Raw genomic sequence first — 57,012 nt, 5'->3', positions numbered from 1 at the left:
TCCCGGAGATCAGGCCGCTCGCACTGAGCGTCAGCCCGTCGGGCAGGCCGGTGGCCTCATAGGTCAGGCCCGCACCGGAGTTGGTGGTGTACGCGTCGACCTGGAGGCTGACCGACTGGCCCACGCCGCTGGTCTGGTCGGCGATCGGGGCGACGTTGACGCCGAGGGCTATCCGGCTGCCGACGTTGATGGCGGCCCAGGCGTCGGCGACGGCGAGGTAGGTGGGGCTGTAGGCGCCGAACAGGTCGGCCGACGCCTGGAGGGTGGCGGTGCGGGCGCCCGCATAGTTGGTCGACGAGGTCATGTAGGTCGTCAGCGCGCGGTACCAGACGGCGGCGGCGTTCTCGATGCCGATGCCGGTGACGGCCTGACCGTCGTAGGTCGGGCTGTCGTAGGCGACGCCGTTGACGGTCTTGGCGCCGCTGCCCTCGGAGAGCAGGTAGAAGAAGTGGTTGGCCGGGCCCGAGGAGTAGTGGACGTCGACGCTGCCCAGGGTGGAGCTCCAGCTGTCCCGGGAGGCGCCGTCCTTGGAGGGCTTGTCCATGTACCGCAGCGGGGTGCCGTTGCCGTTGATGTCGATCTTCTCGCCGACGAGGTAGTCGCCGGGGTCGGCGGCGAGGCCGGAGTGGAACTCGACGGCGGCGGCGAAGATGTCGGAGGTCGCCTCGTTGAGACCGCCGGACTCGCCGGAGTAGGTCAGGTTGGCGGTGGCGGCGGTGACCCCGTGGCTCATCTCGTGGGCGGCCACGTCGAGCGAGGTCAGCGGGTGCGTGTTGCCCGAGCCGTCGCCGTAGGTCATGCAGAAGCAGCTGTCCTGCCAGAAGGCGTTGACGTAGTTGCTGCCGTAGTGGGCCCGGCTGTAGGCGGCGACGCCGTCGTTGCGGATGCCGTTGCGGCCGTACACGTCCTTGTAGTAGTCCCAGGTGGCGGCGGCGCCGAAGGCCACGTCGACACCGGCGGTCTGGCGGCTGGACGGTGTGCCGTCACCCCAGACATCGTTGTCGTCCGTGAACAGGGCGCCGGTGCCGGAGGTGCCCTGGTTCAGGTCGTACGTCTTGTGTCCGGCGCGGTCGCCGTCGGTGAGCTGGTACGTCGATCCCGACAGCGTGCTGCCGACGGACACCGTGCCGACGTACTGGCCGGTCCCCGTGCCGGTGTGCACCTTCTCGGCGGCGAGGAGCTGCTTGCCCGTGCTCGCGTCGGTGACCACCTGGAGCTCACTGGGCGTGCCGTCCTCCCGGCCGCCTTCGACGACGGTCTCCCAGGCGAGGACGGGCTTGGCGGCGCCTGCCCAGACGACGAGGCGGGGCGCGCGCTCGGTCGCGGAGCCGGTGACGTCCGCGCTCCTGGCGGCCGCGAGCGCCTTGCCGGTGGCGTCGGTCGCGGAGAGCTTCGGGCTGAGCGAGGGCAGCGTGAGCGTGGCGCCGCTCGCCCTGGAGACGGTGGTCCGGCCGTCCCTGAGGTGGACGACCAGGTCGCCGCCGAGGACGGGGAGGCCCGCGTAGGTGCGCTCGTAGCGGGTGTGCGTGGTGCCGTCGGCGTCCTGGACGACGTCCCTGACGACGAGCTTCTCCTGCGCGCCGAGGGCCAGCCGCTGGGCCGTGGCGCCGGCCGTGCTCTGCGCGCTCTTGATCAGCGAGGCGCGTCGGGCCGGGGTCAGGGCCTTCGCCGCCGCGCCGGCGCGGGGCGTGGCGGTGATCTTGGCGGGGCCCGGGTCGGCGGGCGCCGCGCCGGCGGTGCCGGCGGGGGCTCCCAGGGCGAGCAGGGTCCCGATGGTGGTCAGCGCGAGGGCGGTGGCGCGTCTGCGCCGGAGGAGGGTGTGGTGTCGCCGGGGCAACGGTTTCTCCTTCTGTGCGACGGTCGGCCCGTGGTGGGGGCCGGGGTAGGGCGGACCGACGGGATGAGGCCGGTCCGGAGCGCTGCACGGCAGGCGGGTGGAAGGAGGTGGGGGGTGTAAGGGATGCCCCGCATGATGCGGGTGTGAAGGAACGGTGAACTTCGGCAGCAGCGTGGCACCGCGTGCACAGGTTTGTCATGGGAATGCCAAAACAACGGCTGGAAATGACCATGCCCTGCTGGGGATCCGCCCTGTTCGGCGCACGTTTTCGGCCGCCGTGGCGGCCCCATTCCCGAAAGGGTGAATACGAGGTTTTCCACGGCGTGTCGCGGCACCCCGGGCAGCACTCTGCGAGTTCAGGTGGCGACGGGAGCCGGCGACGGACAGGGGGCGCGGTGGAAGGGCAGCGGCGAGGGCCGGTTTCGTTACGGGAGCGGATGCGCTACCGGTTCGACAACACACTGGCCCGCAGCACCGGCAGGCTGGTGGGCTGGCTGGCCGTGACATGCCTGGGCATCGTCGTGCCGGCGAGTGCGCTGCTGGTGTGGACGGATCCTTCCTCGCCCCGTTCGCTGTCCGGGCGCCTGATCGCGGTGTGGCGGGTGAGCGCGGAGACGCTGCGGCTGGGCGCGGTGACCGGCGCCCCGCTGCGGATGCTGCTGTCCGTGCTGCTGGGCCTGATGGCCCTGCTGTACGTGTCGACCCTGATCGGCGTGATCACCACCGGCCTCACCGACCGCCTGACCGAACTGCGCCGCGGCCGCTCCACCGTGGTGGAGACCGGCCACTCGGTGGTGCTCGGCTGGTCGGAACAGGTCTTCACGGTGGTCGGCGAGCTGGTGGCGGCACGCGCCGAGCAGCGCTGGAGCGCGGTGGTGGTGCTCGCCGACCGGGACAAGACGGAGATGGAGGAGGCGCTGGCGGCCGTGCTCGGACCCACCGGCACCACGCGGCTGATCTGCCGCAGCGGCTCCACGGCCGATCCCGAGGCGCTCGGGCTGGTCAGTCCGGGGTCGGCGCACTCGGTGCTGGTCCTGCCCGCCGCGGAGGCCACCAAAGACACCGAGACGGTACGGACCCTGCTGGCCCTGCGTGCCGTTCTCGGCGAGCACGCGGGCCCGCCCGTCGTCGCCTGCGTACGGGACGAGCGGTACCGGACCGCGGCCCGGCTGGCCGCGGGTCCGCGGGGCATCGTGCTGGAGTCCGACCGCACGGCGGCCGGGCTGATCGCGCACTCCGCGCTGCATCCGGGCCTGACGCCGGTGCTGCGGGAGCTGCTCGACTTCGCGGGCGACGAGTTCTACCTCGCCGGCGCTCCCGAGCCCGCGGGACGGCCCTTCGGCGACGTGCTGCTCGACTGCGCGACGGCCGCCGTGGCCGGATTGGTGCGGGCCGACGGCACTCCCCTGCTCGCCCCGCCGCCGGAGACCGTCGTCGCGGCCGGAGACCGTCTGGTGGTCGTGGCACCGGACGAGCACGCCGCGCGGTGGGAGGACTGCCGGGACCTCGTGGAGCCGTCGGCGTCGGCCGGGCCCGGTTCCGGCGCGGGCGAACCGTCACGTTTCCTGCTGCTGGGCTGGAACCGGCGGGCGCCCCACCTGGTCGACCAGCTCCGCCGGTGCACGCGGCCGGGCGCGGTCCTGCACATCGTCACCGACCCGGCGGAGCAGGCGCCACCGCCGCCGCTGCCGGAACCGCGCAGGGGCCCCTCCCGCGCCGGCGGGCTCGCCGTGACCTTACGGACCGCCGACGCGACCGACCCGTCGTCCCTGCGCGCTCTCGACCCGAACTCCTACGACCGGATCATCGTCCTCGGGCCGGACACCGGGGAGGACGCCGACCGGCCGGACCACCGCACGCTGGTCGTCCTGGTGATCCTGCGGTCGCTCGCGCAGGAGGCCGGGCACGCCGTGCCGGTGATCGCGGAACTCGCCGACGAACGCAACCGGGCCCTGGCCCCGCTGGGACCGGGCTCCGAGGCGGTCGTCGGGGGACAGCTGACGGGCCTGCTCATGGCGCAGGTCTCGCAGAACGGGCACCTGGCCGGTGTGTTCGAGGAGCTGTTCGCCGCCGACGGCAGCGCCCTGCGGCTGCGTCCGGCGCATCGCTATGTGCGTCCGGACCGTCCCGCCTCCTTCGCCACGGTCGTGGCGGCGGCGCGCGACCGGGGCGAGTGCGCGATCGGCTACCGCTGTCACGACCCCACCGCGACACCTTCCGGCCACCGGGTCCGGCTCAATCCCGCCAAGGCCGACAGACGGGTCTGGAGCCGCACGGACGAGATCGTCGTGGTCGTGCGGGACGGCGCGGCGGAGGACGGCGGCGGGGCGGAAGGGAGCCACGCCGTGCGGGCGGACGTCTCCTAGAGGGCGGGGCCGCGAGGCAGCGCCGTCTGCCGTCTGCCCGGAGAGCAGGCAGGGCAGACGAGCGATCCCGACAGCGCGGCGGGGTGCGCCTCCCCCCGAGGAGAGCGTGCCGGGCGGGACTCGGCGGACATGTCCTCGCGCCCGTCCGGCCCCGCCGCCGCACGTCCCGGGACTGGGCCGTTCGAGTGGTCCCCTGCCGCTCTCCGTCGTAGCGTCGGTAGAGAACTTCACCCGGGCGCGGACACAGACGGCTCCCGGATCGGTCGGGCGGGAGCGCACATGCGACACACGACGAGAACAGCGGTCATGCTCTGCGCGGCACTGGGCCTCACGGCCGCCGTCGGCTCGGCCTCGGCGGTGCCGGCCGCGTCCACGCCCACAGCGCGCACGGCCGCGGTGCGGCAGGCCACGGCGCCCGTCCTGGTCGACTGCCTCTGGCACGCCAAGGTGCGGCCCGGCGACTTCATCCTCGCGTGCGGTGACGGCAACAGCCGTCTGGTCTCGCTGCACTGGGACAGCTGGGGCGCGAAGTCGGCGCGTGCCACCGGAGTCAACGTCGTCAACGACTGCGATCCCTACTGCGCCGCGGGCGCCTTCCACCCGTACGCGGTGGTCGTGAAGCTGGACCGCCCGCAGCCGTGGAAGAAGAACCCGCGGGTGCAGCACTACAGCCGGATCACCCTCACCTACCTCGGGGACAGGCCGGAGCAGTTCGGGCGGGTGGTGTCCTACCCGCTCTGGAACTGAGCCCGCCCCCGACCTCGTGTCCCGTCGTCGCGCGGAGGCTCGCGCCGACCGCTCCGTGTCCGAGCCGCCTGTCATGATCGGGGCATGACACGGATACGGCCACGGGGGCTGCGCGGCGCCCCGGTCCTGCTCACCCTGCTCGCCCTCACCGCCGGATGCGCCGATCCGTCGCGCGACCCCCGGGCGGCAGACTCGGCGGCGGCCTCGCCCTCGGCCACCGCGAAGGGCTTCTGCCCGCCGCCCGAGGACACCCTCGCGTCGCCTTCCCCGTGCATCAGCTACGGCTGGGACCAGCGGGTCGCCGAGAACCACGCCTACCGTGAGGCGCAGCCCATCACCGCCGGGCAACGGCAGGAAGCGCGGCCCCGGGCGACGGCTCTGGCCGCGGCCCTGCAGCGGCTCGCGGCGAAGGGGACGACCTTGGACGGGCTGCGCACGGCCGCCGCCGAGGCGCTCGGCCTGGAAGCGCGGCAGATCGAGGTGCAGGGCGACTTCCTGGCCCCGCTGCACGACGTGCTCGTCGGGGGCGGCGAGGGCCGGGTGTGCGTCAACGGGGCCGTCGACGTGGAGGGTCACGCGACGGCGGAGGTCGTCGGACGCACGGTCGAGGGGACGTGTCTGCCCGGGCTGGGCGGGCACTGACGCACCGCGGCCCCGGCGCCCGTCAGTCCATCAGGCCGGCCGCGACGGTGGCGCCCAGTTCCCAGCAGGCCGACACGTCGGCCTTGTCGGGTTCGCCGGTGACGGAGACCGGCTCGGCCGCACGCCGCCAGCCCAGGCCGGTGGTGATGGCCTCGATGCCGCGCACCGCGCCGGTGACGTCGTTGCCGCCGTGCACGTAGTAGCCGAAGGGCCGGCCGCGGGTGGCGTCGAGACAGGGGTAGTACACCTGGTCGAAGAAGTGCTTGAGCGCGCCGGACATGTAGCCGAGGTTGGCCGGCGTGCCCAGTACGTAGGCGTCGGCGGCCAGGACATCGGAGGCCGTCGCGGCAAGCGCGGCCCGCCGCTCGACACGGACGCCCTCGATCTCCGGCGCCGTCGCGCCCGAGACGACCGCCTCGAACAGCGCCTGGCAGTTGGGCGAGGGGGTGTGATGGACGATCAGCAAAGTGGGCACGGCACGGAACCCTGCCCGCTCCCCCGCCCCGTCCGCAAGCGACGCCCCGGTCCGACATGGACCCCGGTCTCGGACCCGACTCCCGTGGGACAGTCCGCCGAGGAGGACGATCCCGGGGTGGCCGGCCGAGAGCGGGCTCACTGGCGCCGCCGTGACGGACACTGACGGACACTCAGGGCCGGGCCGCCCCGGGACTGGATGCCCCGGGACCGGGTACTCAGGGACATGACATGCACATCGTCGACATGCGGCTTACTCGACACGTAGGTTCGTCGGCACACAGGTGCATGACACGCGCGGGGCATGACACGCAGGGACATGGCGCAACAGGGAGGCGACGGTGCTCACCCGGAGTGCGGTGATGGTGTGCTCGATCGCGGCACTGGCGTTGGCCGGCTGCTCGTCCGGGGGCGACGAGGGGAGGGCGGCGGAGCCGCCGGACGAGACCGTCGTCACGGCCACCGTTTCCGGCGCCCCGTCGTCACCCGCGTCCTCCTCCGTCTCCCCCTCCGGTTCCGCTTCCTCCGGAGCCTCCGCATCGGTTCCGGCGTCGGCCGGCCCGTCGCCGGTGCCCGTCACCGGCCCGGACCAGAAGCTGGTGACGATGACCGTGAGCGGCGGCTTCGCCGGGGTGAACCGGCAGGTGGTCCTGCGGGGCGACGGCACGGTCCGGACCACGGACAGCGGCGCGTCCGCCGAGCGCCGCACCACCGCGGCGCAGTTCACGACGCTGCGGACGCTGCTCGGAGATCCGGCGCTCGACGACGTCCCCGCGTTCGCGATCGACATGGGGTCGGCGGACAAGTTCCAGTACACGCTGCAGTTCGACGGCCGTACGGTGATGACGGACCGCTCCACCGACGCGCCCGCGCTCGACCGCCTCATCGGCGCCCTGGAGAAGTGGCTGCCGGCGAACTGATCGCCGCCGGGCCGCCCCACCGAGCGGTGCGCCGGGCGGGTCGCGGGACCGGTGGCCCGTCCGGTGGGGACCCGCGTCGAGGAGCGTGCCGGCAGGGGCGGCTCCGCGGAGCCGGAGTTCTGACAGGCACCGCCGATCCGGTCAACTCCCTTACTCGAATGGGCAGAAGAGCGCAGGGATCTCTCCGTTCCGAAGTTCCTCCGGCCAGTCCCGAAGCACGTCACCCTGTCGGGGGACACGCTCCGTACGTTCGTGGGACCAGCGGGGCTGGAGGAGCCCGGGCCCGCGCAACCGGCAGGAGAAGCGCCGTGGCGAATCTGGAGATCTCTATGAAGGAGACGATGACCGCGATCGAGGGGGCGGTGGGCGTGGCCGTCGTGGACTACACGAGCGGCATGGCGCTCGGCACGCTCGGCGGCGGCAAGGACCTGGATCTGAACGTCGCCGCGGCCGGCAACACCGATGTGATCCGTGCCAAGGTCCGCACCATGGAGCACCTGGGGCTGAAGGGCGAGATCGAGGACATCCTGATCACGCTCGCCAGCCAGTACCACCTCATCCGGCTGCTCAAGGGGCGCGGCGGGAGCGGGCTGTTCATCTATCTCGTCCTGGACCGCGGCCGGTCCAACCTGGCCATGGCCCGGCACCAGCTCAAGCGGATCGAAGCCGACCTCGAGGTGTAGACGACCGAACGGCCGGCGGCTTCGCACGCCCTCGAATTGAAGATTTCTTCATCTCGACACATCCAGATCAGCGCATCACACGGGTGTGCGGGGCCCGCAGCCACCAGGATCGTGACGCAGCACGTGGCGCACGGTGGCGTACGGCGGCCGGGCGGGCCGCCGCGCCATCGCGCACCACGCACCGTACGCGGCAGGGAGCGAGCGATCGATCATGCAGGTTCCCCTCTACCAGGCCAAGGCCGAGTTCTTCCGCATGCTCGGGCACCCGGTTCGCATCAGGGTCCTCGAACTGCTCCAGGGCGGCCCCGTGGCCGTGCGGGACCTGCTGACCGAGATCGAGATCGAACCGTCCAGCCTGTCCCAGCAACTGGCGGTGTTGCGCCGTGCGGGGATCGTGGTGTCGATCCGGGAGGGCTCGACGGTCAGCTACGCGCTCGCCGGCGGCGATGTGGCGGAGCTGCTGCGGGCCGCCCGCCGTATCCTCACCGAACTCCTCGCGGGACAGAACGAGTTGCTGGCGGAGCTACGTCAGGCCGATCTGCCGCTGCCGGTCCCCCAGGGCGGCCCCGGACGGACGTGACGGAGGCGGGCGCAGGCACCACGAGCGCAGGCACGGTCACGGTCACGGTCACGGTCACGGTCACGGTCACGGTCACGGTCACGGTCACGGTCACGGTCACGGTCAGGAACCGCCGGGCGGGCTTCAGGTTTCCTTCAGGTGCCTCCTGAAGTTTGGGGCCCATGCACGGACACCGACCACGTACCCCCGCAACCGAACACAGCCGCCGCTGGTTCATGAACAAGGCGCTGCTCGCCGGCGGCGTCGCCGCGATGGCGACCATGACCGGCTGCTCCACCGGCTCCTCCGACACCGCCAGCGCCGCCTCTTCCTCGGGCGGCCCGAGCGGTATGCCCTCCGGAGGACCCGGCGGCGCGGGCGGAATGGGCCCCGGCGCGAGCGAGGTGGCGTACGCGGACTTCGTCGGCGTCACCACCGACGGCAAGGTCGTGGACGACCTGTACACGATCCACGCGACGGACGTCTCCACCGACAAGGTCGTCAAGGCCGCCCAGGCGTTCCTGGACGGGCTGACCGCCAAGGAGCGCAAGGCCTCCGTCTTCGAGGTGGACGACGACGAGTGGCTCGCCTGGAGCAATGTCGACGGCTATCAGCGCGAGGGCGCCCGGATGGGCGACCTCACCGACAAGCAGCGTGATCTCGGGTACGCGCTGCTCGGCGTCGCGCTGTCGGCCGAGGGGCTCACCCAGACCCGCAACATCATGAAACTGAACGCGTTCCTGGGTGACTACAGCGGCGGCAACCGCGACACGCTCACCGAGGGCGCCTACTTCTTCACCTTCATGGGCACCCCGTCGACCACCGAGCCGTGGGGCTTCCAGTACGAGGGCCACCACGTGGCCATCAACTACTTCGTGCTCGGCGACCAGGTGGTCATGACGCCCACCTTCATGGGTTCCGAGCCGACCTCCGCCACGTACGACGGCGAGAAGATCATCCTCTTCGAGAAGGAGACGACGGCCGGCCTCACCCTGCTGCGCTCCCTCACGGACGCCCAGCGGAAGAAGGTGATCTCCTCGGAGGCCAAGGCCGGGGACAACCTCAAGGCCGGGGCCGGCCAGGACAACCTCCAGCTCGCCTACCAGGGCCTCGCCGCCTCCGGGTTCACCGCCGCCCAGAAGAGCAGCCTGCTGGACCTGGTGCGCGTCTACGTCGGCGCCATGGACGACGGACACGCCGAGGTGAAGATGAAGGAGGTGGAGGAGCACCTCGACGACACGTACTTCTACTGGATCGGCGAGACGAAGGACTCCTCGGCCTTCTACTACCGCGTGCACAGTCCGGTCGTGCTCATCGAGTACGACGCCCAGTCGCCGCTCGCCTACGGCACCAAGGACAGCGACGGCGGCGGCATGGGCGGGCCGGGCGGGACCCCCACCCAGCAGCACATCCACACCATCATCCGCACTCCCAACGGCGGCGACTACGGCGTGGACCTGCTCAAGCTGCACCTGGAGAACGACCACTAGGGTCCGGCGGCGGCGCGGGACAGAACGGAAGATCGAGTCTCGAACGAAACAGACCAAAACGCCACGGTTCGCCACCCCTTCCGCCACCTAGAAATATCTACCAGCATGCATATGCCCGCTCGGCATGCGGTCGGGGGGCGGACGTGACACGGAGCCCGACATGAGCGATGCGATGTGGACGCGCGGCGTGGAGTGGCTCGCCGCCGCCGCGACGGACCCGCGGCTGTGCAAGCGGGAGTGGGACCAGGGCGACGGCATCGCCCTGCTGGAAGCGGGGCGTTACTGGGACGTCCTCAGCGTGCCCGACCGGCTGGGCCTGCTCACCCTGGACCTGCTCTGGCAGGCGTCCCGCCAGGTCCCGGGACCCACGCTCGTCGACACCGCGGCTCACCGGGTCGGGTTCTTCCTCCCGCCGGACCCCGGCACGCGCTGGATCGGCGCGGGGCTGAGACAGGCGGGCCGCGGCTCCTGGGTGGCGGTGCCCCCGCCCTACCGGGCCGCGCGGTTCCTGGAGTGGCTGGTCCCGCCGGACGGGACCGGAGCGTTGCACGCACCCGTCAGACTGGAAGCGGCCCTGCGGCAGGCCAACGGCACGCTGGCCGTGCTGACCCCGACCTGCGGCCGGTAGCGCGTCACGGACGGAACACGCCGTCCTCGTCGCGGTGCAGACGGCGGGCCGAGGACGAGGGCGCCCACCGCAGGTCCGCGCGGGCGGGCACGGTCCGCCCGCGGGCCCGCCACTCCGCGACGAGCCGGGCGTAGATCGGCACACGGCACCGGGGCGGGTCCGTCCACAGGGCGGCCCGGAGAAGTCCGGACGGGCAGTCGGCACACGGTGGTGCGGGCGAAGGTCGGTCCATGCCGGTGGGAACGGGGAGGGGCACGCCGGTGGTACGCGCGGGCGCCGCGCGCTCACCGGTACGGGTGAGCACGGCCCCCTTTCGGAGGCCCCCGCCCCCCGCCCCCGCACCCACCCCCGCCCGCGTCCGCCTCCGCAGGACCGGCCCGACAGTCCGCGCCGCCGTCCCGCCGTCCCCCCGTCCGACCATCCGGCCATCGCGCCGACCCTGCTGTCCGTCCTGCTGTCCCGTCGTTCTGCGCGGTCTGCACGGTCCGACGCGCGGCCGCCCCGCGCGGTAATGTCCCAGTGGGACACAAGTCTCACTGGGACTTGTGTCCCATTGGGACATTACCGGTGTACGGTCGAGAACATGAAGGCATCGGAGCCCCCCGCCGCCCCGCGGCCCGCCGGCACCCCCGAGGACCGGCGCCGCCGCAGGACACGGCAGACCCGGGCCGCGCTGGCCACCGCCGCACTCGAGCTGATCCTGGAGCGCGGTCTCGCGGCCACCACGGTGGAGGCGATCGCCGAGCGGGTCGACATCACCCGGCGCACGTTCAGCCGCCACTTCACCGGCAAGGAGGACGCCGCCCTCGACTTCGTGCGCGGCGACGGCGACCGCATCAACGCGCTGCTGCGCACCCGGCCCGCCGGCGAGCCCCCGCTGCTCGCCTACCGCCGGGCCGTGCGGGAGTGGCTGGCCGACCGGGACGACCCGGCCTGGCACGTGCGGCCCCGCATCCGCGGCCTGCTGGCCCTCGTGGACCGTGAGCCCGCCCTGTTCGCCGCGTACGAGCGCATCCGGGTCGACGCCCAGGAGGAGTCGATCCGCATCATCGCCGACCGGCTCGGGAGCGACGACGTGCGGGACATACGCCCCGCCGTCGTGGTCGGCGCCGCCGCCGGCGTCCTCACGGCCGCCCTGCGCGTCTGGGCGCGCCGCACCGACGGCGACACCTCGGACGCCTCGGCCGCGGCGGACCTCGCCGCCCTGGTCGAGCGGTCCTACGACGCCCTCATCGGGGAGGCCGCGGCCGCGGACTCCCCCGGCACTACCGAAGAGTGAGCACACCATGAGCAACACCCCCGAGACCACCACTCCCGCCGCCTCCGCGGCCGTCGCCGGCTACGCCGCCGAGTTCGCCGGGAAGACGGCCCTGGTCACCGGCTCCGCCTCCGGCATCGGCCTGGCCACCGCCCGCCGCCTCGGCGCCGGTGGCGCGAACGTCGTCATCGCCGACTTCAACGCCGAGGGCGCCGAGCAGGCCGCCGCCGGCCTCCTGACGGAGGGGATCAAGGCGGCCGCCGTCGCACTCGACGTCACCCGGCCCGCGTCCGTCGAGGCGGCCGTGCGGTTCGCCGTCGACACCTTCGGCGGCCTGGACCTGGCCGTGAACAACGCCGGGATCGGCGGCCCGAGCACGCCGACCGGCGCGTACGACATCGACGCCTACGACCGGGTCGTGCGGACCAACCTCGACGGCGTCTTCTACTCCCTGCGCTACGAACTCCCCGCCATCGAGGCGTCCGGCAGGGGCGGCGCGGTCGTGAACGTGGCGTCCATCCTCGGCTCGGTGGGCTTCGCCGGGTCGTCCGCGTACGTCGCCGCCAAGCACGGTGTGGTGGGGCTCACCAAGGCGGCGGCCGCCGAGTACGCGGCGAAGGACATCCGGATCAACGCGGTCGGCCCCGGCTTCATCGAGACGCCGCTGCTGCAGGGCATGGACCGGGACGCCTACGACGGCCTCGTCGCCCTGCACCCGGCCGGACGGCTCGGCGGACCCGCCGAGGTGGCCGAGCTGATCGTCTTCCTGCTGTCGGACCGCGCCTCGTTCGTGGCCGGCAGCTACCACCTCGTCGACGGCGGTTACACGGCCGTCTAACTCACTTGCCCCGTAAGGCAATTCAGACAGTCGGCGCAGAAGCGAACAGATACCGGGCACTTGGGGAGGCAAGTCTCGCTCAACCGTGCGGGATCGATCGATGACGGTGTGTACTGTGCTGCGAGTGCCCGGTCCGAGCGCATCGGATCCACCCCTGCCCTGAGCACCGAGACGACGCCCGACCCTCCCTGGAACCGAATCGATGATGGAATTACCGGACCTGGTGGCCGGCGGCCTGGCCGCGGGCACACTGTCCGCGCTCGCCCTCGGCGGCGGATTGCTGCGGCTACGGCGGCAACTGACCAGGCAACGAGCCGAGACAGCCGCGCTGCGCACTCAACTGGACGGTTCTGTAAGGGCTTTCACCGCGGAGGTCGAGCATCTGGCCGACCGGCGGGTGCCCGCGGCCGCCCGCCAGGTGGCCCATCCGCACGTGGCGGAACCGGGCCCGCTCCAGCCGCTGACCACCGGCACCCCGCTGGGCATCGCCCTGGAGAACGTGGTGCTGGCGCTCCAGTCCGAGGTGGCCGCCCAGCGCACCCGGGTCGACGCGGCCGCGCAGGCCGGGATGCGGGGCGCCACCCGGGAGATCCAGGCGGCCCTGTACCGGCTCCAGGACGCGTTGCGCGGACTCCAGCAGCGGTACGACGACCCGGAGTTGGCGCAGACCCTGTTCCGCCTGGACCACGAGAACGAGCAGTCGCTGCGCCGCGCGCAGGTCACCGCCGTGGTGTGCGGCGCGTGGGTCGGGCTGGCGCGCGAGGAGTCGCACCTGGTGGACGCGGTCACCGGCGGCCAGGCCCGGCTCGCGGGCTATCACCGGGTCCGGGTCCACAACCACCTCGAGGCCGGCACGGCGCTGGTCTCGCACGCCGTCGAACCGGTGGCCATCATCGTCGCCGAGCTGCTGGACAACGCGCTCAGGCACTCCGCCCCGGACACCGACGTCGTGGTGAGCCTGGAGCACGTCCACCACGGCGTGTGCGTCACCGTCGACGACGCCGGTCTCGGCATGACGCGGGACGAACGCGACCGTGCCCAGCGGCTGGTGGCCGGCGACGACCTCATCCTGCTGACCGACCTGGGCGATCCACCGCGCATGGGGCTGGCCGCGATCGGCCGTCTCACCAGGCAGTTCGACCTCGCTGTCGATGTCTCCTCGGCCTCTCCGTACGGCGGAGTGCGCGCGGTGCTGCGGGTCGACAGCCATCTCCTCAGCCGCCTCGACCCGGTCGACCGGCCGCCCGCCGCGAGCGCGCCGCGCACGACCCGGAAGGCCGCGGCCGACCGGCCCGCGCCCTCCCACGCGTACGGCACCGAGTCCGGCGCTCCCGAGCCGGCGCCGGGGCATCACGCACTCCCGGACGCCGACGGCCTGCCGCAGCGCCGTCGCCGCACCCGGGCCGCCGCACCCGAGGAGAACCCGGCCCCGGGACCCGCGCACCGACCGGCGCGGCGACCGGAGGAGGCCGCGGCCGCTCTCGGCGCGCTCCAGTCCGGCACGGCGGCGGCCCGCGCCGCCGGGAGCGCCGGAACCGACGACCACGGGGACACCCCGGCCCACCGGACCGGCGAGACCGACCACACGGATTACACCGACCACACCGACCACACCGACATCGAGGGGGAAGCGGCGAGATGACCAGCCGTAATACGGGCGACACGGCATGGGTGCTGGAACCGATCCTGCAGGTGCCGCACGTGCTGGCCGCCGTCATGCTGACCCGGGACGGACTGGTGACGGGCTACACCGACGCCCTGTCGCAGCCCTCGGCCGAGCGGGTGGCCGCCATCACCAGCACCGTGCAGGGGGCCTGCCGGACGGCGGCGGCCGCGTTCGCCGACCGTGAGCGGGCCGAGGTCCGCCAGATCGTCATCGAGTCCGACCACGGCTATGTGCTGATCGTGCCGACCGACCACGGCACCTGCGTGGCCGCTTACGGCGACGGCGAGACGCGGCTGGACCTGCTGGCGCACCGGGTCCACTCCCAGGTGGCACGGCTGGGCGAGAAGGCCATGGCGGCCGCGCCCCGAGGAGCCGACGACAACGCGCCGGCATGACCCGCCGCCCGGCCGGCCGTCCGCTCGTCCCCGCCTACCTGTCGACCGGCGGTGTGGCCCGGCCCAGCCGGCCCCACCTGGAGCGGCTGTCGGTGCTCGCCCGCAGCGAGGAGCCGCTGCCGGCCGGCCTGCCGGCCGCCGAACTGGCCCTGCTGGACACCCTGCAGGACGGCTCGCTCGCGGTGGTGGAGGCGGCGGCGCTGCTCAGGCTGCCGGTCTCCGCGGTACGGGTGCTGGCGGCCGACCTCGTCGACCGGGACCTCGTCGTCGCCCGCGCGCCGATCCCGCCCGCCGAACGGTTCGACCCCGACCTGCTGAAGAGAGTGGCCGATGGCCTCCGCGCCCTCAAACACCACGCCTAGCGCCGGCGCGCCCGGCGCCGTCCACCGCCCCGACGCCGCCCGTGACCTGGTGAAGATCCTGGTCGCCGGGCCGTTCGGGGTGGGCAAGACGACCCTGATCGACTCGGTCTCGGAGATCCGGCCGCTGCACACCGAGGAACACCTCTCCGAGGCGTCCGCCGAGGTGGACGACCTGGCCGGGGTGCGGGAGAAGTCGACGACGACCGTCGCCATCGACTTCGGCCGGATCAGCCTCCCCGGCGATGTCGTGCTGTACCTGTTCGGCACGCCCGGACAGGAGCGCTTCCGCGCGCTGTGGGACGACATCGCCTACGGGGCGCTGGGCGCGCTCGTCCTCGTCGACAGCCGCCGCCTCGACGCGTCGTTCGACGTGCTGGGTCTGGTCGAGGAGAGCGGGCTGCCGTACGCGGTGGCCTTCAACGCCTTTCCCGACGCGCCCCGCCACGGCACGGAGCAGCTGCGCCGGGCGCTGGACCTGGAGCCCGGGACGCCGATGGTGACCTGCGACGCGCGGGACCCCGGCTCCTCGATCGACGCGCTCCTCGCGCTCGTCGACCATCTGATCGGACGTGACCCCGTGGAGGCCAGGTGACCATCCATCCCCCGGACCGGCGCGACTTCGCGCGCTCCGTGCCGGTGCGGCTGTGGGACGAGAGCTTCGCGGCCGACCCGCTCCGCCACTACCAGGCACTGCGCAGTCAAGGCCCGGTCGGCTGGGGCGAGTTGGCGCCGGGCGTGCCGGCCTATGTGATCACCGACCGGCGTGCCGCGCTGGACGTGCTGCACGACGAGGAGACGTTCTCGCACGACCCGCGCGCGTGGGAGTCGACCGTGCCGGAGGACTCGCCGGTGCTCGGCATGATGCGGTGGCGGCCCAACGCCCTGTTCGCCGACGGGGCCGCGCACGTCCGGTACCGCACCACCCTCATCGACGTCTTCGACCTGGTGGAACCGCACGACCTGCGGGGGCGGGTGCACCGTGCGGTCCGGCTGCTCGTGGGCCGGATCGGGCCGAGGGGCGAGGCCGACCTGGTCGGGGACTTCGCCGAGCCGCTGATGGCGCTGGTGTTCAACGACCTGTTCGGCCTGCCGGAGAGCCAGGGCGACCGGCTGCACTCGGGCGTGGGCAAGATGATGGAGGGCGGCGACCGGGCGGCCGCGGGCGAGGCGGAGTACGCCCAGTACGTACTGGACCTCATCGCCGCCAAGAGCGCGCGGCGGGGCGACGACCTGCCGAGCCGGCTGCTCGACCACCCGGCGGGGCTGACCCGGGAGGAGGTCACCTGGCAGGTGTTCCTCACGCTCGGCGCCGGATACGGGCCGACCGCGAACCTGCTGTCCAACACGCTGTCGAGGATCCTCGGCAACCCGCTCTACTACTCCACCCTCACCGACGGCGCCCGCCCGGTCATGGACGCGGTGGTCGAGGTGCTGCACCACGAGACGCCGCTCGCGAACTACGGCATCTACTACGTCCGCCGGCCCGTGGCCTTCCACGGGGTGTGGCTGCGCGAGGCGGTGCCGGTGGTGGTGTCGTACGGGGCGCTCGGGATCCTCGCCGAGCGGGAGGCCACCGGGAGCAGGCATCCGAACGACGCCTCGCACCTGTCGTGGGGGGCGGGAGCGCACGCCTGTCCGGTGAAGCAGCACACGCTGCTGCTGGTCACCGAGGCGATCGAACGCCTCACCCAGTGGCTGCCCGACCTCGATCCGGTCGTGCCCCGCGACCGGCTGACCTGGCGGCCCGGCCCGTTCCACCGTTCGCTGACCGCGCTGCCCGTCCGCTTCAGCCCCCGATCCCCCGCTTCCGAACCCTCAGGAGTCCGTTCGTGACCGTGACCGACCGCATCGTCCTCGACCCGTTCGGCGCCGACGTGCACGCCGAGAGCGCCCGGCTGCGCGCCCTCGGCCCGATCGTGCCCGTGGAGCTGCCCGGCGGCATCCCGGCCTGGGCGCCCACCGGGTACGACACGCTCAAGGCCCTGATCCTGGACCCGCGGGTCAGCAAGGACCCGCGGCGCCACTGGCGGCAGTGGGCGGAACTCGGCGAACACCCTTCCTGGGGCTGGATCCTGGGCTGGGTCGGCGTGATCAACATGCTCTCCACGTACGGCACCGACCACGCGCGGCTGCGCAAGCTGGTGGCGCCGAGCTTCACCCACCGGCGCACCGAGGCGCTGCGCACCCGGGTGGAGGCGATCACCACCGAGCTGCTGGACGCGCTGGAGAAGGGCGGCGACGCGGTCGACCTCAAGGCCACGTTCGCGCATCCGCTGCCGATGCAGATCGTCTGTGAGCTGTTCGGGGTGCCGGACGACCTGCGGGAGGCCAATGTCCGGCTGGTGGCGGCCATCATGGACACCACCGACCCGACGCCGGAGCACGCCGCGTACGTGCAGGAGCAGATCGGCACGGTGCTGGGCGGGCTGATCGCGTACAAGCGCGAGCACCCCGGCGACGACATGACGACCGAGCTTATCCGGGTGCGCGACGAGGAGGGCGACCGGCTCGGCGACGAGGAACTGCTCTACACGCTGCTGCTGGTCATCGGCGCCGGTTTCGAGACGACCGTGAACCTCATCGGGAACGCGGCGGTGGCGCTGCTGCGGCGGCCCGAGCAGCTGGCGGCCCTCCGCGCGGGCGAGATCGGCTGGGACGCGGTCGTCGACGAGACGCTGCGGCTGCACCCGCCGATCGCCACGCTGCCGCTGCGGTTCGCCGTCGAGGACATCACGGTGGGTGAGGTGACGATCCCGGCCGGGGACGCCATCATCACGACGTACGCGGCGGCGAACGTGGATCCGGCGCGCTACGGGGCGGACGCGGACGTGTTCGACGCGGCACGCGCGGCGGACGACCATCTGGCCTTCGGGATCGGGGTGCACCGGTGCATCGGGGCTCCGCTGGCCCGGATGGAGGCGCTGACGGCGCTGCCCGCGCTGTTCGAACGGTTCCCGGGGCTGCGGCTGGACGCCGGGGCCGGAGAACTGCGGCAGGTGGCCTCGTTCATCGCGAGCGGCTGGCAGGAGATCCCGGTCCGTCTGCGGGACTGAGGCGCGGGGGTGCGACCGGTCCCCCGTTCCGGTCGTACCCCCGCCGCTCCTCGAAAGTACGTGCCCGGCGAGCGGCTGGGAATCGTGTCGATGCCCGTTCCGGCCGCCGGAGGACTCACCTGTGCACAGGTGAGTCCGGATGGCCCGATTCCGTCCGCTGGGCGGATGCGTGCAGGTCGGGCTGATCCAGGTCGCCCGCGGCCACATGGGCCAGGACGACCTCGTACAGGTCGCTGCCGGCCGCGAGGAGCTGGCGTTCGAGGACGGGCTCGGCGCTGCGGACGTGTTCACGCACGGTCTGCGCGTGCACGCCGAGCAGCTGCGCGGCCCGTTCGGCGTTGCCGCCCGCGGTGATCCAGGCGCGCAGCGTGCCGCGCAGGTCCCGGCTGTCGGAGTCGAGGCGGGCCAGCAGGTCCCGCGCCCAGTCCCGCAGGGCCGGGCCGCCGAGCAGCTCGCCGAGCCGGGCGGGCGCCGCCGGGGCCCCCGTCCCGTCCCCCGCGATGGCGACCTGGGTGTGCAGCGCGAGGTGGACCGCGGCCCGGACGGTGAGGTCGGAGAAGTCGGCGCGCAGCAGGGTCTCGACGCGTTCCATGCGGGCGCGGACGGTGTTGCGGCTGACGCCGAGCACCTTCGCCGCGTTGACGGCGGTGAACTCCAGGCCGAGCCGGGTGGTGGCGAGGAGTTCGGCGCGGGTGTGGTGCGGGAGGGTGTCGAGGGGGCGCAGCAGCCGGGTCGTCCAGGTGCGCAGCACCTCGGGGTCCATCAGCCGTTCGGGGTGGGTGCGTTCGGCGTAGACGGCCGTCTTGTCGGGGCGGAAGCGGGCGACGGCGAGGGCGCTGACGGCCTGTCCGTAGGCGGTGGCGGTGCGGGCGAGACTCTGCGGGGCGCTGCCGCCGAGGAACGCGCCGGCGTGCCGGTCGCACAGGGCACGCAGCGCGCGGCCCGCGGTGTCGTCCGGGACGACGACGATGACGTGGCCGTCCATGGCGGGACAGCGCACCACGAGGGCCTCGTCGTGGGTCGCCGCCACGCAGGCCGCCGCGAGCCGGTCGCGGTCCTCGGGGCTGGTCTCGACGACGTAGACACAGGCGGTGTCGGCGTCGAGCAGGCCGGGCCACAGGCCGGCGGCGACGCGGCGGGCGGCGACGGTGTCCTCGACCATGAGCAGCTGGAGGATGGCCAGGCGCAGGTCGGCGGTGGCGCGGGCCAGCCGGTGTCCGGTCGCGGCGGTCTCCCGTGCGCGCAGCAGGAGTTCGACGACGCCCACGGTGTGCGTGACGATGGCGGAGGCCCGCCGGTCGAAGGGGCGCGTCCGGGTCACGGCGAGGACGCCCGACGCGGCGGGGCGCGGGAGTTCGACCCTGATCAGGCGCACGAACCTGCCCTCGCCCTCCCAGGCGGCGGAGGCGAGCCGGCCGTCGGTGACGGCGGCGACCAGGTTCTCGTCCAGCGGGGTGGGCGGTCCGGCGAGCGAGCCGCCCGTGTCGTCGCGCAGGGAGACGGTCGCGTCGAGTGTGGCCGCCAGCCAGTCGAGGACTCTGCGGAGGTCGCCGCCGGTGGGGCGCAGATGTCCGAGGAGTTCCTCGGCCCACGCCGCGCCGGCGTCGTCCGCCGCGGTGTGGGGGTTCCCGTCGTCCCGGCCGGCCATCTCGGCGCTCTCCTCGTCCCTCACGGCCCGTGCGGGCCGAACCAGTCATATCGGTCGGGGACGTTACCTCACGGGGTGCGGAACGTCCGCCCGCGGGACCGGGGTGCCGCGGGCGGAGCGGTGGAGGTCAGGCGGAGGCCGGGGTCTTCCTGATGCCGACGGCGGCGACGACGGCTCCCGCGACGCACAGCAGGCCGGTGACGACGGAGGCGGCGTGCAGGCCGTTCATGAAAGCCTGGCCGCTGCCCTCGACGACGGCCGCCCGCAGCTGGGCGGGCATCGCGTCCGACACGGGCGCCACGCCCATCGCGACGGCGTCCGTGGCCTTCTCCAGGCCGTCGGCGGTGGTGGCGGGGACGCCGGCCGCGGTGAGTTCACCGCCGAGGGTGGAGCCGACCCTGGCGCTGATCACGGAGACCAGCACGGAGGTGCCGAGGGCGCCGCCGATCTGGAGGGTGGTGGCCTGGAGTCCGCCGGCCACCCCGCCGTCCTGCACGGGGGCGTTGCCGACGATGGCGTCGGAGGAGGCCGCCATCACCATGCCGACACCGAGGCCGAGCGCGACGAACGGCGGCCACATCGTGGCGTAGGAGGAGTCCGTGGACCAGGTGAGCAGGCCGAAGCAGGCGGCGGCCTGGAGGGCCATGCCGAGCGGCATGGTGACGCGGGCGCCGAACCGGCCGGTGAGCGCGGCGCCGAGCGGCGAGGCGACCAGCGAGGCGAGGCTCAGCGGGAGGGTGCGGACGCCCGCCTCGACGGGTGTGCAGCCGCGGACGTTCTGGAGGTAGAGCATGACGAAGAAGACCGCGCCGAGCAGGACGAAGAAGTTCAGCGCGGTGATGATCGTGCCGACCGTGAGGGCGGAGCTGCGGAAGAGGCGCATCGGCAGCAGCGGGTGCGCGACGCGGGTCTCGTACCAGCCGAAGAGGACGACCAGGGCGAGGCCGGCCAGGATCGCGCCCCAGGTCCCGGCGGACGTCCAGCCCCAGGTCTCACCCTTGACGACGCCGAGGACGACGCCGAGCAGACCGAGGGCGAGCAGGACCACGCCGGGGACGTCGAAGCGGTGGTGGCCGGTGGAGTTCCTGGACTGCGGGAGCACGACGGCGCTGAACACGAACGCGACGACGCCGATGGGCAGGTTGATCCAGAACACCGACTCCCAGCTGACGTTCTCCACCAGCAGGCCGCCGACGATCGGCCCGAGGGCGGTGGACACGGCGGACACCATGGCCCAGATGCCGACGGCCATGCCGAACTTCCTCGGCGGGAACACCGCGCGCAGCAGGCCCAGGGTGTTCGGCATCAGCAGGCCGCCGAAGAGGCCCTGGACGGCGCGGAACGCGATGACGCCCCCGATGGAGCCGGACAGGCCGATGGCGACCGAGGACAGCGCGAAGCCGGCCACGCCGATCACGTAGAACGTGCGCCGGCCGAAGCGGTCGCCGAGCTTGCCGCCCAGGATGAGGCTGGCGGCGAGGGCCAGCAGGTAGGAGTTGGTCACCCACTGGAGCTGGGCGGTGGAGGCGTTCAGGTCGCGGCCGATGGCGGGGTTGGCGATGGCGACGACGGACCCGTCGAGCTGCACCATGAACAGCCCGAAGGCGACCGCGCAGAGCGTGAGCCAGGGGTTGGAGCGCAGACGGCCGGGGGCCGGGGCCGGCGCGGCGGTGCGCGCGGGCACGGCGGAGTGATCCACGGAGGTGGACGGCATGGAGGAGCCTTGTCTGTGTACGGGGTGGTGTGACGGAGGAGACGGCGGCCCGGGCGCACACGAAGCTCCCCGGGCGGAGAACCGCCGGGGAGCGCGGCGCCTGTGGGCGACCGGCCGGGGAGGAGACCGGGGTCGGTCAGTGGGCCGCGGTGTGCAGGTGGCGCGTCAGGGAGCCCAGCGCGTCCAGCGCCGCGCCGAGCGCGCCCATCTCGCCCTCGGTGAGGGACCGCAGGGCCTCGGCGAGATAGGCCGTCTCCAGGTCGCCGACCTCGGTGAGGCGCCGGTGCGAGGTCGCCGTCAGGTGCAGGTGGGCCACCCGCTTGTCGGCGCTGTCCCGGCGGCGCTCCAGCAGGCCGAGCGCGGTGAGCTGGGAGACCAGGGCGCTGACGTTGTTGGGCTTCATCAGCAGGGCCTCGGCGGCCTCGCGCACCGTGGCGCCCTCCTGCTGCGCGACGAACTTCAGCAGCAGGAGCTGCCCCTCGGGGGGCTTGGGGTGCGGGTAGGTGGTCGCGACCCGGCGGTCCAGTGCCCGGTGCAGCGCGGGGAGGCGGGCCGCGAGCTCGGAGGCCACGCGGTCGATGCTCCCGGAGGGTGCGCTGGTGTCGGACATGACAGAGAGAATAGGTATCTCACCATACCTATGTCAAAAGAGGTACCGGTCCCGCGACCTGCCGTCACGTGCGGCCCCTCCCTGCCGTCCCCTGGCCGAAAAGACCCGGTGCCGTACGATGTGAACGTCCGCCGGGGGCACGGCCTCGCAGGTCGGCGGCCCCTTCGCAGTCGACCGGGAGGCAGTCTGACGTGGCCGGTCTGCGCGCCGCCCAGAAGGAGATGACCCGTCGGCTGCTGCTGTCGACGGCCCTGGAGCTGTTCCAGGCGCGGGGCTACGCGGGCACGACGGTCGACGACATCGCGAAGGCCGCGGGCACCACCCGGGTCACGTTCTACGCCTATTTCCCCTCCCGGGCGGCGCTCATGAAGGCACTCGTCGCGGAGCTCGACGCGTTGCGGGAACGCGGGAGTGCGGCGGAGCCGGGGCCGGCCGGACCGGCCCTCGCCGCCGTCGTACGGGCGGGTGAGCGCGCGGGGTTCGAGGTCTGGCTGCGCGACACCTCCCGCCGGTGGCCGGAGATCCGTCCCTATGTGCTGGCCGCGCACGAGGCCGCGGTGGTGGAGCCGGAGCTGCGCGAGCTGGTCGACCGGTGGTTCGACGACGTCGTCTCGGCCGTCGAGGCGGGGCTCGATCAGGCCGGCCGGTTCGCGCCGGACTCCCGGCGGCTGCGCGGCTTCCTGGCGCTGACCCAGCTCGACCAGCTCGCCCGGCGCTGGATGCGCCACGGCTGGGAGACCGACCCCGCGACGGCGCTGGGGCTGCTCGCCGACAGCTGGCAGTTCCTTCTGGGCGAGCCGCACGGCGGTCCTGCGGGGCGGACGCCCCGTGGCACGGCATAAGCTCGGCCAATGGCGAAGTACTACGACGTGCACCCCGACAACCCCCAGCCGCGCACCATCACCCAGGTCGCGGCCGCCATCCGGGCGGACGCGCTGATCGCGTACCCGACGGATTCCTGCTACGCGCTGGGCTGCCGGCTGGGCAGCAAGAACGGCATCGACCGGATCCGGGCCATCCGTGACCTGGACGACCGGCACCACTTCACCCTCGTGTGCCAGGACTTCGCGCAGCTCGGTCAGTTCGTCCGGGTGGACAAGGACGTGTTCCGCTCGATCAAGGCGTCGACGCCGGGCAGTTACACCTTCATCCTCCCGGCGACGAAGGAGGTGCCGCGCATGCTCCAGCACCCGAAGAAGAAGACGGTGGGCGTGCGCATCCCGGACCATGTGGTCACCCAGGCCCTGCTCGCCGAGCTCGGTGAACCGCTGCTGTCCAGCACCCTGTTGCTGCCCGGCGAGGACGAGCCGATGACCCAGGGCTGGGAGATCAAGGACCGGCTCGACCACGTGGTGGACGGCGTGCTGGACTCCGGGGACTGCGGCACCGAACCGACCACCGTCATCGACTTCTCCGGCGGCGAGGCGGAGATCGTACGGCACGGGGCGGGTGACACCTCCCGGTTCGAGTAGGCCCGTCCGCGCCCCGGCGCCCGGGACCGGGGGTCCCGGCGGGCAGGTGGATGGTGCATGCAACGATGGTCGCCTCCCGGTCCACCGGGCCGGCCGATCGCTCGTTCGCTCGCTCGCTCGCCGCAGTGCACCACGCAGAGAGGCGCCCCCATGACCTCCGTACAGGGAACAGCCGTGGACATCCCCACCGAGGACGGCGTCGCCGACGCCTATCTCGCACACCCCGGTGACGGGAGACCCCGGCCCGGCGTGCTGCTCTACCAGGACGCCTTCGGACTGCGCCCGCACCTGCGGGCGATGGCCGACCGGCTGGCCGGGGCCGGTTACACGGTGCTGGTCCCGAACGTGTTCTACCGGCACGGCCGCGCCCCCGTCGTGGAGCTGCCCGAGTTCATCGACCCGGGCGCGCGTCCGGAGATCTTCGCGGCCCTGAGCCCGCTCATCCAGTCCCTCACCGCCGAGTCGGCCGTGCGGGACGCCGGCGCCTGTCTGCGGTGGCTGGAGGAGAGCCCGCTCGTCGCGGACGGCCCGGTGGCGCTGACCGGGTACTGCATGGGCGCCCGGCTCGTCCTGTGGACCGCGGGCGGCCACCCGGACCGGGTCGCGGCGGCGGCCGGCTTCCACGGCGGGCGGCTGGCGACCGACGCGCCGGACAGCCCCCACCTGGCGGCCGAGCACATCACGGCCGAGGTGTACTTCGGCCACGCCGACAACGACCCCTCCCTGCCGCCCGAGCAGATCGAGCGCTTCGAGGAGGCCCTCACGACGGCGGGCGTCCGCCACACCTGCGAGGTCTACGCGGGCGCCGAGCACGGGTACACGCAGGCCGACACCGCCGCGTACGACGAGAAGGGCGCCGAGCGGCACTGGGCCGCGCTGCTGGACCTGCTGAACCGGACCTTCTGAGCGCGAGGACGCCCTCCGGCACGGTGCGCACCGGAGGGCGTCCTCTCTTTTTTCTGTGTCCGCCTCTGTCGAGATTGTTGACATGCGCACAACCCGATGCGACTTTGAGAGCGCTCTCAACATGGTACGGACCAACCCCACAGGCCTACCCGCACGGAGGTGGAGAGTGCTCTCGAAGATCACGCTCACACTCAGGACCGCCGGAGCAGCCGCTCTCGTCGGCGCACTGCTCTGTCTCGGCCCGCCGGCCCAGGCGGCCGTCCCCGACACCATCCCGCTGAAGATCACCAACAACTCGGGGCGCGCCGACCGCCTCTACGTCTACAACCTCGGCACCCAGCTGACGACGGGCCGGCAGGGCTGGGCGGACGCGACCGGCGCCTTCCACGCCTGGCCCGCCGGCGGCAACCCGCCCACTCCCGCGCCCGACGCCTCGATCGCGGGCCCGGCCGCCGGACAGTCCGTCACCATCCGGATGCCCAAGTTCTCCGGCCGGGTCTACTTCTCCTACGGACAGAAGCTCGACTTCCGGCTGACCACCGGCGGACTGGTGCAGCCGGCCGTGCAGAACCCCACCGACCCGAACCGGAACATCCTGTTCAACTGGTCGGAGTACACGCTGAACGACTCCGGGCTGTGGCTGAACAGCACGCAGGTCGACATGTTCTCCGCGCCGTACGCGGTCGGCGTGCAGCGTGCCGACGGGACCACCGTCAGCACCGGGCACCTCAAGGCGGGCGGCTACACCGGCTTCTTCAACGCCCTGCGCGGACAGCCGGGCGGCTGGGCGAACCTCGTCCAGACCCGGTCCGACGGCACCGTGCTGCGGGCCCTCGCCCCGCTGTACGGTGTGGAGACGGGCGCCCTCCCGGCGAACGTCATGGACGACTACGTCAACCGCGTCTGGCAGAAGTACGCGACGAGCACCCTGACCGTCACGCCGTTCGCCGACCAGCCGGGCACCAAGTACTACGGCCGGGTCTCGGGCGGGGTCATGAACTTCACCAACTCCGCCGGCGCGGTCGTGACCAGCTTCCAGAAGCCGGACGCGTCCAGCATCTTCGGCTGCCACAGGCTGCTGGACGCGCCGAACGACGCCGTGCGCGGGCCGATCTCCCGCACCCTGTGCGCGGGCTTCAACCGCTCCACGCTGCTGGTCAACCCCAACCAGCCGGACACCACCACGGCGAACTTCTACCAGGACACCGTGACCAACCAGTACGCCCGCAAGGTCCACGCGCAGATGGCGGACGGCAAGGCGTACGCGTTCGCCTTCGACGACGTCGGGCAGCAGGAGTCCCTCGTCCACGACGGCTCGCCGAGCCAGGCGTACCTGACGCTCGACCCGTTGAACTGAGGTGAGCCGAACCGGCGCACGACGACGTCCCGCACGCGGAGGGAGCCCGCGTGCGGGACGTCGTCGGTCGGAGCGGTCCGAGCGGATCGAGCGGATCGAGCGGATCGAGCCGCTTCGATCAGCGTGGTGATCAGCCGGTCGTGACGGCGGTGTCGTCCACGACGAAGCTGGTCTGGAGCGAGGAGTCCTCGACGCCGGAGAACTTCAGCGCCACGGTGGAGCCCGCGAAGGAGCCGAGGCTGAAGGACTTCTGGACGTACCCGGTGGCCTTGTCGAGGTTGGAGTAGGTGGCCAGGGTGGTGGATCCGGCGGTGACCGTCAGCTTGTCGTACGCGGTGCTGGTGCTGGTCTCGGCCGAGTCGACGTGCAGGTAGAAGGTGAACGTGGTGTTGGTGCAGCCGCTCGGGATCGTCACCGACTGGGACAGCGTGTCGGTGTGGGTCGATCCGTAGCCGTCGAGCCAGGCCTTGTAGGAGCCGGTGCGGGCCGCCTGGCTGCTGGAGTTGGTGATCACACCGCTCGACGCCGTCCAGGTGGTGCTGCCCGACTCGAAGCCCGCGTTGCCCAGCAGTTGCGTGGCGGTGCAGGAGCCGCCGCCGGTGGAGCTGACCGTCCAGGTGAACGAGGCGGTGGCAGTCGCCCCGGTGCTGTCGGTCACCGTGACGGTGGTGCTGGAGGAGCCGGCCGTGGTCGGCGTGCCGGAGATCAGACCGGTCGAGCTGCTGATCGACAGGCCGGCCGGCAGCCCGGTCGCGGCGTACGTGAGCGAGCCGCTGTTGGTGCTGCTGGCGGAGATCTGCAGGCTCACCGCGGTGCCGACCGTGGCGGACTGGCTGCCCGGGTTGGTCACCGAGACGCCCGTCGACGGAACCGTGATGTGGCTGCCGACGTTGATGCCGGCGAAGGCGTTGCCGACCCCGGCGTACTGGGTGGAGCTGGAGCCGTACAGCGCCGTGGCCGCGCTCAGGGCCGCGGTGCGGGCGCCCGCGTAGGTGGTGCTGGACGTCATGTACGTCGTCAGCGCCTTGTACCAGATCTGCAGGGCCGCGGCCCGGCCGATGCCCGCTACGGCCACGCCGTCGGAGGTCGGGCTGTTGTAGGTGACGCCGTTGATGGTCTTGCTGCCGCTGCCCTCGGAGAGCAGGTAGAACATGTGGTTCGCCGGGCCCGAGGAGTAGTGGACGTCGAGGTTGCCGACGCCGGAGTACCAGCTGTCGGCGGAGCCGCCGTCCTTGTCGGGCTCGTCCATGTAACGCAGCGGGGTGCCGTCCCCGTTGATGTCGATCTTCTCGCCGATGAGGTAGTCACCGACGTCGGAGGAGTTGTTCGCGTAGAACTCCACTCCCGTGCCGAAGATGTCGGAGGTGGCCTCGTTCAGACCGCCCGACTCACCGGTGTAGTTGAGGTTCGCGGTGTTGGAGGTGACGCCGTGGCTCATCTCGTGTCCGGCGACGTCCAGCGAGGTCAGCGCGTGGGTGCTGCTGGTGCCGTCGCCGTAGGTCATGCAGAAGCAGTCGTCGTCCCAGAAGGCGTTGACGTACGCCGTGCTGTAGTGGACGCGGGAGTAGGCCGCGACACCGTCGTTCTTGATGCCGCTGCGGCCGAAGGTGTTCTTGTAGAAGTCCCAGGTCGTCTGGGCGCCGAAGTGCGCGTCGACGCCCGCGGTCTGGGTGTTGGAGCCGGAGCCGGTGCCCCAGGTGTCGTCGGCGTCCGTCATCAGGGTGCCGGTGCCGGACGTGCCGTTGTTGAGGCTGTACGTCTTGTGCGTGCCGCGCGTGGTGTCGTTCAGCTGGTACGTCGAGCCGGACAGCGTGGTGCCGATGGTGACGGTTCCGCTGTACTGGCTGTTGCCGGTGCCGGTCTCGATGCCCTCGAACTGGGAGAGCTTCGCACCGGTGGCGGCGTCGGTGATGACGTGCAGCTTGCTCGGCGTGCCGTCGTCCTGGAGGCCGCTCACCACGGTCTCCCAGGCGAGCGTGGGCGTGCCCTCGCCGGCCCAGATCACCTTGCGCGCGCTCTGCGCGGCGGGGTTCCGCGCGTCGAGCGCCTTGGCCGCCGTCAGGGCCTTGGTCTCGGCCGCCGCCTTGCTGTACGTGGCGGTCGTGGACGTGACCGAGACGGTGCGGCGGTTGTTGTTGAAGGTCGTGCTCACCGTGCCGGCGGCCAGCGAGGCCGGGGGGGTGTGCACGACGAGGTCGCCGCCGAGGACGGGCAGACCGGCGTAGGTCCGCTCGTAACGCGTGTGCAGGGTGCCGTCGTTGTCCTTCACGACGTCCTTGACGACCAGCTTCTCCTGGGCGCCGAGGCCGAGCGACTCGGCCGTGTCCGTCGTCTTCGCCTCGGCGCTCCTGATCAGCGTCGTGCGCTGGGCGGGGGTGAGGTCGGCGGGCAGGCCACCGACGCGCACGGGGCTGGGGTGGGGGGCTGCGGGCAGCGCGGTCGCCGGAACCGTCTGGACACCGAGGGCCACGAGTGCGGCGGTGGAGAGCAGGGCCGCTCCGACCGTGGTCCGCTTGCGGGGGTTGGGTCTCACTCGTTCTCCTACTGCGGCGGCCGCGGGGAACGGCCGGTGACAGACCGGGCAGACGGGTGTGCTGTCCGGGACGAGCTGGAGCTGTGCGGGACCGTGTGCACGGGACGTCAACGTGCCGCTGGTGCGCGGCAGTTGGGTGGAGAATGGCAGGCTTGACAGTGGCATGTCAGCCAAAGGCCGGTGCTTCGAGGGTTATCCCTCGGTAGCGGGCGAGGACGGAGCCCCACCCCCCGGCCTCACTGTGAGCTGCCTGTGCGTTCACTGTCCCCGCGCTCGGCGGGCGGGCCGGCCGGGCCGTGGAGGCGTGGGTCCGCACCGGCCGTGAGAGCATCGGCATCCGGACAGGACGAAGGGGAATTCGGCGAAGGCGGTGGACGGGCGTGGCGGCCGGGTGGGAGTGGGACGAGACCCTGTTCGCGGGCGCCGCCACCCACTACCGGCGCGGGCGACTCCCTTACGCCCCGGGGCTGGCCGGCGTGCTCGCCGAGGCTCTGCGGCTCGACGGACGGGGGCGCCTCGTCGACCTGGGATGCGGACCGGGGACCCTCGCCCTGCTGCTGGCCCACCTGTTCGACGAGGTCGTCGGCGTGGACCCGGACGGCGGGATGATCGCCGAGGCGAGGCGTGCGGCCACCGCCCGGGGAGCGGCCGGCAAGGCACGCTGGGTGCGCGCCCGGGCCGAGGAACTGCCCACGGGCCTGGGGCGGTTCACCGTCGCCGCCTTCGGCCAGTCCTTCCACTGGATGGATCGCGAGCGGGTGGCGGCGATCACCTGGGACATGCTCCGGACGGGCGGTGCGCTGGTGCACGTCTCCGACCTCAAGACCGAGACGCTCACCGTCGACGGTCTTCCCCGTCCGGCGGTGCCCCGTGCGGCGATCGAGGAACTCGTCAGGCACTACCTCGGGCCGGTCCGGCGGGCCGGCCGGGGCGTGCTGCCGCGGGGCACGCCGGGCGGTGAGGCCGCGGTGCTCGCCCGGGCCGGGTTCACCGGCCCGCAGCGCCATGTGGTCCCCGGCGGACAGCCGCTGGAACGCACGGCCGACGACGTCGTGTCGGGGGTCTTCTCCCTGTCCTTCTCGGCCCCGCACCTGTTCGGCGCGCGCCGCGACGCGTTCGAGGCGGACCTGCGCCGGCTGCTGCGGGAGACCTCCGCGTCGGGCCGCTTCTCCGAACGCCTGCCGAGCACCGAGGTGTTCGTGTGGGGAAAGGGGACACGCCCCGGCTCTCCGGAAGGCCGGCCGGCCGCACGGTGACGGCGGCAGGCCCTCCCGCACCGGCGTTCACCCGGACGTGACCGCCGACTCCCAGGAAAGCGCCGCCCAGGCGGGGGCGGCCGCGGTGCCGGACACGGCCCCGTCGGCCCAGCCGTCCCACAGGGCGCGGAGCACGGTGAGGAACTCCTCGGCGCGCCGGTAGCGGTCGGCGTGGTCGAGGTAGCCGCCGCGCCGGAAGTCGACGCCTGGCCAGGCGTTGTCGGTGGTCACCACGTTCCAGCCGGCCCGGCCCTCCGAGAGCAGGTCGAGGCCGGAGAGCCGGCGGGCCAGGTCGGCGGGCTCGTCGTCCTCCCAGGAGTCCCACAGGGCGCGGACGACGTCGACTCCGTCGCGGGATGCCCGGGCCCGGGCGGCCTCGCCGACGACGTGCGGACGGCCCCACACGCGGGCCGCCTCGGGGCGCTCCTCCTCGCCCACCACCCAGCCGCCGCGCCCGACGGAGATGTGGTCCGGGAACGCCAACTGGCCGGAGACGTGGAAGGGTTCGGCGTAGGTGACCGGCACCACGGGCGCGACGCCGATGACACGGGTCGACGCGGCGAGGAACGCGGCCCGTTCGACCGCGCCGATGCGGCCGACGATGTCGGGGCCGCCCCCGGGGCGGCAGTGCGCCGTCCTCCAGGGTGATCAGGGTGAAGCCGGAGTTCTCCGCGGCGGCGGCGACACGGGCCACCCGGCGCGGGGTGAGCAGATGGTCGGGCGAGTGGGCGGCGCGGCGCCAGGCCGCGGGGTGTGCGCCGTCGCCGTCGAGTTCGACGGCGAGCCGCAGGGCGGGACCGGACAACGGGAGTTCCTTCCGGAGGCACGACGGGCCGACCGACCCGACGGGCCGGCGGGGTCAGCGGTGCGCGGAAGGACAGACGGCGGAGGCGGTACGGCAGTAGTCGACATGCCGTCGGGTGATCAGCCGCGTGCCTGTGCCGACACCGTGCGGTGTCGTGCCAGGTGCGCGCATCGGGGGTCTCCGCCCTTCGTGACAGATCGCCTCAACCTACGTGGTCGGCCCCCGGAAAGTGTCAAAGGCACTAGATGACGGTGCATGAACTCTGCCGGGTGGACTCCGCGGCGCTGTGGATCATTGCTACGGTGCACCGGTGTCTGACTCCTCACGCGATACCGCCGAAGGCGCCGGCTGGGCCGACACCGAGCGAGGCGCCTACCGACAGCTCATGCCGGACCGGACCGAGAAGATCTCGTGGCTCGATCCCAGGATGCTGTGGGCCGCCCGCAACGGCGTGCTGGCATCGTGGTTCGGGGACCCGACGGGCCGCACCCGCAGCCGCCTGGTGGCGCAACGGGCGGCGGCCGGCGCACCCGAGGACAAGGTGATCCGGCGCACGGACCCCGACCGTTTCTCCTTCATGGTCATCGGCGACACGGGCGAGGGCGACGATCCCCAGTACGCCGTCGTGCCGGGCTTTCTGAGGGCCGGTCAGGGCACGTCCTTCGCGGTGCTCGCCAGTGACGTCATCTATCCGGTCGGCAGCGCCGACGACTACGGCACCAAGTTCTTCCGCCCGTACCGGGACTACCCGGCGCCCATCTACGCGATACCGGGCAACCACGACTGGTACGAGGACCTGGGCGCGTTCATGCGGGTCTTCTGCGGCGACGCCCCGCCCCTGCCCGAGGAGCCCGCGCCACGCCCGTGGAGCCGCGCCCGGCTGCGTGCCCTGCTGTGGCACCGGCCGCGCCCGCGCGACGGCCAACGCCTGCCGGAGGCGAGCGCGTTGCGATCCGCGCCCGGTCAACAGGCGCTGCAGCCGGGGCCGTACTGGGCGATCGACGCCGGTCCGGTGCGGATCATCGGCATCGACACCGGGCTGCTGGGCACGCTGGACGCCGAACAGGGCGCCTGGCTGCGCGCGGTGTCGCAGGGCCCGCGCCCCAAGATCCTCGTCACCGGCTCGCCCCTCTACGTCGACGGCGAGCACCACCCGTGCCCCATCGAGGGCGGCGGCACGGTCGACGACATCGTCACCGCCCCCGAGCACCACTTCGTCGCGGCGATAGGCGGCGACATCCACAACTACCAGCGCTACCCGGTGCGTCTGGCGGACGGACGGACCCTGCAGTACGTGGTCTCCGGCGGCGGGGGCGCCTTCATGCACGCCACGCACACCATCCCCCGGGTGTCCGTCGCCGGCGTCACCGAACGGGACTTCCGCTGCTACCCGCTGCGCGGCGACTCCCTCGCCTTCTACAGCATGCTCTACGGGCGCCGGCTGCGGCTGCGCCGCTTCTTCGCCCTCACCGAGGCCGAGGCCCAGGCCGTGGTCGCCGAGCGGCTGGGCATCCCGCCGACCCGCACGCCGGGCCCGGAGGTCAGGGTGACGCGGCGGATCCGTCTGCTGGCCGGTCTGCTGGGCACCGGGAGCCGCCCGGAGCACCGCAAGCGGTTCCGCCTGCCGGTGCGCAAGATCTACACCCAGCTCTTCTCGCCGAGTTCGGCGACGTACAGCCCGCCGTTCTTCAAGTGCTTCCTGCGGCTGGACGTCTCACCGGAGTCGGTCCGGCTGCGCTGCTTCGCGGCCACCGGCAACCGCGCCCAGGAGCTGAACCCGCCGGTCGAGGACGAGGTCACGATCCCGCTCGGCTGAGGCCGCCCGTGACCATCGCCGGAGCGCCCCGGTACGAGACAAGACAGACCACCGGACCGAAGACGCCGTCGCACCCTGGAGGACGCCCCGTGCCGTCGACCTCACGCCCGCTGCGCAAGCTGGGCTTCCTCACCATCGGGCTGTTCGACGGGGACGATCCGGCCCGGGGCCACGAGACCACGCTGGAGATCATCGAGCTGGGCGAGCGGCTCGGCTTCGACAGCGCCTGGGTGCGTCACCGGCACCTCCAGTACGGCATCTCCTCACCGGTGGCCGTCCTGGCGGCAGCCTCGCAGCGCACCCGCCGCATCGAACTGGGCACCGCGGTCATCCCGCTGGGCTGGGAGAACCCGCTGCGCCTCGCGGAGGACCTGGCCACCGTCGACATCCTCTCCGCAGGCCGCCTCAACCCGGGTGTGAGCGTCGGCCCGCCGATGCACTACGAGCAGATCAAGGACGCCCTGTACCCGGACACCTCCGACGCGGAGGACTTCGGCCACGAGCGGGTGCGGCGGCTGCTCGACCTGGTGCGCGGCAAGTCCGCCACCGACTTCAGCGGGGTCGAGGGCTTCGAGGTGTTCTCGGACCGGGTCCAGCCGCACTCCCCCGGCCTCGGCCGCCGCCTGTGGTACGGCGGGGGCAGCCTGAGTTCGGCCCGGTGGGCCGGGGAACACGGCATGAACTTCCTCACCAGCAGCGTCGTCAAGGCGGAAGGCCCGGACGAGGAGCGGGACTTCGCCGAGATCCAGCTCTCCCACGTCCACGCCTTCCGCGCGGCCCATCCGGACGGCGAGGCGGCCCGTGTCTCGCAGGGGCTCGTGGTCATCCCCACCGACTCCGCCTCCCCCGAACAGCGCGCGAGGTACGAGGAGTTCGCGGCGAAGCGGCTCCCCCGCACGACCTCGCCGCAGGGCCCGGCCCGGCTGCTGTTCGCCCCGGACCTGGTCGGCACCTCGGACGAGATAGCCGAACGGCTGCACGCCCAGGCCGCGTTCCGCGAGATCGACGAGGTCGCCTTCGCCCTGCCGTTCACCTTCGGGCACGAGGACTACGTGCAGATCCTCACCGACATGGCGACGAAGCTGGGCCCGGCGCTGGGCCGGCGGCCCGGCGCCGGAGCCTGAGGGCCCTCACCAGCGGCCCGGCTCGGTTCCCGTCACCGGCTCGGACGGCCTGCCGTCCACGCCGACGGGGATGTCGCCGGTGAGCATCACCCGGTGCATCGTGCGCGGGAAGCCCAGATGGGCGTTGTCGCTCGGCGCGAGGTGGATGGTGGCGCGGTTGTCCCAGAACGCCACGCTGCCCGGTTCCCAGCGGAAGCGGACCGTGTACTCGGGGCGGGTCGCCTCCTCCAGCAGCATGTCCAGGATCGCCCGGCTCTCCGCGCGGGAGAGGTCCGTGATCTGCTCGACGTAGTAGCCGTTGACGTACAGCACGCGCTCCCCCGTCTCGGGGTGGACGCGGACCAGGGGATGGACCGAGGCGACCTGGTGATCGAGGAGATGACGGACGTACGCGTCGTCGCCGGGGCGGGGCTGGTAGCCGACGCCGAGCCGGTGCTCGGCGCGCAGCCCGGCCAGGAACTCCCGCAGCGGCGCGGAGAGTCCGGCGTGCGCGGCCGCCAGGTTGGACCAGGTCGTGTCACCGCCGTAGGGCGGCACGGTCTCGGCGCGCAGGACGGTCGCGGCCGGCGGGTCGACGCGGGCGCCGTGGTCGCAGTGCCAGCCGCGCAGGAGGGTGTGCCGGCGGCGCCGGAGCCACTCCTCGTGCTCCATGCCGAACTTGCCGCCCAGTTCGAGACGGTCGGCGGTCGTCTCGATCTCCGGGAAGTCCGCAGGTGACGCGCTGCCGCGCCTGCGCAGGACGACGGGTTCGCCGAACCGCCGCGCGAACGCCACATGTCCCGCGTGGTCGAGGCGCTGACCGCGGAAGAACACCACCTTCCAGCGCAGCACCGCGGCCCTGATCACGGCGACCTGGGCGTCGTCGAGCCCCGCGGCCAGGTCGACGCCCTCGATCTCGGCGCCGATGTGTCCGGCGACCGGCTTCACCTCCACCCCGGCCGCCCGCGCGGCCCGCTCGGCCCCGGGGCCGTCGAAGGGGTTGGCCCGGCTGTCCGTCGTCATGCCTGCTCCGCTCGTCTTCACTCGTCGTCCGTCACGGTTCCGGGAAGATCCTGACAGCGCATCGCGAGGCGGGCGACAGTGCCTCGGACACCCGCCGCAGGAGTCGGAGGCCCCGCCCCGTGGCCTCCGGTTGAGCGACACCCGCCGCATCGGTGAGGCTGGGGGGACGACACGCACGGCACAGCCGAGGAAAGGTCCCCTGGTGAGCAGCATCCCGGAGTACACGCTCAACGACGGTACGAAGCTCCCGGCCCTGGGCCTGGGCACCTGGCCGATGGACGACGCGGAGGCGGAGCGGTCGGTGGCCGAGGCGCTCGGCCTGGGCTACCGCCTCGTCGACACGGCGACGAACTATCGCAACGAGGGCGGGGTCGGGCGGGGCGTGGCCCGGGGCGGGGTGGCGCGCGAGGAGATCGTGGTGACCACGAAACTGCCCGGCCGCCACCACGGCTACGAGGAGACCCTCGCCTCCTTCGAGGAGTCCCGGCAGCGGCTCGGCCTCGACTACGTCGACCAGTACCTGATCCACTGGCCGCTTCCCCGGGTCGACAAATTCGTCGACTCCTGGCGGGCCATGATCAAGCTCCGGGAGGACGGCCTGGTCCGGTCCATCGGCGTCTCCAACTTCACCGCCGGGCACATCGAGCGGCTGGAGAAGGAGACCGGCGTGCTGCCGTCCGTCAACCAGATCGAGCTGCACCCGTTGTTCCCCCAGGACGAGCTGCGCGCCTTCCACGAGGCCAAGGGCGTCCGTACGGAGAGCTGGAGCCCGCTGGGCCGCGGTTCGGCGCTGCTGGAGGATCCGGCGGTCGTGTCCGTCGCCGAGTCGCTGGGTGTGACGCCCGGCCAGGTGGTCCTGCGCTGGCACGTCCAGCTCGGCGCGGTGCCCATCCCGAAGTCGTCCAGTCCCGAGCGGCAGCGCGCCAACCTCGACGTCTTCGGCTTCGCACTCGACCCGGCGCAGCTGGCGGCGATCGCGGAGCGCCCGCACCGGCGTCTGGGCGGCGACCCCGAGGTGCACGAGGAGTTCTGAGCGGGGTGCGCCGATCGGCCGGCTCCCCTCGGCGCGCGTGCGGGCCGATCCGCCGGATCCGGCTCCGGCTCCGGCGGGGCGTCGATGTCCCAGTGGCGCGAAGCGAGGCGCACCCGGGACGCGCCGAACCCTGGCTGCCCCTTCGGGTGATCAGTCGGGCTCCAGCGACTGCTCCGCCCAGATCGTCTTGCCCCGGTCCGTCTGACGGCTCCCCCAGCGCTGGGTGAGCTGCGCGACGAGCAGCAGGCCGCGACCGCCCTCGTCGAAGGCGTGGGCCCGGCGCAGGTGCGGGGAGGTGGAACTGCCGTCGGACACCTCGCAGATGAGGCTGCGGTCGCGGATCAGGCGCAGCCGGATGGGGGGTGCGCCGTAGCGGATGGCGTTGGTGACGAGTTCGCTGACGACGAGTTCGGTGACGAAGGCGGCCTCCTCCAGGCCCCACGCGGCCAGTCGCTCGGTCGCCGCCTGCCGGGTGGCGGCGACCCGGGCGGGGTCCGGCTCGACGTCCCAGGTGGCGACCCGGTCCGCGCCGAGCGCCCGGGTGCGGGCGAGCAGCAGGGCGACGTCGTCGCTCGGCTCCTCCGGCAGGACCTCCTTGAGCACGATGTCGCAGAGGGCGTCCAGTGTGGCTGCGGGCGCGGTCAGCGCGCCGCACAGCTCGCCGGTGGCGCGGTCGACGTCGCGGTCGCGGTCCTCGATCAGGCCGTCGGTGTACAGGGCGACGACCGTGCCCTCGGGCAGTTCCAGTTCGACCGCCTCGAAGGGCAGCCCGCCGACCCCGAGCGGGGGGCCGGTCGTCATCCGGACCAGCTCCGCGCGGCCGTCGGGCAGCAGGAGGGCCGGAGCGGGATGGCCGGCGGCGGCGACGGCCAGACGGCGGCTGACCGGGTCGTAGACGGCGTACAGGCAGGTGGCGCCCAGTTCCGCGACCTCGTCGTCGGCGGCCTCCTGGTAACCCGCGAGATGGGTGACGAGGTCGTCGAGGTGGGTGAGGAGTTCGTCGGGCGGCAGATCCACGTCGGCGAGGGTGCGTACGGCCATGCAGAGCCGGCCCATGGTCGCCGTGGACGGAATGCCGTGGCCGACGACGTCGCCCACGACGAGGGCGACCCGGCTGCCGGAGAGCGGGATGACGTCGAACCAGTCGCCGCCGATGCCGGCCGTGGAGCCGCTGGGCAGATAGCGGTGGGCGACCTCGACGGCGGCCTGTCCGGGCAGGCCGCGGGGCAGCAGGCTGTGCTGGAGGGTGAGGGCGGTGGTGCGTTCGCGCGCGAATCGGCGCGCGTTGTCGATGCAGACGGCCGCCCGGCTGGCGAGTTCCTCGGCGAAGACGGCGTCGTCGTCCTCGTAGTCGTCGGGGTGGGCGATGCGGACGCCGACCAGGATGCCCAGGGTGGTTCCCCGGGCCCGCAGGGGCACCGAGAGCACCGAGTGGACCCCGGCGCGGAAACGCCGGCCCTCGGGAGCACGCGCGTTGCGTTCGGCGAGCCAGCTCACGAAGTCGGGCTCACCCGCCTGGATGCGGACGGCACGCCCCTGCCGCAGGGCCCGGGCGGGCGGGCTGAACGGCGGATGGACGTCGGTCTCCCCGAGGCGGACCGCGGCCTCGGGGGTGCCCTCGCGACCTGAGCCGTGGGCGACGCGGCGCAGCACGATCTCGCCGTCGGGCACCGGGGGCGGCTCGTCCGCGCTCAGCACCCATTCGAGCAGGTCCACGCTGGCGAAGTCGGCGAACTGCGGCACGAGGAGCTCGATCACCTCCTCGGCGGTGCGCACCACGTCCAGGGTGGTGCCGATGGAGGCCGCTGCCTCGTTCAGCAGGATCAGACGCCGGCGGGCCAGATACTGCTCGGTGCTGTCGAAGGCGGCGAGCGCCACGCCGGACACCGCTCCGGAGTCGTCGCGCAGCGGCCACATCTCGGTGCTCCACGCATGCTCCCGGTTGAGGGCGGGCGCTGCGGTGAAGCTCTCGTAGCGCGCCGGACGGCCGGTCTCGGCGACCTGGCGCAGGTGCCGGTGGAAGCCCCGGTTGTGTTCGGCGTCCTCGACGGTCTCGGGAAAGCGGCGGCCGAGCAGTCCCTCCTCCGGCACGCCCATGACCTTGCACGCGGTCTCGTTCAGGCGCAGGTAGCGCTGCTCGGTGTCGAAGACGGACATCGACATGGAGGCCTGCTGGAAGGCTCGCCCCGCCAGCGTCGGCTCAGGGGCCGCGGGCCGCTGTGCGGTGAGGCTGAAACCGGTGGGGCGGGCGTCGGCCCCGAGCACCGGGCAGGCCGTCACGACGAGGGTGACGGGGTGGCCGTCGCGGTGGCGTACGACGACGGGGCGGGTCCACTCGCCGTCCGCACGCGGGGGCAGGTCCTCGGCGAGCAGGTCGGACGCGGCCCGGCCCACCGCCTCCCCGGCCGTGTGGCCCGTCAGGAGACGGGCACCCTCGCTCCAGCCCGTCACGATGCCGTGGGCGTCGATGACCGCCGCAGCGACGACATGCTCCATGCCGTCCAGAATGGTCCCTTTGTCCCGGCGTATCAACCGCGCCGGGACCGGCCGGGGCGCGCGGCGCTCCCGGCCGGACTCCCCGGCTCACGGCCTCGGCGGCTCAGGCGCGGTGGGCGCGCAGTGCGGCGAGGGCGCGGTCGGCGTGGGTGTTCATCCGCAGCTCGCTGCGGACGACCTCCAGCACGGTGCGGTCCTGCGCGATGACGAAGGTGACCCGCTTGGTCGGGGCGAGGGAGAAGCCGCGCTTCACGCCGAACCGTTCCCGCACCGCGCCGTCGGCGTCGGACAGCAGCGGCATGCCGAGCGAGTGCCGGCCCGCGAACTCCTGCTGGCGGTCGACGGAGTCCCCGCTGATGCCGACGGGCCGGGCGCCGACGGCGGCGAACTCGGCCGCCAGGTCACGGAAGTGACAGGCCTCGGCGGTGCAGCCCGCGGTGAGTGCGGCGGGGTAGAAGAAGAGGACCACCGGCCCCTCGGTGAGCAGGTCGGTGAGGTTGCGCACCGTGCCGGTCTCGTCCGGCAGGGCGAAGTCCTCGACGAGGTCGCCGGTCTCCGGGGCCTTGGTCATGACCGCCCCCCGGCGGTCTTCGCGGCGCCGGCGCCGTCGGCCACGCTGCGGGCCCACAGCACCAGGGGCACCTGGAAGGGAAGCCGGGCCAGGGCGGCGGTCCTGAGCGGGGCGCGGCGGTGTCGCCAGTCCCACGCCATCTTGACGTTGGCGGGGAAGACGCCGACGAAGAGCCCGGCCGCGGCCAGCGCGGCCGTCCTGCGGGTCTGCGGCAGGGCCACTCCCGCCGCGAGCACCAGCTCGGCCACCCCGCTCGCGTGCGTCCAGGCCCGCGGCGAGCCCGGGAGCGTGCGCGGGACGATCGCGTCGAACGGCCGGGGGACGGCGAAATGGGCCACGCCCATGCCGGCCAGCAGGCCCGCCAGGAGCAGGGGTGAGCGTTCGGACCGGGACACGGTTCCTCCTCTGGTGAGCCGGCGCCCGACATTACTGGAGGATAAGCCGGAGCGCGGAGGCGGGGTCGCACGGCGGGAAGCCGGCCCGCACGCCGTCAACTCGACCGTGGAACCCCCTGGTTGCGGGCCCGGCGATAGCCTGCCGGGATGACCGTCTACCTGCTGTGGCACATCGGGCACCGGAACGAAGCCGGTGACGGCGGCGCGACCCTGCACCTCGACGGGGAGACGGTGCACATCGACGAGGAGGACGGCGACGACGCGAAGCTCCTCGGCGTGTACTCGACCCCCGAGAAGGCGGCGGAGCGCAGGCGCCGCGCCCGGCTCCTGCCGGGCTTCGCCGACGAGCCGGACTGTTTCGTCATCGACGCGCACACGCTCGACGAGGACGAGTGGTCCGGCGGCTTCGTGCGCGTCCAGGACAGCTCCGTGTCCTGAGCGCATGCGCGTCCGCGGAAGGCCCCGGGCCGCCCCTGACGTCGGCCGGGGGTGCACCGACGCCCGCGTCCGGAGCGTCAGGCGCGGGGAGCCGCGGTCGGCTGCTCGGTCTCCTCCTCGACGGAGTGCGAGAGAAAGTCGTCGACCATGCGGTGGAAGAGGGTGGCGAGCTGCCCCAGCTCGTCCGGCGACCAGTCGGCCAGCGCCAGCTGCATCCCGCGGGCGCCCGCCTCCCGGACCCGGCCGACGGCCGCGCGGCCCGCCTCGGTGAGCTCGATCCGCTGGGCCCGGCCGTCGTCGGGGTCGGGGACCCGCGTGACGTAGCCGGACTTCTGGAGCTGCTGCACGGTGCGGGTCACATGGGAGGCCTCCACGCCCAGCCGCTGCGCCAGCTCCCCCGGCCGCAGCGGCTCGGAGTCGGCGACCTGCCGCAGCAGCGCCACGGCGGCGCGGTCCAGGGGGACACCGGCCAGCGCCATCAGCCGGTCGTGCTGGCGGGCGCGGGTGCTGAGGTACGTGATGCGCGTGAGTGCGCGCTCGATCTCGATCACTTCCGGAGTCGCGGCGGAGGGCAGCGGGAGCGGTTCGGTGGCCATGCGGCCCACTTTACCATCTCGTTGCGTAACTCAAGTAAGTTACCGCCCCAGCCGACCGCACCCCCTCCGGGCGCGGCACCCCCCCCCGCGGCATTCGGACGCTGCGCGGCCGCCCCCGCCCGGCTGCACACCTCGGCTCACATCCGGCCCGCACCCCACTCCCCGGTGCGCAGCCACGAGCGACGCGGTCCACCCGCCAGGTCCGTCGCCACGCCGGCCATGACGAGCTTCGCGTGGCCGGACGCGCCTTCGAACTGGCCCTGACGCCGGGCGCGGCGGAGAAGGTCGTCGTCACACTGGACGACTAGACCCTCCGCGCGTGCGGGCCGCGGGGCCCGGCCTGTCCGCCCGCCGCCCGCCGCCCGCCAGGCATCCGGACGGCACAGCGCCGTTCAGGCGAAACCGCGGCCTCTTCCGCGTGCCGGGGCCCGCCCGCGTCCACAACTCACCCGTGACCCTCCCCCTCATCGCCCCCATGCTCGCCACCCCGGGCCGGCTGCCGCCCGCCGCCCAGGACGCACGCTGGGCCTACGAGACCAAGCAGGACGGGCAGCGGGCCGTGGTGTACCTCGCCGGAGACGGCAGCGTCACCCTGCGCGCCCGTTCGGGGGAGGACATCACCCGCGCCTACCCCGAGCTGCGGCCGCTGGCCGCGGCGCTCGGCGCCACACCGGCCGTGCTGGACGGCGAGATCCTCGCCCTGGACGGACAGGGCCGGTCCGACTTCCAGTTGCTCCAGTCCCGGATGGGGCTGGTCCAGGCTCCGGACAAGGCCGCACGACTGGCGGCGACGACACCCGTGCACCTCGTGCTGTTCGACGTGCTCCATCTCGGCGGGCAGTCCCTCCTCCCGCTGTCGTACACGCGGCGCAGGGCCCGGCTGGAGGCGCTGGAGCTGGCGGGACCGTTCTGGTCGACGCCGCGTGCCCTCGTCGGGCACGGGCGGGAGGCCCTGGAGGCGACGCGCGCCCACGGGCTGGAGGGGCTGGTGTGCAAACGCCTGGACTCGACGTACGAGCCGGGCGTGCGCTCCCGCGCCTGGATCAAGATCCGGAACATGCGCGTCGCCGACGTCCTGGTCGGCGGCTGGCTGCCCGGCAAGGGTCGGCTGACCGGACTGCCCGGCGCCGTCCTGGTGGGGCAGCGGGCCGGGACGGGACTGCGGTACGTCGGCGGGGTGGGCACCGGGTGGAGCGAGGCCGAGCGGATCGAACTCGCGGCCCTGCTGCGGGCCGCCGCGACCGACGCGTGCCCCTTCGACACCGTCCCGCAGGCGCCGGGCGCGCGCTGGGTCGTGCCCCGGCTGGTGGGCGAGGTCCGGTACAGCGCGCGCACCCGGGCGGGGCTGCTGCGCCAGCCGTCGTGGCTGCGGCTGCGGCCGGACCTGACGCCCGAGGAGTCGGCGGCGGATCTGCCGGACATTTCCGCCTGACCTCACCTCGGCGGCCAAGTATTGGGCTGCGCTTCACCACTGATACGCCTGCGACCTCTTGGCGCGGAAGAGAAAACCCGGGAAGCTGAGCTGCTTTTCAACTCCCTCTCCCCACAGAGCCGTTCGGCCGCGCCCGAACCAGAGGAGGACGCAGTGGCGTCATCGAAGTCCCAGGCCCACCGCAGGAGGTGGCTCACCGGTTTCGCCGGTGCCGCCGCACTCGTCGTCGCCTTCCCGACGGCAGCCTTCGCCGCCCCGCCCACGGCCCTGCCGTCCAACGCCGAGGCCGCCGAACTGACCTACCAGCCCGCGTTCGACTACGACACGGACGGCTGCTACTCGACCCCCGCCATAGGTCCCGACGGCACGATCAACGGCGGACTGAACCCGACCGGCGCTCTCAACGGCAGCTGCCGGGACGCCTCCGACCTGGACAACACCAACAGCTACTCGCGCTACAAGTGCAACAACGGCTGGTGCGCGTACCTGTACGGCCTCTACTTCGAGAAGGACCAGGCCCTGGCGGGCAGCAGCATCGGCGGGCACCGGCACGACTGGGAGCACGTCGTGATCTGGGTGCAGAACGGCCAGGTCCAGTACGTCTCCACGTCCAACCACGGTTCGTTCACCGTGACCGCGGCCTCCGGCGTCCGCTTCGACGGCTCGCACGCCAAGATCGTCTACCACAAGGACGGCATCAGCACGCACTGCTTCCGGCTCGCGAACTCCAACGACGAGCCGCCGGAGAACCACAAGGGCACCTGGCAGTACCCGCCGCTGGTCGGCTGGAACGGCTACCCGGCGGGCCTGCGCGACAAGCTGAGCGCGTACAACTTCGGCAGCGCCAACTTCGGACTGAAGGACGCCAGTTTCACCAACCACCTCTCCTCGGCGAAGCCGTCCGGGATCGCCTTCGACCCCGCGGCGTGACCCCCGGCCGCCGTCCGCGGGCCCGGGGTGCGCACTCCGCCACCGTGGACGGCGGCGCACGCACGCCCCATGATGTCCGGATGGATCTTCACGACGTACTGCCGCCGGCCGTGCCGGCGAAGGAGCCGCTCGCCCTCGCCGAGGATCATCACGCCTGCACCGCCCGGCCGTTGGGCGTCCGGGAGATCGCCGGGCGTCCGGTGGGGGCGTACGCCCGCGAGGCCCCGGGGCGGGCGGGGCCGGCGCCGTGCGTGGCGGAGGCGGCCGTCCCGGCCCGTGAGCGCGACGCCGTCGTCCGGCACGTCCTCGACGGGTCCGGCCCCCTCGGGGAGCGGCCGGCCGGCCGGGGTGCGGACACGGTCGACGGGGACGTCCGGTGAGCGCCGCGGCGCGGGTCCGGCACGCCGAACGGACGGATCTGCCGCGGGTCGCCGAACTCGCCGCCCTGCACGCGGAGTACGAGCGCGCCGCGCCGCCCGTGCCCGACCTCGCGAAGCGGCTGGCCGGACTCCTCTTCGACGCGCCGACGCCCCGGCTGTACTGCCTGGTCGCCGAACTGCCCGACGGCGAGGTCGTCGGCTACGCGACCTGTGCGCCCGAGCTGTCCACCTGGGAGGGCCGCGAATACCTGCTCATGGACTGTCTGTTCCTCACGCCCGGCCACCGCGGCCTGGGGCTCGGCGCCCTGCTGGTGGCGGCCGTGGCGGCCCAGGCCCGGAGCCTGGGCATGAGCGAGGTGCAGTGGCAGACCCCCGCCTGGAACGAGGGGGCGATCCGTTTCTACGCCCGGCTCGGCGCCCTCGGCACCGACAAGCGGCGCTTCGTCCTCGACGTGACCTCCTGACGGCTCCGTCGCGGTCGCATCCCGCGCACGTGCGCGCGCCCGTCGAACCGCCGCCGACGGGCCGTCCGCCGGTGACCGAAACCGACCACCGGCACGGCGCACGGTCCGCGAGGGTCTATCGTGTCCCGCATGTCCGTTCCGGAAATGATCCGTATCGTCTCCCGTGACTCGCCCATGGCGCTGGCCCAAGTAGAGCGCGTGCGCTCGGAGTTGGCCGCCCTGCACCCCGGTGTGCGCACCGAGGTCGTCCCCGTGAAGACCACCGGCGACAAGTGGATGGGCGACCTGTCCAAGGTCGACGGCAAGGGCGCCTTCACCAAGGAGGTCGACGCGGCGCTGCTGGCCGGCGCGGCGGACCTCGCGGTGCACTGCGTCAAGGACGTGCCGGCGGACCGGCCGCTGCCCGCGGGCACGGTGTTCGCCGCGTTCCTGAAGCGGGACGACATCCGTGACGCGCTCGTGCACCCGGACGGCCTGACCCTGGACGAGCTTCCGGCCGGGACGCGGATCGGCACCTCCTCGGTGCGCCGCGTCGCCCAGCTCGCCGCCACCCACCCCCACCTGGAGTGCGTGCCGTTCCGCGGCAACGCCAACCGGCGGCTGGAGAAGCTGGCGGCGGGCGAGGCGGACGCGCTGCTGCTCGCCGTGTCCGGCCTGGAGCGCATCGAGCGGCGGGACGTGATCAGTGAGGTGCTGTCGCCGGAGACGATGATGCCGCCGATCGGCGCGGGCGTGCTCGCCCTGCAGTGCCGCGAGGGCGACACCGACGTCATCGACGTCGTCAGCGGGCTGGGCGATCCGGCCACCCATCGCGAGGCCACGGCGGAACGCATGTTCCTGCACGTGCTCCAGGGACACTGCAACAGCCCGATCGCCGGCTTCGCGCGCGTGGACCGCAGCGGCGAACTGTCCCTGCGGGCCTGCGTGTTCACCCCGGACGGGAAGACGCGGCTGAACGCCCACGAGTGGGCCGGCCGCCTGGACCCGGCGACGCTCGGCACCTCGGTGGCGGTGTCACTGCTGCGTCAGGGCGCGCGCGAGATCATCGACGGGATCCCGCACTGACCGTCAGACGGCCGGGCGAAGGGCGCGGCGGCCTCAGGCGCTGCCCTCTTCGGCCTGGTCGCGCAGGAAGTTGCTGACCTGCCGGGCCAGGCTGTCGCGTGCCGCGCCGGCCACGGCGCCGCCGGATCCCTCGGCCAGGCCGATGCCGCCCGTCCACAGCCGGCGGTCCGCCCAGTCGTCGTCGACCCGCAGCTGGACCTGGACGTCCACCTGGGCGAGCGACGCCTCGGGGCCCGCCGCGTACAGCACGGCGGTGGCCCGGCGCAGCGGATAGACGTCGAAGCCCTCGATGAACTGGGAGTTGCGCCAGTCGATGAACGCGCTCTCCCCGTCGGGCCCGAGCCGCACGTCGAGCTGACCGTCCTCGAGATGGATGGTGGAGTTCTTCGCGCCCCGGTTCTCGACGGTCACCCGCAGGCAGAAGTACGTCAGGCCCTCTGCGGCGTCGTCGCGTCCCCTGGGCGGCTCACTCTGCTCCAGGCGGTGGACGCGGACCCGCAGACCGGCATGCTCGTCGTACTCCTGCCAGTCCCCGACCACGTTCGGCTCGTACACAGTCCACCTCTCGACTTCTACCGGCTGCTTCCTATCCGTGCGCCGATCGCACTGTCAAATGAGCAGAATGCGCTGTGGCCAGGGAATTCACCCCCTTTGATCGCTGATCAAGCCGTGCGCAGGAAGAATCCGCCGACACGCCGCGCAGGGGCTCGTCGCGGGCGTGCCGCACATCACGTTCCCGGGCGGGGCCGGCGGGCCGGCCGGCCGAGGAGCGGGGCGGGCGCGGGGACGCCGAGCGCGGCGGCCCCGATCAGCACCCCGGAGTCGAGGGCGACGAGCGCGGGCCCGGCGAGGAGCGGGCCGCCGTGACGCGTCCGAGGCGGCGGTCCGGCGGCCCTGCGCCGGGACGGCGTCCCGGGGGCTGCGTCGCGGAGGGCTGCCTCCCAGGGGGCTGCGTCGCGGGGAACGGCGTCACCCGGTGTCGGCCGCGAGGTCTTCACCGCGGGGCCGCCGTGAGGTCGTCAGCCGTGAAGCCGTCCGGGCCCGGCAGCCGCGGCCGGTGCGGAGCCCCGGGGCCGCGAGGCTGCGTCCGCGGTCGCGTCAGCCGTGGTCGCGGCCGCGTCGCGGGTCAGCCGGGATCCACGTCGGGCAGCGCCTCCTGAGGCTCGAACAGGTTGCCGCCGGCGATCACGGCGTGGGCGAAGGAGGCGGCGCTGGCGCAGGCGTACTTGGTCCAGGCCTCGTCCCGTCGGAATCCGACGACATCGCTGATGCCCCGGATCGCCAGCACCGGAACGTCCCGTCGGACCTGCCTCGCGGCAAGGTAGACCCCTCCCAGCTCCATCTCCACGGCCGCGACGGAACGCGCGGACTCCTGCCATTGCGCGAGCAGTCCGGTGGACTTGACCAGGGAATCACTGGCTGCCACCGACCTCGCGGTCACCAGCGGCGCGCGGGGCGCCGTGTCCGCCGGGAAGTGATGGGTCAACGATCCGTGGACGTCGGCCTTCCAGGAATCCCCGCCGTAGTAGAGCGGCGAGTCGATCGCGGGAACCGAGAGCCGGGGCTTCTCCAGGCCTATGGCTTCACCGGAGCTCCAGTCGGCGATGGCGCGGCGCAGCGCGGGGAGGCCGGCCAGGGCTCTTTCCACCTCCGGATGCACCGGTCCTCCGCCGCTGTTGAAGGTGTCCCGGTGCGACTCCGTGACCGCGCGGACGCTGAAATCGTGGACGCGGGAGGCGCACACCACATCACCCAGCGAGTAGTCACGGGACGGAACCGCCCCCGCGATGCCGATGACGAGGAGCCATCGAGGTTCGAGATCATGGATCAAGTGGGTCGCGACCCGTTGTGCGTACCCCTGCCCTTGCTCCAGGCAGCGGACGGAGGCGAACGTGTGCTCCTTCCCCTCCGTCGTCCGCACCGTGCCGAGCTCGTAGCGTTGATCACCCAGCACGAACCGATCGGGGGCGAATCGATCCAGGACCGCTTCGTATTCGTCGTCCCGGATGGACATGATGCCGAAGTCGATCCGGCCTCTCACCGCGTCGATCTCGACTCTGGGCACTCTGGGACGACCTTTCTGCGGTGTACCGACGACATCTGCCGCGCCGGATTCCGGTGCGGGTGTCGCGGATGCGAGCTCCCGGATGCGAGGCGGAAGGCCGGGGAAGAAGGCGTTGACCTTCGGTCCGAATTCGAGGCCGCTCTCCTCCCACAGATGCAGGTACGTGGTGGCGAGGACCGGCTGGTCCACCGGGATGTCCCAGTATTCGGCCAGCAGCTTTCTCGATTCCCCGGCCCTGCCGAGTGCCTTGTACACGAGTCCCAGGAGCCAGACCATGGGGCGTCTGCGCGTGCGCGAGCCCCGGATCCGCGACAGGTCCACGACCTCGGCCGCTTCCCCGGCGGCGGCCGTCTCGCCCGCCGCCAGCGCGCAGAAGATCTCCTGGCCGAGGAGCGGCGCGTAGACGCCCCCCTCCCGGCGGTACTGCACCGCGACGAGCCAGCCCTCGCGCCACTCCCCCGCGACGGCGTGGCGCAGTACGGAGGACAGCAGCCTCTGCACCCCGCCGGACGCGTTGTCGACCTTGGTCCACCACCCGCGAGCGTCCTCCGCCCTGTCCTCGCGGACGAGGGCTCCGTAGAGAACGTAGAGGAGCGCTTCGACGACCTTGTGCCGGGAGTCGATCTCGGAGAGGCGGTCGAGGCCCTCGAATCCGAGCGTCATCGCCGCGTCGAGGTCGTCGCGCCGGGTGTGCAGTTCGATCCCGGCCTGATAGAGGGAGAAGCGGTTGCTGGGCTGGGCGCGCTCCAGCCCCTCGGTGAAGGCGGCGAGAGCCTCGTCGAGCTCACCGCGCCGGACGTGCAACTCGATCCCGGCCTGGTACAGCGACGCGAGGCTCGCGGCCGGCACCCGCTCCAGGCCCTCGGTGAGCAGGGCGAGGGCCGCATCGAGATCGTCTCGCCGGATGTGGACCTCGATCCCGGCCTGGTACAGGGACGCGAGGCCCCCGGCCGACACCCGCCGCAGGCCCTCGGTGAGCAGATCCACCGCTTCAGCGAGATCGCCGCGCCGCACATACAGCTCGATCCCGGCCTGATAGAGCGAGGCAGGAGCGCCGGACACCCGCTCCAGCCCCTCCGTCAGCACAGCGAGCGCCGCGTCCAGGTCGCCGCGCCGGACATGCAACTCGATCCCGGCCTGGAAGAGCGAGGAGGGAGCCGCGGACACGCGCTCCACACCCTTGGTGAACACGGTCAGGGCCGCGTCGAGGTCATCACGCCGGGTATAGAGATCCATCCCGACCTGGTACAGGGGTTCGGCCGCGCTCTTCTCGCAATCCACGAGCCCGGCCTCCAGGAGTGCGACCGCCTCCGCGCCCCGGCCCTCGGATTCGAGCAGCTTGACCGCCCTGACATACAGGGATTCGAGCAGCTTCACCGCTTTCGCGTACTGGGATTCCCGTCCGACGGGCCGGTAGTCGGCGATGACTCGACGCAGAAGATCGACCGCGTCCAGCGGCCGGCCGGCCTCGGTCAGCAATTCGCCCGCGGTGAGCCAGCAGCCCAGGGGGACGGCGTCGGACGACGCAGCGGCGGCGGTGAGCGTGTCTATCGCCTCTTGGATCCCCGATTTCTTGGCCATGAGCCGTACATGGAGCATCCAGGTCTCTTCGGACGCATGCGGAAGCCGTATCGCCTCGGTCGTCTCCTCCAGGGCGAGTTCCAGATCGCCGCTCGCGTCCCGTGCCAGCAGCATCCGCGCGAGCCGGAGATTGAGCTGCGGCGACGGACTGCCGCCCTCCAGAGCGGCCTGGAGCAGGAGGGTCTGTTCGTTGAGTTCGTGGGGGTCCACGGGCAGCGGCCGGGCGGTCATGTGAGAACGCTGGACATGCAGGGAGAACCGTTTGGCCAATTCCCGCATCTCGGCTTCCCGTCGGGCCAGCACCAAATGGTGACGGGCCTCGAGGAAATTGGTCCCGTTCATGGTGATGGTCACCCGTCGGGCTTTGAACGGGCGGACGTAGTAATCGGCCGCGTGGCCGTGGGCACGGACGAGAGCCCGGGGATCTCGCCGGATCGCCTGGAGCGCGAGTTCCCGGACCGTCGGGTTCAGGGAGTACCAGTCGCGGCGCCGATCGAGCATGAACAGGCTGGTCAGCTCACTGACCATGTCGGTGGTGGGACGGCCGGCGCGGCCCGCGAACTCGATCGCTTCCGATTTGAAGGACTTGCGGTGGACGGAGAGCGCCTGCAGCGTGGTGAGGGTGTCCGGCGTGAGGTTCTCCAGCGTCTTGGCGAGGAACCGCTTCTCCAGTCGCCGGGTGAACTCCTCACCGACGTGGCGGTAGTCCGCCTGGAGAGCGCCGGGATCCCGCCCGACCAGTTCGCCGAACGGAGCGAAGGCGAGGGCCGCGACCAGTGCCTGCATGGCACGCGGGTTGCAGCCGAGCCAGCCCGCGACCTCCGCCCTCTGGTCCTGCGGTAACTCGTCTCCTCGGTTGCGCCCGTCCAGCATCCGGCCGAGCAGCGCACCGCCCTCCTGGGCGGGGGCGGGTCCGAGAGTCCGGACGATGGCGCCGTGCTCCTGCCATTCCTCCTCGTCCACCATGCGTGACGTGAGGATCAGAATTCTTCCCGGCTGCCGCCGCGAGCAGAGCCGTTGGACCATGCTCATGAATTCCGCTTCGGCTGTCCCTGTTTCTTCGAGACAGTATTCGAAGTTGTCGAACACCACCAGCAGAGGATTACGGAGAGCCTCCTGGAATCCGCGCTGGATATCCGACCCCGGTAGGAGCTTCACGTCGGCGTCGACGGCGAGAGCATCGGAGACCCGAAGCATCAGATCGTCGAAGGAAATCTTTGCGTTGGAAATGTCCACAAGCGCCGAGGTGCCTTTGAAGACGTCCTGGAGGCTATTGCTGAGATAGGTCTTGCCGATGCCGGAAAAACCTTCGATGACGCAGACACAGGGGCCCGAGGGAAGCCAGTGACGTTGCAGCCAGGAAAGCAATTCGGACTGGGCGTAGCCGCGCCCGATGATTGCGGGAATAGAACCGTTGTCCGTCACAGACTCCCCCTGACAACAACCCGTTTGTTCTTTGCTATCGACAGCCAAGTAGCCCCGGGCGTGAATCATACATACCCAGACTAAACTCGTGGAGTCCGTCGGGCGGGGCCGGTTCCCGATCGTTCATGGGCCGAGACCTTCCGGGGAACGACGGGGTCGGCGGGCCGGCCGGCCCAGGGGTGAGAACGCGCGCCGGCCGGCGGGATCCGTCTCCCGGACCAGGCAGCCGTCGTCGACCCGAAGGAAAGTCGAGGCCGGGAGGCGACGGGCCGCAGGCCGGAGCCTCGGCTGCGCGTCGCCGTGCGTGCGCGCCCGCCAGGGAGCGACACCGGGCAAAACGGGAGAAACTGTTTCAAGTAGGTCGATGACGGGAATTCGTACAGTAGTGCTTCGGACAGGAGGCACGTCCGTGGGATCCCGCCGCGCGGCCGGTCCCGGGTGGTCTCCCGTTCGGTCCGAATGCGCGGTTCCCACGGTGCCGAAGCTCCAACAGCATTCTTCTGGGGAAGGCGCGCGTGATGCGTAGCACCGTCAGAACGAAGCAGCACCCCCACGACGACGCCCCCGACACCGGTGAGGCCTTCGTGCGGCTCGCGGGCCTGTCGGACGGGCCGGAGCGCCAGGCGCTCAAGGACGAGCTGGTCCGGCTCTGGCTGCCCATGGCCGAGCGGATCGCCGTCCGGTTCCGCGGGCGCGGCGAGAACCTCGAGGACCTGTACCAGGTCGCCGCCCTGGGCCTGGTGAAGGCCGTCGACCATTACGACCCGGAACGCGGCCGCGCCTTCGAGGCGTACGCGGTCCCGACGATCACCGGCGAGATCAAGCGGCACTTCCGCGACCACATGTGGACGCTGCACGTGCCTCGCCGGGTCCAGGACCTGCGCAACCGGGTACGCAGCGCCGCGAAGGAGCTCTCGCAGACGACTCCGGGACGCCCGCCCACCATCGCCGAGATCGCCGCGTACGCGCAGCTGACCGAGGACGAGGTGCGCACCGGCGCGGAGGCGCTGGAGTGCTTCACCGCGTTGTCGCTGGAGGCCGAACTGCCCGGCACCGACGGCTACGCGCTCGAGGACGCCCTCGGCGACCCCGATCCCGGTTACGACGCCGTCGTCGACCGGGTGGCCGTGGCCCCCTGTCTGCGGGCCCTGCCGGAACGCGAACGGACGATCCTCTACATGCGGTTCTTCGCGGGCATGACGCAGAGCCGGATCGCCGAGCAGCTGGGCATCTCGCAGATGCACGTCTCCCGCCTGCTCAGCGGTTGCTTCGCGCGGCTGCGCGCGGAGATAGCCGCCGAGGCGGACTGATCCCGCCGCGAGGGGCCGGACGACGGAGAATCGGACGTGGGCGCGCCGGGGATCCGGAGGGGGCCGTAGCGGTCCGGCTGGTCCTCCGGCCGCGCCCGGATCTCGTCGGGCGTCTCCCCCCCCTGCACCTCCCGACGAGGATCCGTTCCGCCACTCGGCGCAGCCCGACGTCGGTGTGCCGGGCCGTTTCGTCAGCCGCTCCCCGCGGTACTCGTGCCACGCTCCACCGTGCTCCACCGGGTCGCTCGGCAGGCGCCCGGGACGGTTCCGGTCGGACACTGGTGGCAGCCCGCCCGCCGGCCGAGAGACCAGGAAACGCGAGTGCCATGAACCGTCGCCCGACATCCACCCCCGGCAAGCGGGGATCCGTCTCCACGCACTCCGTGTTCGGCGCGCCCTGCTGGGTCAGCCTGACCAGCCGGGATCTGGACGCCACCCAGGCGTTCTACGGCGCCGTCCTCGGCTGGGAGTGGCGCCGGGGCGTGCTCGGCGACCACTTCCGCACGGCGCTGGTCGGCACCGTCCCGGTCGCCGGGGTCGCTGCCGTCGCCTCGATGTGGCAGATGGCGGTCGCCTGGACGCCGTACTTCGCCGTACCCAGCGCGGACGAGGCCGCGTCCCGGACCCGGGAGCGCGGCGGGACCGTGGCCGTGGGCCCGATCTCGCTGCCGCCGGGCCGCGCGGCGCTGCTGGCCGACCGGGACGGCGCGACCTTCGGCGTCTGGGAGGGGGAGCTGCTCGGCAACTGGGAGGCCTGGCGCCAGGACGCGCCCGCCTTCATCAGGCTCCACACGCGCGACGCCTTCGACTCCGCCATCTTCTACGGCGAGATCCTCGACTGGGCCACGGACCGTCCCGGCTGCTGCGAGGTCCACTACGAGCGCGGCGAGGTCGTGCTGCGCAGCCGGGGCGAAGTGGTCGCCCGGATCGAGTCCGGCGCGCTGGAGGCGGCGCCCGATCCCACGATCCGTCCGCACTGGCAGGTCCACTTCGCCGTCGCGGACGTGACGGCCTGCGCCCGGGCGGCAGAGAAGCACGGCGGCAGCGTGCTGGTCGAGACCGCGCACGAGGCCGTGCTGCGCGACCCGGACGGCGCCCAGTTCACGGTGACCTCGCGCCAGGGGCGCTGAGCGCCCCGGCCTCGCGACCGGAGCGCCGAGCGCCCCGCTCTCAGACCGACCGGCGCGGGGGCCGGGCCAGCACGATCAGGCTGCGGGCCTCGAGCGGCACCTCCGCGCCCGCCTTGTACTCCGTCTCGTCCGGGCCGCCGTCGGGCTCGGCGGTGTCGGCGCACACCGTCCAGCGCTCGCCGTAGGCGGCGCCGGGCAGCCGGAAGACGACGGGCTCCCAGTAGCTGTTGAACAGCAGCAGGAACGAGTCGTCCACGACGGGCCGGCCGCGGGGGTCGGGTTCGGCGATGGCGTCGCCGTTGAGGAAGACGCCGACGCTGTGCGCGTCCTCGCGCTGCCAGTCGCGGTCCGTCATCTCGCGCGCGTCCGGCAGCAGCCAGACGAGGTCGGGCAGCGGCTGCCGGGCGCGCCGGACGGTCTCGCCCCGGAAGAACCTGCGCCGCCGCAGCACGGGATGGGCGGCGCGCAGGGCGACGAGACGCCGGCAGAAGTCCGTCAGGCCCCGCTGCTCGTCGGTCAACCGCCAGTCGATCCAGGAGACTTCGCTGTCCTGGCAGTAGGCGTTGTTGTTGCCGCCCTGCGTGCGGCCGAGTTCGTCGCCGTGGCCGATCATCGGGATGCCCTGCGACAGCAGCAACGTGGCGAACAGGTTGCGCTGCTGCCTGGTCCGCAGTGCGAGGACCGCCGGATCGTCGGTCGGCCCCTCGGCTCCGCAGTTCCAGGAGCGGTTGGTGCTCTCGCCGTCCTGGTTGTCCTCACCGTTGGCCTCGTTGTGCTTGTCGTTGTACGAGACGAGGTCGCGCAGGGTGAAACCGTCGTGCGCGGTGACGAAGTTGACCCCGGCGCGCGGACGGCGCCTGCTGTGGGCGTACAGGTCCGAGGAGCCGGTCAGCCGGGAGGCGAACTCGCCCAGCGAGCCGGGTTCCGCGCGCCAGAAGTCGCGGACGGCGTCGCGGTAAGGGCCGTTCCACTCGGACCACAGCGGCGGGAAGTTGCCGACCTGGTAGCCGCCTTCGCCGACGTCCCACGGTTCGGCGATGAGCTTGACCCTGCTGATCACCGGGTCCTGCTGGATGAGGTCGAAGAACGCGGACAGCCGGTCCACCTCGTGGAACTGCCGGGCGAGGGTGGCCGCCAGGTCGAAGCGGAAGCCGTCGACGTGCATCTCCGTCACCCAGTACCGCAGCGAGTCCATGATCAGCTGGAGGACGTAGGGGTGCCGCATGAGCAGGCTGTTGCCGGTGCCGGTGGTGTCGTAGTAGTGCGACCAGTCGCCGTCCACGAGCCGGTAGTAGGAGGCGTTGTCGATGCCGCGGAACGAGAGGGTGGGGCCCTGCTCGTTGCCCTCGGCGGTGTGGTTGTAGACGACGTCGAGGATCACCTCAAGGCCGGCCGCGTGCAGCGCCTTCACCATGGCCTTGAACTCGGTGACCTGCTCGCCTCGGGTGCCGTGGGCGGCGTAGCCGTTGTGCGGGGCGAAGAAGCCGATGGTGTTGTAGCCCCAGTAGTTGGACAGACCCCGGTCCGTCAGCACACCGTCCTGCACGTACTGATGCACGGGCATCAGCTCGATCGCCGTCACGCCCAGCGAGGTGAGGTGTCCGGTCACCGCGGGGTGCGCGAGACCGGCGTAGGTGCCCCGCAGGTCGGGCGGGACCTCGGGGTGGGTGCGGGTCATGCCGCGCACATGGGCCTCGTAGATCACCGTGTCGGCGTAGGGGCGCCGGGGCGGCTCGTCGTCACCCCAGTCGAAGGCGGCGTCGGTGACCACGCCGAGCAGGGTGTGCCCGGCGCTGTCCGCCGGGTCGGGGCGGTCACCGGCCCGCTCGAACAGGGAGGCGTGGTTGTCGATCTGGCCGTCGACGGCACGCGCGTAGGGGTCGAGGAGCAGCTTCGCCGGATTGCAGCGGTGGCCGGAGCCGGGGTTCCACGGCCCGTGCACCCGGAAGCCGTAGCGCTGCCCCGGGCCGATGCCGGGGAGGTAGGCGTGCCAGACGAAGCCGTCGACCTCGGTCAGCGGGACACCGCGGGTGCCGCCGTCGTCGTCGACGAGGACGAGTTCGACGCGGTCGGCGACCTCGCTGAACAGGGCGAAGTTGGTGCCCTGTCCGTCGAAGTCGGCCCCCAGCGGGAAGGGGTGCCCGCTCCAGGCGGGCACCCCGGCACTGCGGTCCGGCCGGACCGTGCGGTCCGGCCCGTTCTTGCGGTCCTTGCGGTCCTTCCGGTGCGGCCGTGAGGTCACCGGGCGGCCTCCAGGACGCCGTGCGTGTCGCCCGTCGGGGCCGGGGCCGGGGCGGCCAGGGCCGCCGCCGGCAGTTCGCGGGGCACTTGTCGCACCTCGCGCAGGGTCGGCGCGGGCCCGGTCGGCACCAGCGGGACCCGTTCGCCGGAGCGGGCCCGCTGGGAGAACCAGATCACCTGGCTTCCGGTGCCGGTGGCGCAGCACCCCCAGCCGTCGCTCATCACGGCGATGCGCTCCAGACAGGCGCGCAGGTCCTGGTCGGGGCGCAGTCGGCGGTCGCGGCCCCCGACGGCCGTGATCAGGTGCTGTCCGTTCCACCACATCTCGATCGAGGTGTGCTTGTCCGTGGCGTGCTCGTCGATCGCGGTCAGCAGCATCTCGGCGCCGCGGCAGACGGTCTCCACGTGGGTCTCGAGCTCCCAGTAGGACAGGTGAGCGGCCAGGATGCGCCTGACCTGTCCGACCCGTTCCGGGCAGACGTCCACGTCGAGGTGGTAGTAGCAGGGGACTGCTGTCTTCATCGTCGTTCGCTCCTCACCGGCGAGGCTCCCACTCCTGCTCGGCCCGACGGGCCAGAGTTCCCCAATACGAAGCGTGAGCGGTTATCGCTCCAGAGTCACAACCACAGTGGGGCTGCTACGCCATTCGTGCAACACGAGCACACCACAACCAAGATCCAACAGGACGTTGGGTGATGCGCCGTGCACCATAAGTGAAGGCCTCACAAGGTCGGACACTTCGCGCCTCCGCGCAACGGGCCGACCCGGCCGCCTCGAGCGAACTCCCCCTTGCTTGAACTCCCGGAAGGTGCACAGCGCGATGCTGCAACCAGCGAAGACAGAAGTCGCCAGGACCTTGCGCAGTTACCGGGCCTGGGAGCGGGACATGCTGGCGCGACCCGAGGACCGCACGGCGCGGGCCGCGTTCGAGGACTGCGGCTACACCCTCTGCGTGCTGATGGGCAAGCGCTGCGCACGAGAGGCGGCGGACGCCGCCGAGCAGTATCTGCGGGCCGGCGTGGACGCCCTCCACCGGGAGCGCTGGGGCCTCAACCGGAGAACCGGCGTCACGCGGCTCTCCGCGACCCGGCCGCTCCCCTGCCTGCCGGCGGAGACGTAGCGCTCCGCGCAGGTGCAGTCCGTTCGCCCAACACCGGGCGGACGCAGCCATTTTCGAGCTAGCGGAGGTGCAAGGGTGAAGTCCACCAGGGCGATCGGCCGTATCCCGGTGCGGGACGTCGAACCGCGTGTGGAGTGCGGTAGGCGGCCGGCGAAAGCCGTGACCGGGGAGACGGTGCGGATCTCCGCGACGGTGTTCCGCGAGGGCCATGACGCCATCGGCGCCAATGTGGTCCTCAAGGACCCGGACGGCGGACGCGGGCCCTGGACGCCGATGCGCGAGCTCTCCCCCGGCAGCGACCGCTGGGGAGCGGACGTGACCCTGGGGACCATGGGCCGCTGGACCTACACCGTGGAGGCCTGGAGCGACCCGATCGCCACCTGGCGGCACCACGCGGCGATCAAGATCCCCGCCGGGATCGACCCGGGCCTGGTCCTGGAGGAGGGCGGTCAGCTCTACGAGCGGGCGGCCGCCCGGGCCCCGCGCGGCCCGGAGCGCACCCTGGTGCGGGAAGCCGCGAAGAAGCTGCTCGACGACTCGGCTCCGGTGGCCGAGCGGTACGCGGCGGCGCTGACGCCGGAGGTCGACGCGGTGCTCGGCCGGTATCCGCTGCGGGAGCTGGTCACCGCGTCCGAGCCGCTGCCGTTGCAGGTCGAGCGGGAACGCGCCCTGTACGGCGCCTGGTACGAGTTCTTCCCGCGCTCCGAGGGAACCGCGGAGCGCCCGCACGGCACCTTCCGCACCGCCGCGCGCCGGTTGCCCGCGATCGCCGCGATGGGCTTCGACGTCGTCTACCTCCCGCCCATCCACCCCATCGGCACGACCTTCCGCAAGGGCCGCAACAACGCGTTGAACGCCGCGTCGGGCGACGTCGGGGTGCCCTGGGCGATCGGTTCACCGGAGGGCGGCCACGACGCGGTCCACCCGGACCTGGGGACCATCGAGGACTTCGCCTGGTTCGTGGAGCGGGCGGGTGAGCTCGGCCTGGAGATCGCCCTCGACTTCGCCCTCCAGTGCTCCCCCGACCACCCCTGGGTGCACAAGCACGCGGAGTGGTTCCATCACCGGCCGGACGGCACCATCGCCTACGCCGAGAACCCGCCGAAGAAGTACCAGGACATCTACCCGATCGCCTTCGACGCCGACATGAAGGGTCTGATCTCCGAGACCGTGCGGGTCCTGCGGCACTGGATGTCGTACGGCGTGCGGATCTTCCGGGTCGACAACCCGCACACCAAACCGGTCGTGTTCTGGGAGCGGGTCATCGCGGACATCAACCGCACCGACCCCGACGTGATCTTCCTCGCCGAGGCCTTCACCCGTCCCGCGATGATGCACACCCTCGCGCAGATCGGCTTCCAGCAGTCGTACACGTACTTCACCTGGCGCAACACCAAGGACGAGCTCACCGAGTACCTCACCGAGCTCTCGGGGGACGCCGCCTCCTACATGCGGCCCAATCTCTTCGCCAACACCCCCGACATCCTGCACGCGTATCTCCAGCACGGCGGCAGGCCCGCCTTCGAGATCCGCGCCGTCCTGGCCGCCACCCTCTCGCCGACCTGGGGCGTCTACAGCGGCTACGAACTCTGCGAGAACACCCCCCTGCGCGAGGGCGGCGAGGAGTACCTCGACTCGGAGAAGTACCAGCTCACACCCCGTGACTGGGCGGCGGCCGAGCGGGAGGGGCGCAGCATCGCCCCGCTGCTCACGCGGCTCAACGAGATCCGGCGGGCGCACCCGGCCCTGCACTGGCTGCGGAACCTCCGTTTCCACGGGACGGACAACCCGTCCGTCATCGCGTACAGCAAGCGCGCGGGTTCGAACACGGTTCTGGTGGTCGTCAACCTCGACCCGCACCACACCCAGGAGGCGACGGTGTCGTTGGACATGCCGCAACTCGGCCTGGACGACGGCGCGTCCCTGACCGTGCACGACGAACTGACCGGCGAGACGTACGCCTGGGGCAGGACGAACTACGTGCGCCTGGAGCCCGGCCGGACACCTGCCCACGTGTTCCACGTCCGGTGACCCGCACCGCCGATCGGAGGCTCCAGCCCGCCATGACCGTCAACTCCCCTGTCCCGGACACCTTCGAGGACACTCCCGCCAAGGACCGCGACCCCGAGTGGTTCAAACGCGCCGTGTTCTACGAAGTCCTCGTCCGCTCCTTCCAGGA

General features: G+C 72.4%; 50 protein-coding genes and 1 pseudogene (1 of these 51 only partly in view). 34 read left to right on the top strand and 17 right to left on the bottom strand.

Annotation, left to right across the window (positions count from 1 at the left end):
* On the bottom strand, positions 1-1,837 hold the 5' portion of the coding sequence (locus J2X68_RS03680) for a M4 family metallopeptidase (RefSeq protein WP_310430961.1). It extends 434 nt beyond the left edge of the window; 1,837 of the gene's 2,271 nt are visible here — the first part of the coding sequence; the start codon lies at positions 1,835-1,837; its stop codon lies off the left edge, out of view.
* Positions 1,838-2,274: 437 nt separating this feature from the next.
* On the opposite strand from J2X68_RS03680, the gene J2X68_RS03675 reads away from it, so the two are divergent.
* From J2X68_RS03675 to J2X68_RS03665, 3 genes are all read left to right on the top strand, one after another.
* Positions 2,275-4,203 carry a CASTOR/POLLUX-related putative ion channel gene (locus tag J2X68_RS03675; protein ID WP_310430960.1) on the top strand — a complete coding sequence of 643 codons (1,929 nt, stop codon included), beginning with the start codon at positions 2,275-2,277 and terminating at the stop codon, positions 4,201-4,203.
* A 279-nt stretch (positions 4,204-4,482) separates the two neighbouring features.
* The gene (locus J2X68_RS03670) at positions 4,483-4,950 is read left to right on the top strand and encodes a hypothetical protein (protein WP_310430959.1); all 468 of its coding nucleotides are present in this window, start codon (positions 4,483-4,485) and stop codon (positions 4,948-4,950) included.
* Between the two features lie 84 nt (positions 4,951-5,034).
* Positions 5,035-5,592 carry a precorrin-3B C(17)-methyltransferase gene (locus J2X68_RS03665; protein WP_310430958.1) on the top strand — a complete coding sequence of 186 codons (558 nt, stop codon included), beginning with the start codon at positions 5,035-5,037 and terminating at the stop codon, positions 5,590-5,592.
* 22 nt (positions 5,593-5,614) lie between these two features.
* Here the strand turns inward: J2X68_RS03665 and J2X68_RS03660 are convergent, their stop codons facing one another.
* Positions 5,615-6,067: an NAD(P)H-dependent oxidoreductase gene (locus tag J2X68_RS03660; protein WP_310430957.1), complete on the bottom strand. Its 453-nt coding sequence runs from the start codon at positions 6,065-6,067 to the stop codon at positions 5,615-5,617.
* Between the two features lie 340 nt (positions 6,068-6,407).
* On the opposite strand from J2X68_RS03660, the gene J2X68_RS03655 reads away from it, so the two are divergent.
* The 5 genes from J2X68_RS03655 to J2X68_RS03635 all read left to right on the top strand — a co-directional run bounded on the left by J2X68_RS03655 (position 6,408) and on the right by J2X68_RS03635 (position 10,346).
* Entirely contained in the window at positions 6,408-6,986 is a 579-nt protein-coding gene (locus tag J2X68_RS03655) for a hypothetical protein (protein ID WP_310430956.1), read from the top strand.
* A gap of 308 nt (positions 6,987-7,294) precedes the next feature.
* Entirely contained in the window at positions 7,295-7,669 is a 375-nt protein-coding gene (locus J2X68_RS03650; protein WP_310430955.1) for a hypothetical protein, read from the top strand.
* Between the two features lie 211 nt (positions 7,670-7,880).
* On the top strand, positions 7,881-8,249 hold the full coding sequence (locus J2X68_RS03645) for a metalloregulator ArsR/SmtB family transcription factor (protein WP_310430954.1): 369 nt from the start codon (positions 7,881-7,883) through the stop codon (positions 8,247-8,249).
* Between the two features lie 215 nt (positions 8,250-8,464).
* Positions 8,465-9,718, top strand: coding sequence for a DUF3500 domain-containing protein (locus J2X68_RS03640; RefSeq protein WP_310430953.1), 1,254 nt, complete (start codon positions 8,465-8,467; stop codon positions 9,716-9,718).
* A 160-nt stretch (positions 9,719-9,878) separates the two neighbouring features.
* On the top strand, positions 9,879-10,346 hold the full coding sequence (locus tag J2X68_RS03635) for a hypothetical protein (protein WP_310430952.1): 468 nt from the start codon (positions 9,879-9,881) through the stop codon (positions 10,344-10,346).
* 4 nt (positions 10,347-10,350) lie between these two features.
* Here J2X68_RS03635 and J2X68_RS03630 read toward each other — a convergent pair whose 3' ends face one another.
* Positions 10,351-10,488, bottom strand: coding sequence for a hypothetical protein (locus J2X68_RS03630; RefSeq protein WP_310430951.1), 138 nt, complete (start codon positions 10,486-10,488; stop codon positions 10,351-10,353).
* A gap of 441 nt (positions 10,489-10,929) precedes the next feature.
* On the opposite strand from J2X68_RS03630, the gene J2X68_RS03625 reads away from it, so the two are divergent.
* The 8 genes from J2X68_RS03625 to J2X68_RS03590 all read left to right on the top strand — a co-directional run bounded on the left by J2X68_RS03625 (position 10,930) and on the right by J2X68_RS03590 (position 17,918).
* A complete protein-coding gene (locus tag J2X68_RS03625; protein ID WP_310430950.1) occupies positions 10,930-11,625 on the top strand; it encodes a helix-turn-helix domain-containing protein in 696 nt (231 codons plus the stop codon).
* A gap of 7 nt (positions 11,626-11,632) precedes the next feature.
* A complete protein-coding gene (locus J2X68_RS03620) occupies positions 11,633-12,442 on the top strand; it encodes an SDR family NAD(P)-dependent oxidoreductase (RefSeq protein WP_310430949.1) in 810 nt (269 codons plus the stop codon).
* 202 nt (positions 12,443-12,644) lie between these two features.
* Entirely contained in the window at positions 12,645-14,084 is a 1,440-nt protein-coding gene (locus J2X68_RS03615; RefSeq protein WP_310430948.1) for an ATP-binding protein, read from the top strand.
* Positions 14,081-14,503: a roadblock/LC7 domain-containing protein gene (locus J2X68_RS03610; RefSeq protein ID WP_028806383.1), complete on the top strand. Its 423-nt coding sequence runs from the start codon at positions 14,081-14,083 to the stop codon at positions 14,501-14,503. The genes J2X68_RS03615 and J2X68_RS03610 overlap by 4 nt, the downstream gene beginning before the upstream one ends.
* Positions 14,500-14,865 carry a DUF742 domain-containing protein gene (locus J2X68_RS03605; RefSeq protein ID WP_310430947.1) on the top strand — a complete coding sequence of 122 codons (366 nt, stop codon included), beginning with the start codon at positions 14,500-14,502 and terminating at the stop codon, positions 14,863-14,865. Before J2X68_RS03610 ends, J2X68_RS03605 begins: the two co-directional genes overlap by 4 nt.
* Positions 14,834-15,457 carry an ATP/GTP-binding protein gene (locus tag J2X68_RS03600; RefSeq protein ID WP_310430946.1) on the top strand — a complete coding sequence of 208 codons (624 nt, stop codon included), beginning with the start codon at positions 14,834-14,836 and terminating at the stop codon, positions 15,455-15,457. The genes J2X68_RS03605 and J2X68_RS03600 overlap by 32 nt, the downstream gene beginning before the upstream one ends.
* Positions 15,454-16,698, top strand: a complete 1,245-nt coding sequence (locus J2X68_RS03595) for a cytochrome P450 (RefSeq protein WP_310430945.1) — start codon at positions 15,454-15,456, stop codon at positions 16,696-16,698. The genes J2X68_RS03600 and J2X68_RS03595 overlap by 4 nt, the downstream gene beginning before the upstream one ends.
* Complete coding sequence (locus tag J2X68_RS03590; protein ID WP_310430944.1) at positions 16,695-17,918, top strand: cytochrome P450; 1,224 nt, start codon at positions 16,695-16,697, stop codon at positions 17,916-17,918. Before J2X68_RS03595 ends, J2X68_RS03590 begins: the two co-directional genes overlap by 4 nt.
* Positions 17,919-18,033: 115 nt before the next feature.
* Here J2X68_RS03590 and J2X68_RS03585 read toward each other — a convergent pair whose 3' ends face one another.
* The 3 genes from J2X68_RS03585 to J2X68_RS03575 all read right to left on the bottom strand — a co-directional run bounded on the left by J2X68_RS03585 (position 18,034) and on the right by J2X68_RS03575 (position 21,890).
* Positions 18,034-19,566 (bottom strand): helix-turn-helix domain-containing protein, encoded by a 1,533-nt coding sequence (locus tag J2X68_RS03585; RefSeq protein WP_310431350.1) that lies wholly within the window; start codon positions 19,564-19,566, stop codon positions 18,034-18,036.
* 127 nt (positions 19,567-19,693) lie between these two features.
* Complete coding sequence (locus tag J2X68_RS03580; RefSeq protein WP_310430943.1) at positions 19,694-21,280, bottom strand: MFS transporter; 1,587 nt, start codon at positions 21,278-21,280, stop codon at positions 19,694-19,696.
* Positions 21,281-21,416: 136 nt separating this feature from the next.
* Positions 21,417-21,890: a MarR family winged helix-turn-helix transcriptional regulator gene (locus J2X68_RS03575; RefSeq protein ID WP_310430942.1), complete on the bottom strand. Its 474-nt coding sequence runs from the start codon at positions 21,888-21,890 to the stop codon at positions 21,417-21,419.
* Positions 21,891-22,081: 191 nt separating this feature from the next.
* Between J2X68_RS03575 and J2X68_RS03570 the strand changes: the two genes are divergently transcribed.
* From J2X68_RS03570 to J2X68_RS03555, 4 genes are all read left to right on the top strand, one after another.
* The gene (locus J2X68_RS03570) at positions 22,082-22,732 is read left to right on the top strand and encodes a helix-turn-helix domain-containing protein (RefSeq protein WP_310430941.1); all 651 of its coding nucleotides are present in this window, start codon (positions 22,082-22,084) and stop codon (positions 22,730-22,732) included.
* 9 nt (positions 22,733-22,741) lie between these two features.
* A complete protein-coding gene (locus J2X68_RS03565; protein WP_310430940.1) occupies positions 22,742-23,362 on the top strand; it encodes an L-threonylcarbamoyladenylate synthase in 621 nt (206 codons plus the stop codon).
* 150 nt (positions 23,363-23,512) lie between these two features.
* Entirely contained in the window at positions 23,513-24,268 is a 756-nt protein-coding gene (locus tag J2X68_RS03560) for a dienelactone hydrolase family protein (protein WP_310430939.1), read from the top strand.
* A 121-nt stretch (positions 24,269-24,389) separates the two neighbouring features.
* Complete coding sequence (locus J2X68_RS03555) at positions 24,390-25,625, top strand: glycoside hydrolase family 64 protein (protein ID WP_399039211.1); 1,236 nt, start codon at positions 24,390-24,392, stop codon at positions 25,623-25,625.
* A gap of 130 nt (positions 25,626-25,755) precedes the next feature.
* Here J2X68_RS03555 and J2X68_RS03550 read toward each other — a convergent pair whose 3' ends face one another.
* Complete coding sequence (locus tag J2X68_RS03550) at positions 25,756-28,158, bottom strand: M4 family metallopeptidase (protein ID WP_310430937.1); 2,403 nt, start codon at positions 28,156-28,158, stop codon at positions 25,756-25,758.
* A gap of 380 nt (positions 28,159-28,538) precedes the next feature.
* Here J2X68_RS03550 and J2X68_RS03545 point away from each other — a divergent pair, with 380 nt between their 5' ends.
* Positions 28,539-29,414 carry a class I SAM-dependent methyltransferase gene (locus J2X68_RS03545; RefSeq protein WP_310430936.1) on the top strand — a complete coding sequence of 292 codons (876 nt, stop codon included), beginning with the start codon at positions 28,539-28,541 and terminating at the stop codon, positions 29,412-29,414.
* Between the two features lie 60 nt (positions 29,415-29,474).
* On the opposite strand, the pseudogene J2X68_RS40245 reads toward J2X68_RS03545, so the two are convergent.
* Positions 29,475-29,720 (bottom strand): annotated as a pseudogene (locus J2X68_RS40245) (LLM class flavin-dependent oxidoreductase); the annotation flags it as partial.
* 809 nt (positions 29,721-30,529) lie between these two features.
* Between J2X68_RS40245 and J2X68_RS03535 the strand changes: the two are divergent.
* Together J2X68_RS03535 and J2X68_RS03530 are read left to right on the top strand one after the other, a co-directional pair.
* Positions 30,530-32,035: a metallophosphoesterase gene (locus J2X68_RS03535; protein WP_310430935.1), complete on the top strand. Its 1,506-nt coding sequence runs from the start codon at positions 30,530-30,532 to the stop codon at positions 32,033-32,035.
* Positions 32,036-32,124: 89 nt separating this feature from the next.
* On the top strand, positions 32,125-33,159 hold the full coding sequence (locus J2X68_RS03530) for an LLM class flavin-dependent oxidoreductase (RefSeq protein ID WP_310430934.1): 1,035 nt from the start codon (positions 32,125-32,127) through the stop codon (positions 33,157-33,159).
* 6 nt (positions 33,160-33,165) lie between these two features.
* On the opposite strand, the gene J2X68_RS03525 is transcribed toward J2X68_RS03530, so the two are convergent.
* Positions 33,166-34,161 carry a TauD/TfdA family dioxygenase gene (locus tag J2X68_RS03525; protein WP_310430933.1) on the bottom strand — a complete coding sequence of 332 codons (996 nt, stop codon included), beginning with the start codon at positions 34,159-34,161 and terminating at the stop codon, positions 33,166-33,168.
* Between the two features lie 202 nt (positions 34,162-34,363).
* Here J2X68_RS03525 and J2X68_RS03520 point away from each other — a divergent pair, with 202 nt between their 5' ends.
* Positions 34,364-35,194 carry an aldo/keto reductase gene (locus J2X68_RS03520; protein WP_310430932.1) on the top strand — a complete coding sequence of 277 codons (831 nt, stop codon included), beginning with the start codon at positions 34,364-34,366 and terminating at the stop codon, positions 35,192-35,194.
* A gap of 150 nt (positions 35,195-35,344) precedes the next feature.
* On the opposite strand, the gene J2X68_RS03515 is transcribed toward J2X68_RS03520, so the two are convergent.
* The 3 genes from J2X68_RS03515 to J2X68_RS03505 form a co-directional block, all read right to left on the bottom strand.
* Positions 35,345-37,690, bottom strand: coding sequence for a SpoIIE family protein phosphatase (locus J2X68_RS03515; protein WP_310430931.1), 2,346 nt, complete (start codon positions 37,688-37,690; stop codon positions 35,345-35,347).
* Positions 37,691-37,793: 103 nt separating this feature from the next.
* A complete protein-coding gene (locus J2X68_RS03510; protein WP_310430930.1) occupies positions 37,794-38,261 on the bottom strand; it encodes a peroxiredoxin in 468 nt (155 codons plus the stop codon).
* Positions 38,258-38,656 carry a hypothetical protein gene (locus tag J2X68_RS03505; RefSeq protein WP_310430929.1) on the bottom strand — a complete coding sequence of 133 codons (399 nt, stop codon included), beginning with the start codon at positions 38,654-38,656 and terminating at the stop codon, positions 38,258-38,260. Before J2X68_RS03505 ends, J2X68_RS03510 begins: the two co-directional genes overlap by 4 nt.
* Positions 38,657-38,803: 147 nt before the next feature.
* Here J2X68_RS03505 and J2X68_RS03500 point away from each other — a divergent pair, with 147 nt between their 5' ends.
* Positions 38,804-39,094 (top strand): hypothetical protein, encoded by a 291-nt coding sequence (locus J2X68_RS03500; RefSeq protein ID WP_310430928.1) that lies wholly within the window; start codon positions 38,804-38,806, stop codon positions 39,092-39,094.
* Positions 39,095-39,171: 77 nt separating this feature from the next.
* Here J2X68_RS03500 and J2X68_RS03495 read toward each other — a convergent pair whose 3' ends face one another.
* Positions 39,172-39,690: a MarR family transcriptional regulator gene (locus tag J2X68_RS03495; protein ID WP_310430927.1), complete on the bottom strand. Its 519-nt coding sequence runs from the start codon at positions 39,688-39,690 to the stop codon at positions 39,172-39,174.
* Between the two features lie 475 nt (positions 39,691-40,165).
* Here J2X68_RS03495 and J2X68_RS03490 point away from each other — a divergent pair, with 475 nt between their 5' ends.
* From J2X68_RS03490 to hemC, 5 genes are all read left to right on the top strand, one after another.
* Entirely contained in the window at positions 40,166-41,122 is a 957-nt protein-coding gene (locus J2X68_RS03490; protein ID WP_310431349.1) for an RNA ligase family protein, read from the top strand.
* A gap of 153 nt (positions 41,123-41,275) precedes the next feature.
* Complete coding sequence (locus tag J2X68_RS03485; protein WP_310430926.1) at positions 41,276-42,052, top strand: NPP1 family protein; 777 nt, start codon at positions 41,276-41,278, stop codon at positions 42,050-42,052.
* An 80-nt stretch (positions 42,053-42,132) separates the two neighbouring features.
* Complete coding sequence (locus J2X68_RS03480; RefSeq protein ID WP_310430925.1) at positions 42,133-42,432, top strand: hypothetical protein; 300 nt, start codon at positions 42,133-42,135, stop codon at positions 42,430-42,432.
* The gene (locus J2X68_RS03475) at positions 42,429-42,896 is read left to right on the top strand and encodes a GNAT family N-acetyltransferase (protein WP_310430924.1); all 468 of its coding nucleotides are present in this window, start codon (positions 42,429-42,431) and stop codon (positions 42,894-42,896) included. Before J2X68_RS03480 ends, J2X68_RS03475 begins: the two co-directional genes overlap by 4 nt.
* A gap of 129 nt (positions 42,897-43,025) precedes the next feature.
* Positions 43,026-43,961, top strand: coding sequence for a hydroxymethylbilane synthase (gene hemC / locus J2X68_RS03470; protein WP_310430923.1), 936 nt, complete (start codon positions 43,026-43,028; stop codon positions 43,959-43,961).
* Between the two features lie 33 nt (positions 43,962-43,994).
* On the opposite strand, the gene J2X68_RS03465 is transcribed toward hemC, so the two are convergent.
* Positions 43,995-44,516, bottom strand: coding sequence for a hypothetical protein (locus J2X68_RS03465; RefSeq protein WP_310430922.1), 522 nt, complete (start codon positions 44,514-44,516; stop codon positions 43,995-43,997).
* Positions 44,517-45,087: 571 nt separating this feature from the next.
* A complete protein-coding gene (locus J2X68_RS03460) occupies positions 45,088-49,032 on the bottom strand; it encodes a hypothetical protein (protein ID WP_310430921.1) in 3,945 nt (1,314 codons plus the stop codon).
* 518 nt (positions 49,033-49,550) lie between these two features.
* On the opposite strand from J2X68_RS03460, the gene J2X68_RS03455 reads away from it, so the two are divergent.
* Positions 49,551-50,342, top strand: a complete 792-nt coding sequence (locus tag J2X68_RS03455; protein ID WP_310430920.1) for a SigB/SigF/SigG family RNA polymerase sigma factor — start codon at positions 49,551-49,553, stop codon at positions 50,340-50,342.
* A 326-nt stretch (positions 50,343-50,668) separates the two neighbouring features.
* Entirely contained in the window at positions 50,669-51,472 is an 804-nt protein-coding gene (locus tag J2X68_RS03450) for a VOC family protein (RefSeq protein ID WP_310430919.1), read from the top strand.
* Positions 51,473-51,512: 40 nt separating this feature from the next.
* Here J2X68_RS03450 and glgX read toward each other — a convergent pair whose 3' ends face one another.
* Positions 51,513-53,630: a glycogen debranching protein GlgX gene (glgX, locus tag J2X68_RS03445; protein WP_310431348.1), complete on the bottom strand. Its 2,118-nt coding sequence runs from the start codon at positions 53,628-53,630 to the stop codon at positions 51,513-51,515.
* Positions 53,631-53,710: 80 nt separating this feature from the next.
* Positions 53,711-54,235 carry a pep a2 gene (locus J2X68_RS03440; RefSeq protein WP_310430918.1) on the bottom strand — a complete coding sequence of 175 codons (525 nt, stop codon included), beginning with the start codon at positions 54,233-54,235 and terminating at the stop codon, positions 53,711-53,713.
* A 298-nt stretch (positions 54,236-54,533) separates the two neighbouring features.
* Here J2X68_RS03440 and J2X68_RS03435 point away from each other — a divergent pair, with 298 nt between their 5' ends.
* Together J2X68_RS03435 and J2X68_RS03430 are read left to right on the top strand one after the other, a co-directional pair.
* On the top strand, positions 54,534-54,833 hold the full coding sequence (locus J2X68_RS03435) for a DUF5133 domain-containing protein (protein ID WP_310430917.1): 300 nt from the start codon (positions 54,534-54,536) through the stop codon (positions 54,831-54,833).
* Positions 54,834-54,908: 75 nt separating this feature from the next.
* Positions 54,909-56,864: an alpha-1,4-glucan--maltose-1-phosphate maltosyltransferase gene (locus tag J2X68_RS03430; RefSeq protein WP_310430916.1), complete on the top strand. Its 1,956-nt coding sequence runs from the start codon at positions 54,909-54,911 to the stop codon at positions 56,862-56,864.
* Positions 56,865-57,012: the final 148 nt, after the last annotated feature.

Source organism: Streptomyces sp. 3330 (assembly GCF_031456635.1).
Classification (GTDB): Bacteria; Actinomycetota; Actinomycetes; order Streptomycetales; family Streptomycetaceae; genus Streptomyces.
Note: the sequence above shows the minus strand (reverse complement) of the source record. Positions and strands in the feature narration are given on the sequence as shown.

Coding starts and splice junctions, on each gene's coding strand:
- J2X68_RS03635 (WP_310430952.1), top strand. CDS start 9,879: ATGAGCGATGCGATGTGGACGCGCGGCGTGGAGTGGCTCGCCGCCGCC.
- J2X68_RS03560 (WP_310430939.1), top strand. CDS start 23,513: ATGACCTCCGTACAGGGAACAGCCGTGGACATCCCCACCGAGGACGGC.
- J2X68_RS03640 (WP_310430953.1), top strand. CDS start 8,465: ATGAACAAGGCGCTGCTCGCCGGCGGCGTCGCCGCGATGGCGACCATG.
- J2X68_RS03585 (WP_310431350.1), bottom strand. CDS start 19,566: ATGGCCGGCCGGGACGACGGGAACCCCCACACCGCGGCGGACGACGCC.
- J2X68_RS03625 (WP_310430950.1), top strand. CDS start 10,930: ATGAAGGCATCGGAGCCCCCCGCCGCCCCGCGGCCCGCCGGCACCCCC.
- J2X68_RS03455 (WP_310430920.1), top strand. CDS start 49,551: ATGCGTAGCACCGTCAGAACGAAGCAGCACCCCCACGACGACGCCCCC.
- J2X68_RS03555 (WP_399039211.1), top strand. CDS start 24,390: ATGGTACGGACCAACCCCACAGGCCTACCCGCACGGAGGTGGAGAGTG.
- J2X68_RS03605 (WP_310430947.1), top strand. CDS start 14,500: ATGACCCGCCGCCCGGCCGGCCGTCCGCTCGTCCCCGCCTACCTGTCG.
- J2X68_RS03615 (WP_310430948.1), top strand. CDS start 12,645: ATGATGGAATTACCGGACCTGGTGGCCGGCGGCCTGGCCGCGGGCACA.
- J2X68_RS03510 (WP_310430930.1), bottom strand. CDS start 38,261: ATGACCAAGGCCCCGGAGACCGGCGACCTCGTCGAGGACTTCGCCCTG.
- J2X68_RS03565 (WP_310430940.1), top strand. CDS start 22,742: ATGGCGAAGTACTACGACGTGCACCCCGACAACCCCCAGCCGCGCACC.
- J2X68_RS03675 (WP_310430960.1), top strand. CDS start 2,275: ATGCGCTACCGGTTCGACAACACACTGGCCCGCAGCACCGGCAGGCTG.
- J2X68_RS03575 (WP_310430942.1), bottom strand. CDS start 21,890: ATGTCCGACACCAGCGCACCCTCCGGGAGCATCGACCGCGTGGCCTCC.
- J2X68_RS03450 (WP_310430919.1), top strand. CDS start 50,669: ATGAACCGTCGCCCGACATCCACCCCCGGCAAGCGGGGATCCGTCTCC.
- J2X68_RS03500 (WP_310430928.1), top strand. CDS start 38,804: ATGACCGTCTACCTGCTGTGGCACATCGGGCACCGGAACGAAGCCGGT.
- J2X68_RS03525 (WP_310430933.1), bottom strand. CDS start 34,161: ATGACGACGGACAGCCGGGCCAACCCCTTCGACGGCCCCGGGGCCGAG.
- J2X68_RS03610 (WP_028806383.1), top strand. CDS start 14,081: ATGACCAGCCGTAATACGGGCGACACGGCATGGGTGCTGGAACCGATC.
- J2X68_RS03490 (WP_310431349.1), top strand. CDS start 40,166: ATGCTCGCCACCCCGGGCCGGCTGCCGCCCGCCGCCCAGGACGCACGC.
- J2X68_RS03435 (WP_310430917.1), top strand. CDS start 54,534: ATGCTGCAACCAGCGAAGACAGAAGTCGCCAGGACCTTGCGCAGTTAC.
- J2X68_RS03600 (WP_310430946.1), top strand. CDS start 14,834: ATGGCCTCCGCGCCCTCAAACACCACGCCTAGCGCCGGCGCGCCCGGC.
- J2X68_RS03495 (WP_310430927.1), bottom strand. CDS start 39,690: ATGGCCACCGAACCGCTCCCGCTGCCCTCCGCCGCGACTCCGGAAGTG.
- J2X68_RS03670 (WP_310430959.1), top strand. CDS start 4,483: ATGCGACACACGACGAGAACAGCGGTCATGCTCTGCGCGGCACTGGGC.
- J2X68_RS03480 (WP_310430925.1), top strand. CDS start 42,133: ATGGATCTTCACGACGTACTGCCGCCGGCCGTGCCGGCGAAGGAGCCG.
- J2X68_RS03645 (WP_310430954.1), top strand. CDS start 7,881: ATGCAGGTTCCCCTCTACCAGGCCAAGGCCGAGTTCTTCCGCATGCTC.
- J2X68_RS03620 (WP_310430949.1), top strand. CDS start 11,633: ATGAGCAACACCCCCGAGACCACCACTCCCGCCGCCTCCGCGGCCGTC.
- J2X68_RS03580 (WP_310430943.1), bottom strand. CDS start 21,280: ATGCCGTCCACCTCCGTGGATCACTCCGCCGTGCCCGCGCGCACCGCC.
- J2X68_RS03440 (WP_310430918.1), bottom strand. CDS start 54,235: ATGAAGACAGCAGTCCCCTGCTACTACCACCTCGACGTGGACGTCTGC.
- J2X68_RS03665 (WP_310430958.1), top strand. CDS start 5,035: ATGACACGGATACGGCCACGGGGGCTGCGCGGCGCCCCGGTCCTGCTC.
- hemC (WP_310430923.1), top strand. CDS start 43,026: ATGTCCGTTCCGGAAATGATCCGTATCGTCTCCCGTGACTCGCCCATG.
- J2X68_RS03515 (WP_310430931.1), bottom strand. CDS start 37,690: ATGGAGCATGTCGTCGCTGCGGCGGTCATCGACGCCCACGGCATCGTG.